Genomic DNA, 54,001 nt, shown 5'->3' with positions numbered 1-54,001 from the left:
CACCGTTGGTGAAGGTATTATCGAGTGCGTTACCGGTGAACTTGTCGTTTCCGAGTCCGCCGATGACATTCTGGATGCCGGTGGCCGACGAGAGCGTCAGTTTTAAATTTGAATTGACGTTCTGCTGGGCCGTCGATCCCAGATTCACGGTGACCGCAGGCGTGCTTCCGGTGAAGTCGACGGTCCCCCTACCGGTGCTGTCGATGATGGTGTCCGCACCGAGCTGCGAAGAGGTATTGAAGTAGTAAGTATCAATCCCTCCACCGTTGGTGAAGGTATTATCGAGTGCGTTACCGGTGAACTTGTCGTTTCCGAGTCCGCCGATGACATTCTGGATGCCGGTGGCCGACGAGAGCGTCAGTTTTAAATTTGAATTGACGTTCTGCTGGGCCGTCGATCCCAGGTTCAGGGTGACCCCAGGCGTGCTTCCGGTAAAGTCGATCGTTCCTTTGCCGGTACTATCGATGATGGTGTCTGCACCGAGCTGGGAGGAGGTCTTGAAATAGTAGGTATCGGCCCCGCCGCCACTGGTAAAGGTATTGTCGAGCGTGTTGCCGGTCAGCTTGTCATTTCCGAGTCCGCCGATGACATTCTGGATTCCGGTCGCCGACGAGAGCGTCAGTTTCAAGTTCGGATTGACGATCTGTTGTGCGACCGAACCCAGGTTCAATGCGACACCGGGTGTACTTCCGGTGAAGTCGATCGTTCCCTTGCCGGTGCTGTCAACGATCGTGTCTGCACCGAGCTGCGAGGAGGTATTGAAGTTGTAGGTATCAGCCCCGCCGCCACTGGTAAAAGTGTTGTCGAGCGTGTTGCCGGTCAGCTTGTCGTTTCCGAGCCCGCCAACGACGTTCTGGATTCCGGTGGCGGACGTAAGCGTCAATTTCAAATTTGAATTGATGTTCTGCTGGGCCGTCGATCCCAGATTCACTGTGACCGCAGGCGTACTTCCGGTGAAGTCGATCGTTCCCTTGCCGGTATTGTCAACGATGGTATCTGCACCAAGTTGCGAAGAGGTGTTGAAATAGTAGGTGTCGGCCCCGCCGCCGCTGGTGAAGGTGTTGTCGAGCGTGTTGCCTGTGAACTTGTCGTTCCCCGCTCCGCCGATGACATTCTGAATTCCGGTGGCGGATGAGAGCGTCAGTTTCAAATTTGAATTGACGTTCTGCTGGGCCGTCGATCCCAGGTTCAGGGTGACCCCAGGCGTGCTTCCGGTAAAGTCGATCGTTCCCTTGGTGGTGCCGTCGATGATAGTGTCTGCACCGAGCTGCGATGAGGTGTTGAAATAATAGGTATCAGCCCCACCGCCGCTGGTGAAGGTGTTGTTGAGCGTGTTGCCGGTCAGCTTGTCGTTTCCAAGTCCGCCGATGACATTCTGGATGCCGGTGGCGGACGAGAGCGTCAGTTTCAAGTTCGGATTGACGATCTGTTGTGCGACCAAACCCAGGTTCAATGCGACACCGGGTGTACTTCCGGTGAAGTCGATCGTTCCCTTGCCGGTGCTGTCAACGATGGTGTCCGCGCCGAGTTGCGAGGAGGTATTGAAGTAGTAGGTACCAGCCCCGCCGCCACTGGTAAAAGTGTTGTCGAGCGTGTTGCCGGTCAGCTTGTCGTTTCCAAGTCCGCCGATGACATTCTGGATGCCGGTGGCGGACGAGAGCGTCAGTTTCAAGTTCGGATTGACGATCTGTTGTGCGACCAAACCCAGGTTCAATGCGACACCGGGTGTACTTCCGGTGAAGTCGATCGTTCCCTTGCCGGTGCTGTCAACGATGGTGTCCGCGCCGAGTTGCGAGGAGGTATTGAAGTAGTAGGTATCCGTTCCGCCGCCGCTGGTAAAGGTGTTGTCGAGCGTGTTGCCGGTGAATTTGTCGTTCCCCAATCCACCGATGACATTCTCAATTGACGCACCAGACGCGAGGGTCAAGTTCAGATTCGCGTTGACGGCCTGTGCGGAAGTGATGCCGAGGTTCACGGCCAAGGCGGTTGTGCTCGATGAAAAATCCAACGTATCGTTACCACTTGGATCCGCAATTGAGACCGCGCCAAGTCCGGAATTCATACTGAAGGCATAGGTGTCATCGCCCGTGCCACCGACGAGTGCGATTCCGAGAGGGAAGGCGAAGTCCTGACTCGTCGAGTCCAGTGTGATCTTGTCGCTGCCTCCGCCGGTATCAATGCTAATGGACGTAAATGGGCCGAGATACGCCGTCGTGACATTAAAATCCGTGACCCCATTAATCGTCGTTCCGCCCGCACCAATCAGATGCAAATCAAACGTTCCTGGGATGGCTGCGGGGACATATTTGAGTGTGACATTATTGTCCGCACCAAGGCTCGTATTCGCTTCAGTCACAGTTAAGACTGTACCGACAACTGCGGCACTCAAGTCTGCCGCCAACATCCGCCGTTGTTCCAGTGATTCAACTTGGACGATCGCTTGCGCTGACGGGATCGAGCGACGGCAGCGACGTGGACGGACTCGCAATCGACCCTGACACACTTCACCGAGCCAATTCATCAGCAGCATGTTTCGCAAGCCCCTGTTTTACCTTCGAGTTTTTCGCACGATGTCAATTTTTGTCAGTTCGCCGGGCCGGATCTCGCAGAAAATGTATGATTGTGTTCTTATGTCCACAATTAGTGGCGTTGTTCACTTCACTTCGGTCCCGACTTGATGCGTAAACATAAGAACAGATGTGGGGGCTTGCCAGTGGTTTCTGCCAAAAAACGCGCAAAAATACTCTCAAAGCGCCTATTCTCTCGATTTTCCGGTCCATTCCTGCCCGCTAGGTATCCGAATCGGCGTTCGTGTTGACATTGGTAGTAACGGGGTTAGTGGTTGTCGTGTCGCAAAGTTCCAAAAACGCGCCTGATAGGACGTTGGTTCGTCCAAGCGAGGCTGTTGGCCGAAACGGCATTTCGTGTCGTAGCCCCTTTATTCTGATGTGAAATTCACTATTAATGAGACACTTGTATGGAGTGAGTTGATGGATCCGCTTCCAATAATGCTTTACCGAGGCGTTGCGAGCCTTTCGCGTCATCACTTGGAGGCGCAAAGCCAGGGGACATGTACTCCCAAGGGTGGCGATGCCGGGGATGGATTTCCCAATCGTCATACAAGCGGTGCAACCGATACAAGCCGTTTTACGTCTTGGACTGCGACCCGAAGTGTGGCTTGCGGATATGCAAGGTCCTCACCCACTGGACAGGGCGTTGTGCTTGAAATCCGCTTTGCACATGAGGTTGCGTCGAAGAACATGTACTACATGCAGGGGGAGAGACTGGGGGAAGATGAGTGGCTCATCGAAGGCACGATCCGGGGAGTGCGTGTCACTGCGATGTAACGCCTGCGGGGAGGGAATAATTGGCCGCAACTGCTGAATTGATCGCGAGTTGTGATTCGGAATGAACGGGTTGGCATATCCCCGCTCGGTGTCGTATGATTTTGCCGTGATTAGTGGCGACGCATTGCGTAAGAATCGTCTCACTTATTTATGGGTTTTTCGAGAGCCGCTCCTCATAAAGACTTGTTGTGTAAAGTGTTGTGGTCTTCGAGTCGAGTTTTCGTGTTCGATACTGACAGGTGGGTGCGTTCTCTGTGGGCAATGCATGCGAATCTTTCAGGACAGGGTGGCTACGCCATCGTTCAGTGAGGGCGTAGCTCAGCCATTTGGGCGGAGATTGAGTGGACGGCGTTTAAGCGAAAGCGGCGAATGAAGCAGTTCACGGGCGTCTTTCCTGATCTGGAATTCATACCGGGGCGAGAAGGCCGCGTTCATGTCGGATGATGCGCTAGCACTCGAAGATATCCAGGACCTCGTAGGTCGTGTTCTGGACGGTCGTTACGTTCTCGAGAAGTTTATTGACCGGGGTGGCTACGGCGCTGTCTACAAAGGAATGGATCGACGGCTTGGACAGGCCGTTGCCATCAAGGTGGGGCTCTCGTCGCGCGAGTTCATCAAAGAGGCCAGGCTGGCCGCCGAGGTTAAGCACGACAACATCGTGCAGGTCAGTGATTGTGGCAGCGACAAAGGTCTGGCGTATCTCGTGATGGAGTACCTTCACGGGGAAGACTTGGGCAAAGTTTTCACGCGTCAGGGGCGGCGGCTAACACTGGGGCAACTCCAAAAGTTGGTGAGAGAAGTCGGCGACGCACTCGCGTATGCCCATTCCTGCAAATTGATTCACCGCGACCTGAAGCCGCAAAACATCATCCTTCGGCAGCATGTCAGCCGGACGGGAACGACGACAGGCAGTGATCGATTCGTATTGCTGGATTTTGGAATTGCGTCCAAAACGGATTCCGATGGGACTCAACGAAATCGAACGCAGGACGGGGCTGGAACCGTTGAATACATGGCGCCGGAACTCTTGGGAAAAGATCCCAAGTCGACCGAGCAGTCAGATATCTACGCGTTCGGGGTCATCCTTTATCAAATGATGCTGGGGCGCGTGCCGTTTCCTCAGACCGATTCATCGCATCTAGCGTTCGCCGAATGCTTGAACGCGATCAGCAACGTGCCGCCACCGCCATTTCGCCAAGTCGACGCCAATCAAAAATATCCCGCGGCGGTTGAAGCGTTGGTCATGCAATGCCTGGACAAGGTTCCCACGCACCGGCCGAAATCAATGGCCGAAGTGCGGCAACGATTCCTTGCGATTTACGACGCCAAGCCAATGGTCGATTTGGATGCGAAATCAGCGTCTCGCGATCGTTATGAAACGATTCGCCCCGATGATTTCGCGGATACGGCCAGTGATGTGGAATCGGTGACGAGCCGTCCACGGCGGGACCTGTCTCAAAAGCCGTCGTCGGCCTGGAATTGGCTCTTCGTGTCGATGTTGTTGCTTGGCGGCGGCGGCGCTTGGCTCACTTTGCGTCCGTTTGTTCCGAGTCATACTGGCAACGTGCTATTAACGGACACGGCAGGAAATACGATTGATGAGGGAGCACCAATTCGGCTTGTTGCTGGGACAAGTGCGAAGTTCACGTTTGCCATCAACGATTTGCCGAAAGGAGACTTTGTCGAATTTGAGTCGCAGTCAGTTCCCGGTCTTGTGGAACTCAAAATGGAGAACGGTCCCTTTCCAGCGACATCACGTTATGTGACCGTCACCGCTCCCAGGCTCAATTCTCGCACAACGGATCCCCTGTCGATAATTCTTCGCGCATCAACAAACCAGGGGGCCGTAACATTTGAGCGATCGATTCAGTTGACGGTTGAAAGTCCGACACCCTGGTTGCCCGAGGGACTGAAGAAGCTGGGGTTTCGCGTTGCCGACGATTCCTGGTTGTGCGACGTTAAAGTGGATGAACAAGTTTGCGCGTCGATTCTTTCTCGAGAAATTGATGGAAAAGAGGTGCGTTTTCGGCTGGTTCCGGCGAAGAAGCTCAACGATGGCGGCAGCAATTCGCGACTCGTCGACACGTTCTACATCATGGAAAATGTTGTCACGAACAGGTTATTCAAGGCGTTCGCCAGATCGAACCCGAACTTCGAGCGTGAAACGCGAGTCGATGGTCAGCGCGCATGGGAATCGGAGACGTCCGCCGATACTCCAGTGACCAACATCGATGCTCTCGAAGCGCAAGGGTTTGCGATCTGGCTCACCGGCGACTGTCAATGCGGAACCTTGCCATCGGCAGCGGAGTGGGAGTTGGCGGCAGGCTATTGGGATTTTCGCATGCTCGACAGGAAATCGACGGAAGCGATCTGGAAAAAAATTCCTGGGACCGAAATCGATGCGAAGATCGCATCTGGACCCTCACTTGGTGCAATTCGGCAGCCTGATGGAACGGTTTTGGAAAGACGTTCGCCCTATGGGTGTGAATACAACAGTTTCTACGTTCGCCTTCGTCCCGAAGACCCCGATGAAACTGAGGTTTGGCCCACGGAACTGACCCGGACATTTACCGATTCGGGAGTTGGTGATCTGCACAAGCTTTGTCTGAAAGGAGTGCCGAATTCCGTCGATTCCGTTCTCAAATCAGATCTCAAATTGGTCACACGCGGTTCTGGCTTTCAAGTTGAAGCTCGCGAAATCAGTTGGCTCAACGAGCAATCACAACCCAAAAGTGTCGAGGACTTGAGCATCGATTCTGATCCTGTTGATCCCTGGCCCGACAAACGGAAATACTCCATTTTTCCGGATTTGGGCTTTCGAGTCGTCATTCTCACAGCGACCGGCGGGCCGCACTAACCACGGCCGCTTCGACCTGGACTTGGGCAAAAGGCTCAAAAACGTCGTCGGATTTCGATGCGGATTGTCGTCAACTGAAGTTGCGTGCGAACCGACGCTTGCGTAGTCGCCATCACCTCCACGTGAACGCGAAAACGGCTAAGTCTGGACGCCGACAGGGTGTGATGGGATGATGTGAGATCAACGAATGCTTCTGCATCGACTTGGGAATGTCTGTGGCCCGAGGCGAGTACTGGAATGGGACCGGGTGAGGATCAGCGTGAATGGCGATTTGTTTCTCAGAGTCGACGTGTAAGCCGAAAAATCGAAACGTCCATCAAGCCCGTTCCTTGGAACCTCGTGGCCGCTGGCTGCCAGCGCGATGTCAGCCGTTACGCGGGTGGAAGGCTCGTCTCTGGGTTCTGGCGACAATGCTGAATCTCGTCACGTTGCTTGCTGGCGAAAGCAGTGTGATTGCGGCTGATCAGCCGATTGAATTCAACCGCGACATTCGCCCGATTCTGTCGGACAATTGTTTCTCGTGTCACGGGCCAGACGAGAAATCGCGTCAGGCGGAATTGCGTCTGGACGTTTCTGACGCCGCACGCAGCAAATTGCCGTCTGACAATACGGGCATTGTTCCCGGGAAGTCTGCCGAGAGTGAAATCATTCGACGTGTGTCGTCACATGATCCAAGTCTCGTGATGCCACCACCCGAAAGTGGTAAGAAACTGACGGAGGCGCAGGTTGACCTATTGCGCCGCTGGATTGACGAAGGGGCCACCTATCAACGTCACTGGTCTTTGATTTCACCCCGTCGCCCACCGCTGGACCTGTCGGGAATTGTGAATGCCAGCAGTCCAATCGATGTCCTTGTGCAACAGCGGCTCTTGTCCGAAGGGTTGTCACCTTCGGTACCTGCTGATCGGGAACGATTAATTCGCCGGGTGACGTTGGATTTGACCGGCGCACCGCCTTCAATCGACGACGTGGATCAGTTTGTGGCTGACGAGTCGCCCGACGCGTATGAACGAGTTGTCGATCGCTTGATGGCGTCGCCAGCGTACGGTGAACGCCTGACTCTGGATTGGCTCGACGCCGCCCGCTTTGCCGATACGCACGGGTTTAACAACGATACCACCCGCTCGATGTGGCGCTGGCGTGACTGGGTGATCGAGGCCTTCAATTCCGGCATGCCATTCGATCAATTTGTGACAGAACAACTCGCAGGCGATTTGCTTCCCAATCCAACGCTCGATCAGTTGATCGCCACGGGATTTAATCGCAATCACGTGATCAATTCCGAAGGAGGCATCATCCCGGAGGAATATCGGGTTGAGTACGTTGCCGATCGCGTTCATACAACGGCAACCATTTTTCTCGGCATGTCGATGGGCTGTGCCCGCTGTCACGACCACAAGTTTGACCCGATTTCGCAGCGTGATTTCTTTCAGTTTTTTGCGTTCTTCAATCAACTGGATGAAAAGGGCGAGGACGGTCGCAAGGGCAATGCAGAGCCAATGATCAATGCCCCGACGCGCGAACAATCCGCGCGACTGGATGGGCTCTCGCGCGAGATTGCCGGACGTGATGCCGCAATCGAACAGCGAATTTCTGCTGCGAGCACGTCACGCGCCGAATGGGAGTCACAGTTGCGTGCGATGGTTCAGCATCCCTTGGATGTCGCGCCACCGTTGTTGCAGTTGTCGATGAACTCCGGGAATGCGACCGAAATTGTCGACCGCGCAAATCCCACGCGAAAAGGGACGATCGTGGGGCCTGCGGAGTGGGTTCCGGGAAAATTTGAGCAAGCTCTGAAATTCGATGGTCAAACCCATGTGGAATTCGGAGACCTGGCATCGTTTGAACGTACCGATACGTTTTCCTGTGGGGCCTGGGTGAATCTAGAAACGAAAGACGCCGCCACGGTCATTGCACGCATGGACGAGTTGGCCGCATTTCGGGGATTCGATCTGCAATTCGCAGGTGGCAAACTGACGTCGCATCTTATTCATCATTGGCCCGACAATGCGCTGTATGTGGTGACAAAAGCCGATGTGCCCCTCAAGCAATGGACGCATGTCTGCGTCACCTATGACGGTTCGTCAAAAGCGGAAGGACTGAAACTGTATATTGACGGACAGGTACAAGACGTCACATTGCCGAATAACAATCTGACTGAGTCGACTGTCACCAGCAAGACTCTCAGAATCGGACGACGAACTGAAGGGGTTCCGTTCAAGGGGGCCATTGATGAAGTTCGCGTTTACAGCCGAGCCATTGCGCCTGAAGAAGTCATCGCGTGGTTCCGTGATGACGGAATTGCGGACCTTTTGGATCGTCCTGCCGAACAGCGATCGGCAGAACAGCAGCAGGCCATTTCGAGGTCTTACCTCAAGCAAACGAGCCCTGAATTTCAGCAAATCGTCGAGCAGCGAAATCAGCTTGAAGCACAACGCGTCGCGACGACGAAGGCATTGCCTTCCGCGATGGTGATGCGAGAAATGTCGACACCACGCCAGACATTCGTGCTGCAACGCGGACAGTACGACGCGCCCGCCGAAGAAGTTCGGGCCGATGTGCCCTCAAGTCTGCCTCCCTTCCCCCCCGGTGCTCCGCGCAACCGTCTCGGGTTGGCGCAGTGGATGTTGGCGCCTGATCATCCGCTGACGGGGCGCGTGGCCGTAAATCGCAGTTGGGCCCTGTTTTTTGGCAATGGTCTCGTCGAGACGGTGGAAGATTTTGGTTCGCAGGGCCAATGGCCCAGTCACATGGAATTGTTGGACTGGCTGGCGACCGAGTTTTCCGGAGTGGGGGCATCGGATTCACCCCGCCGCTGGGATCTCAAACGGCTCCACCGGCTCATGGTCACGTCTGCGACGTATTGCCAATCAGCGCGCACGACGCCTGAATTGAACGAACGTGATCCCGCCAACAAACTCTTGGCGCGAGGGCCACGTTTTCGACTTCAAGCCGAGATGATTCGCGACAATGCGCTGTCGCTCGCAGGATTGCTGAGCGATCGCGTAGGAGGGGCCAGTGTGTCACCCTATCAACCGGCTGGATTGTGGGATGATGTGGCGGTCGGCGCCGACTACGAAGGAACCGTTTATAAGCAGGATCAGGGAGAAGGCCTCTATCGTCGCAGCATGTATACTTTCTGGAAGCGGACCTGTCCGCCGCCGGGACTCAACACATTCGATGCACCCGAACGAGAGTTCTGTCTCGCACGCCGTTCACGTACGAACACACCGCTTCAGGCACTGGTGCTATTGAATGATCCGACCTATGTCGAAGCGGCACGAAAGCTGGCCGAAAGGACGCTGACTGTCGGTGGTTCTGCGGAGGAATCGCGGCTGGCGTATGCATTTCGCTTGTGCCTGTCGCGTGCGCCTTCCGCGGCCGAAACGGCAGTGTTGCTGCGAAATTATCGGCAACGCCTGGCGCAGTTCCGAAAGGATGCCACTTCGGCGAAGTCGCTAATTTCCATCGGTGAGTCATCACGAGATCCGTCACTCAACGAGGCGGAACTCGCCGCGTGGACGTCGGTGATGAGTCTGCTGCTGAATCTGGACGAGTTGATTACCCGCGGGTAATCAACTCGAGCGAACGGCCTGTTGAAATCAAGGGGCAGGCCCGTCGCAAAATTCAGGGTCCTGGTGATCAGAAAGAGGGCCACTTGTGCGCCTTCTGGGAGCCTGCCCCATCGATTCAACAGGCTGCCGAAGTCGAGATTCAGCTAAACTTTGCGTCTGCTGGAGGAGCACCCATAACGTGGTAGCCGCTGTCTACGTGCAGCGTTTCACCGGTGACACCGGTCGACATATCGCTGAGCAGATAAAGGCCAGTCTTGCCCACTTCTTCGACTTCGACATTTCGTCGTAGCGGTGCCATGGCACCGTACATGTTCAGCATCGAATCGAAGTCTTTGACGGCGGACGAGCTGAGAGTCTTGATCGGCCCGGCACTCAATGCGTTCACACGAATTTTCTTTTGGCCCAACTCGTGCGCGAGATAGCCAACGGATGATTCGAGCGCGGCCTTGCAGAGCCCCATCACGTTGTAGCCAGGAATGACGCGTTCGCCGCCCAGATAGGACAGCGTGATGATGCTTCCGCCGTTGGGCATCAATGCTTGAGCTCGTTTGCAGATGGCCATCAGGCTGAACACACTGATATCCATCGCGGTCTTGAAGCCGTCACGGCTGCAGCCGTAAACGGGCCCCTTCAGATCGTCGATCGGTGCGTAGGCGATTGAGTGCACGACGAAATCGATCTCGCCGAATGTCTCTTTTGCCAGAGCGAACGTCTTGTCGAGGTCGGCATCTTGCTGCACATCGCACGAGACCAGCATTTTCGCGCCGATCGGGTCGACCAGTTTGCGTACGCGGCGCTCCATCTTCGGATTTGCGGGATCGCGGTCGGGCAGATGTGTGAAGCCGAGTTCCGCTCCCTCTTTGTGCAATTGCTCAGTGATCGCCCAGGCGATCGAATAGTCATTGGCAATTCCGAATACCAAGCCGCGCTTGCCAGCCATCAAACTCATTTTCGATTCCTTCTCAATCGCGGACCAGTGCTCGGTTCGGTCCATGGCGCCTATCAATTGGGCACGAGCCGTGCCATTGGTCACACGATAACAGAGCCAACGAAACCCGCAACCGTTACCGGGAACTGCTCACCCGATCGGCAGGCAGAAATCAAGCGATGCCCCGCTGTTGGTGAACTTGTGGATGGGGCGAACGCAAGGTTGGCGGAAACTCAGTTCGCGAAGTCTTAGGGGATCAGTCCGAACTGTGCCCGTCGTTGAAAAACACGTACGGGCGGATCAATGCGGCGATTTCAGGCCGTTCATAATAATGCGACCAGATATGCCCAAAGCCGACCAGTTCGGTGATGTCGTAGTCGACGATTTTCTCGTTCCCGCTTCCAAGTTGTTGTCGGTCGCTGTGGGTAAATCCCGTGATTGCCATGGCACGCGTCGCAAAAGGGCGTCGCAAGGGATAAAACAGCAGCGGAAAATCGTGTTGATTCTTGAGGTTGAGGACCGCTTCCGCAGGACATAAGGCCAATCCAAATCGTTCGTCGGGGTTGAGCCAGTTGTGATCGATTGCGGCGGCAGCGAAAACAACGCGAATTTTGCGCAACGGGAGAGGCCCCCCTGCCAGTTGCTTTCCCGAAACAATACCGCCCGCCATTGAATGCAATGCGGCCGAGACCATTCGCGTTCCGTGGCTATGACCGATCAGGCAAATGGGGTGGTCAAGGCTGATTCGGGAGACCAGATCGGCCAGGTAGAAGCCATTCAATGTGGCTCGACGTCCCATTTTATTGACTTGAAGCTGTGGGATGCAGCCGTCGGCTTCGCTGGACCAAGTGTAGAAAATGAGATGCATCGGCTGATGCGGGGCCGCAGCGCGCAGCCACTGATTCGTGCACGCCGAATCCTTGAGCATCGATTCCCACGTCACAAAGCTTCCGTGCGCCATAAGGCAGACTGGCACACCGGGTTGAAGCGATGATGTTAACTCGTCGAGCGAACTCTGGTGCGTCGAATTCGTCCCATTAAAACGGAAGACGTCGTAGTGACAGGCCTGTCCACTCTCGACCTGTTGCGTCGATGTCCGCGTGCTGACGATCCAGTATTCGGGCGCGCACGCCGTGGCGACATCGTTCGAACTCGACGCTGAAACGCGTTCGGCGGCAGAGGCTTCGGATGCGACAGCCGGAGCGGTTGGAACCTGAATTGAGGCAACTGACGGAAGGTCCGTCTGCGCCATCAGCCAGGAAGGTACGAGCAGCACCGCACAGGCTATCCATGGTAGCCTATGGCAGGAGCGCAGTTTGCGCCGATAATGCATTGGGTGCGTCGTCATTGAAGCCACAGCCGAAAAATGACCAGCTCTCCGGTCTACTCGGCCTAGGTTATCGACGCTGGGACCATTGAACCCCGAGTCGAAACGGTGGCGCACCTATCTCTCGCGCAAAAAGTCCTTTCAATCTGGTCAGGATCTCGTAGCCTGATCATTTCATCGGCAGAGTCGGCCGGAAAAACCGATCGTCCCGGACGGCATGCCGCTCGGGACGATCTGTAAAATTTCAGTGGAATCGAATCGCTTCCGTTTTAGGTGAAACGAGTTCAGTGGTCTTCACGTGAATGACTTGGAACGGGATCGCGCGAGCGAACTACTGTGCCGTCTCGTCCGCAACATCGCTCTTCTCGGCAGTTTGCGTGACCGCTTTCGCGGGACGTTTCGAAGTGTTGGACTTCGACGCAGGCTGATCGGCTTCGACCTTCGCTTCTGGTGCTTGTGGCACTTGTGGCCGGCGTTCACGCAGCACCTTGATCACTTCGTCGGTGATGTCAGCACCGGTATCGACGGACAGCAACAGACCTTCGTTCTTGGGGATGACGACGCTCATTCCACGCTTGGCAGCCACTTCTTGAGCGATCGGCTTCATTTCCGCGCGGAAGTTGGCGATTTGCTTTTGCTTGAATTGTTCGAACTCGGCACGTGCCTTGTTCTGGAGTTGCGACAATTGCGTGACCGCACTTCGCTCCATCGCCGTGAATTCCTTCTGGTCTTCGGCCGACGGTTCTTCGCCGTAACCCTTCTTCTTCGTGTCGAGTTGCTCTTTCGCATTTTCGACGGTCTTCGACAGCATCTGGTTCAGCGAGTTCTGTGCGAGCTCCAGTGAATTCGCCAACTGACGATCGCGACCAGTATCCTGGGCGACTTTGTCCAGATCGACGACCGCGATCCCGCCGTGTGACGAAGGCGTAGACGTTCCGATCATTTGACCACAACCGACCAGGCTGAGTGCCGCCAACGAAACGGGGACCAGCAGACTGAAGTGACGCATCCAAAACTCCTTTTTGGATCTGACGTGTTGACGTGAAAGACCGACGGGCGGGGAACCTAAGCGAAAGCGAAAAACCCGTCCAGACCAGAACTGAGCAGAGTTCAAAATTTCTCTCACTCAACCTCCATGTTGTTCTGGCGAAGGAGCGTTCGAATCAACGCTAAGCCGTGTCTCACCCTGTGTCCGCGCCGCAGACGGGGGCATTCTGAACGGATTCATCCGAAAATCGTTTTTACTCGCGCAAGTCCGCCGATTTGAGCTAGGTTTGCTAACGCTCGTGGTCCGTTCTGTGGAATTCGTTAGACGAGAGGTTTCGCGCGATTCAGCCTCTGGTTTGGTTCTGTGCCATCAGTGCGTGTTGTGAGGGATTGCGCGATTATCCGTTCGCGCGGGGGACGTCATGCGAGAAGAATTCCTCGAACCGCTGCCAGAGGTTCGAACGAAAGCAACGCTGCTGATGGGGAATGTTCCGATTCCCTGTTACGTTGTCGAGGCGACGATGTGCGAATTCCGAGTCGCCGTTCCCGGGATTGAACAGTACGAAGGTGACCCGCGGCTGACTCTGGTGACGGTCAATGCGGTGTTTCCCGTGCGGATTATTCGCCAGGAAGCGCACTCCGGCGGCTACTCGTTTCGACTTCAACGCTTGGATTTGCTCGAGCAGGCTGTGCCAGTGAAGATTCCGCCGGCGATGCGTACCCCCTTCTTATCGTCACCACTTCGTGCGACGTGCGTGCTGGCGATCATCATGGCCAGCTGTGTGTGTATTCCGACTGTCAGCGACGAAATCCGTCTGCTGCGTATGCAGGGACGACGATCACAAACGGTTGGTTGGGGAGCGACTGTCAGCAAAAACGACAGCGTTCCTGCGACGGCACCACCTGAAAATCGGGTGTCGCCGAACAGTCGGTCTGGCCATTTCGAATCCGACGAATTCGAAGATCTGCCTCCCATCGAGGTCTCGATGGTGTCCACGATGACACGTCGACGCGCGATCGCGTCGCGTCCTGCGGCCGACGACGCAAAGCTGTCCACGACCACTGACCAGGCCACTTCGGCAATGACACGAGGGGCAACGCCGGTGCAACGCGCGGCGCTACTGAAATCGGCGCTCGAGGCCGGTCAAAGCGGCGGAATCCAGAATTTGACTTGTTCGATCGCGCCTTGGCTATTTGGTGCGAATCTGCCGGTTCAACTTCAAGAAATTCGCATCTCCGACACCGCGATCCGTGATCTGCAGCAGTTCGAAAGCAGTTTGAAAGATCTCTCTGCCGACGCCGTCCACAGTGCCGTTTCGAGCCTGAAACGAATCCTTGCTTCTGCCAGCACCGATATCCGTCAAGCCCATCGGGTTGCCGGCCTCGCGGAATACCGAGTTATCTCATCCGAAGATGCCAGTCTTTACTTTCGAATCGTTCAAGGGCGAACGGAACTTGTCCGCGTCCTCCCAATTGACTTCAATCGGACCGAATCGCAATGAGCTACCCTAGCGCCGAGCACGACTTCGAATTCGATCCTGCCGTCACCGCATGGTTTGTTCCACCCGGTCGATCGACGTATGCACCCATCGAAGTCCCGGTACAAAGTCCCAAGTCCCGTTCCAGGCAGCTTCATGAACTTTCCTTGATGCTGCATCAACCGGACGAGCCGGATACGGAACCGCAGTTGCAAAAGCCGCTTGAGACGAATCAGCGCCAATACGCACGCTGTCCGCTTCCGCAGGAAAGCGTGACCGCCAGGCTGAATTTGAATGGCCGCAAGCTTGTTTGCCAGTTGGTCGAGCTTTCAATCGGTGGGTTTGGTGTCGTCGTTCAAGGAAAGCCGAACTTGTCAGCCGGTGCGATTGGGCTGCTGTCGGCTCCTGGTATGAACTTCATCGTGAGTGTTTCCCGCCAGGAAGAACGTTCGGATGGAGTCTACATCGGTTTGAAGCAGATCGAAGAAGTACTGGACGACCATCCATTCTCACGTGCGGGGCGCGCATCACCATTGGGGTACGCGATCGCCGCATTTTCTGGCGCCATGATTGCCACAGTCGCCTACTTCTTCATGCGCGGTCAATAAACCGATATGGACCGCACGCGCCATTCAGTCCAGGAAGAGAAATTCCGAGGCGTTCCACATCGCGCGGCAGTACGCCGGCAGGCCATGACGGGCGATGAACGTCTGGCCTATCGATTTCTCTTCCGCATCGGCCTCACGCCCGAAAAGCAAGAGATACGCGCTATGGACCTGCCCGTCGGTGGATGCGGCGTGTTCTGCGGTCAGACGATTCGCGAAGTGATTCGCCATTCTGAGACCAAACGAATGATTCAGCAGCGATAACGCTTGGAGTGGAGTCACAGTCGACGATCGTCGTGGCGTGGTCGTTGAAGGGTCTGGGCAGTCGAACGTATCCAGGAACGGGCTGCGTCCGCCTCGCGCCCACATGCGATAGATCGTGCGACGGTGGTTCACCGCGCCGACCGGGTCAATCGGGTCGTAGAACTGGGTGCCCTTAAAGAAATATGAATTCACGTCCTGATATCCCTTGCCTCCGAGCTGCGAATTCAGTTCGCCCGCAACCGACAGCATCGCATCGCGCATTTCTTCCGCTTCCAGTCGGCGAGGACTGAACCGCCAGAGCAATCGATTGTTTGCATCAACTCCCGCAGCGCGCGAATTGTGATTCGATCCCTGTCGAAATGTCGCCGACGCGAGCAGCAATCGGTGCAAGCGTTTCAGCGAAAATGCCTGTGGGTCGGGAGGCTGAGCGGGATCGTGCTCGATTTGATTTCTGCGACGTCCCTGGAATTCGGCGGCCAGCCATTCCAAGAGTTCTGGATGGCTGGGAACGCCTGCATGGAAACCCATGTCGTTGGGGGAGTCCGCCAATCCCGAGCCGAAATGATAATGCCAGACGCGATTCGCCATGACGCGGGCGAACAAGGGATTGCGGTGATCGGTGATCCAATTCGCAAGTTGCTCACGGCGATGTGATTCAATGGCGTCGGGGCGCAAGCCAAAATCGGATGACAGCCCTCGAATGGCGGCCAATCCCCCAGGTGCCACTTCGTCACCGAGCGTGGCGACACTTCCCCGAGTATGAATTCTCATGGGGCCCGGCTGAGTCGCGACGGCAGTGTAGACCTGAATCGTTCCGTGTTTCTGGAGTTGAGTGAACTGCTGTTGCCGTTGATTCAACTCGCTCTGTTTTGCTCGCCGATCGTCCCGCATGTCGGGGGATAGCGCCTGTTGGATTTCTGTTTCGCTTACCAACGTCCTCAGCGAATCGGCTGAAAGAGCGACCTGCTCTGCCGTGAGCGCCTGATTGAACAGCCGCGCCGCGACGATCGTTCCTCGCAGGCTGCGATCGTCGCTCGGCTCTTGTCCGTGTCGAAGTCCAAAGAGAATTTGCGAGTTGCTGGGATGAAACTTGACGGCCACATTCTTATGAATGGGGCTGCCGTAATGTTGTCCATTGCGATAGCAGACGATCGTGCCGTCCGCGTGATAGACCTGCGTCAGCACGACTGACGCATTGTCCGCATGTTTTTCGGCGGGCCCTTCGAACGACACGGTTCTTGCGAATCCTTCGCTGCCCGCCATCCACTGCAACGGTTTCTGTTCGGCGTAGACGACCGCATCGAATGTGTTGCCATTCAGTGTTTGCAGGGTGATCACACCACCGCCAGATTGTTGTAGCGAGTTGAGTTGTACGCGGACTTCCAGCGTCTTTTCGAAAATCTCTTTGGACAGCCGCGTCGTTTTCGCGAACGATGATTCATTGACTGTCAGTCCGGCGGTCGTCTGAGTTGCCGCTCCCATCAGTTTGACGTGCATCTCGCCGATCTGGTCCCGAAGGGACTGCGTAAAGTCCCAGGCCGCGATCGCGGCTGGTACCTGTGTGGACGTTGGCTCGTTGGGAGATTCGGATCGGTCGGCCAGAGCCTTACGAATTTCATGCTCTTGCTGTCGCAATGTTTCGGACAGCGTGTCGATCTGCTGACGCCAGGCGGCCAGCTGAGTTGTCACGGCATTCGGAGTGAATTCTCGCTCGCCATGATCGATGCCTGCGAGGGCCGATGCCAATTGATAGTACTCTCGGGTCGAGATCGGATCGAACTTATGGTCATGACAGCGGGCACAATTGACGGTGAGTCCCAGGAATGTCTGGCCGACCGTTCCGATGATGTCCTCCAGTTCATCTTGCCGCATTGTGGCTCGCATCCGGTCGATGACCGGGATGACGGTGTCATGAGCGCCGGCAACGAGAAACCCGGTTGCCTTCAACGCGTCGAGATCGTTGCTGGCGAGCAGATCTCCCGCCAGTTGCCAGCGGGCAAATTCGTCGTACGGCATGTCGCGATTCAATGCGGCAATCACCCAGTCACGATAGTGCCAGGCATTGGGGCGCGGCAGGTCTCGTTCGAACCCGTTGCTTTCACCAAATCGCACGACATCCAGCCAGTGTCGTGCCCAACGCTCGCCGTAATGGGGCGACGCGAGCAATCGATCGAGCAGTCGTTCCCAGGCATCGGGGCGCTCGTCCGCCAGAAACTGTTCAATCTCATCAGGCGTCGGCGGCAGTCCCAACAGGTCAAACGTGACACGTCGAATCAAGGTGCGCGGTACGGCGGCTGGCGACATGGACAGGCCGCGTTGTGTCAACTTTTGCACGATAAAATTGTCGATCGGCTGTCGCACATCGGTGCCATCTCTGGCTGTCGGGACCGCAACCCGCTGGAGCGTCTGCAGCGACCACCAGTCGAGACCCGCACGATGGTCCGACGAGATGGCGAAGGGATCGATCGCTCCACCTGACCAGACCGCTCCTGCGGCGATCCAATCCTGAATCAGTCGCTTCTCATCCGCGGACAGCGGATGTTTCGGCGGCATAATGTCCTGATCGACGTATTCCCACACCAGACTTTTTTCGGGATGACGTTCCACCAAGCCGGGACCTGACTGACCGCCGGTCAGCATGGCATCGCGCGAGATCAGAATCAGCTTGCCTTTGGCGTCGTCTCCGCTGTGGCATGCGATGCATCGATGCGCGAGCAGTGACTTCACCTGGAAGGAAATGTCACCGCCATTCGCATCGTCAGAGGCTTGTGCATGGGGTTGATTTGTCCAAACACCCAGGCAAATGCCAATGACCAGGGCCATCCCCGCGAATATTCGCATACCTTTTACCTGCCTTGCTCACAAAATCGTTCGGCGGCCGTTGTGGCCACCAATACGGTACTTCCAGAAGAAAGTCCCCGCAACGAGATCTCGTTGCTAACGAAAATCTCTGCGAAATCCTTGTGAATCCTCCAAAAGCACCTCGCGTCTTTGCGATCCGCTACGTTCCAGATCAACAGACGCTATTGCGAATGTCGAATCGATGGTTCGGGTCGCGCACAGGGTGGGCGAGCGGGTTTGAGACCGTTAGAGTGTGGCCAATCAGAATCCCGCCCTCCGAATCGATCCGACGACGCACCTATGACGACTCAATCTGAACGTACTCCGACGCCCGCGATGCAGCGGTATCTCGAGGTCAAAGCACAACATCCCCATGCCATTCTGCTATTTCGCATGGGTGACTTTTACGAATTGTTCTACGAAGACGCCGTGGTGGCCTCAAAGGCAATCGGGCTGACGTTGACCAGTCGCGACAAGGGGTCGCCGAATCCCATTCCGATGGCGGGATTTCCCTATCATCAACTCGACGGCTATCTGCAGCGGCTGGTTCGCGCCGGATTCCGGGCAGCCATCTGTGAACAGATGGAAGATCCGAAGCTTGCGAAGGGGCCTGTCAAACGGGATGTGACGCGCGTTGTGACGCCGGGAACATTGACCGAAGACTCGCTGCTTGATCCCCGCGAAAGCAACTTTCTCGCATGCGTTTTTCCGACGAAGGATGTTTGCGGACTTGCCTGGTTGGAAGTTTCGACCGGTCGGTTCTTGATGGCCGATCTTGCGGCCCAGCATGTCGTTGATGAAATCGCCCGAATTCGCCCGGCAGAATGTCTGATCCCGGAAAACTCGCGCGAACTTCCCCTGATCCAATCATTGAACCAGATGTCGGGAATGCTGCTCAGCGATCGGCCGCCCTGGTCTTTTTCGTTGGAACAGTGCAAACGCAAACTCCTTGAACAGTTCCAGACGCGGACGTTGTCGGGGTTTGATATTGATGAGGATACTCCAGGAGTGACCGCAGCGGGGGCACTGCTGGAATACGTTCAGGAAACGCAGAAGAGTGGTTTGGGTCATATCACAAGGCTTGAGCCTTATCGACGCGGGTCCAGCCTGCTGATCGACGAAGCGACGCGACGTAGCTTGGAACTGACTCGGACGCTTAAAGACGGTCAACGCGAAGGCAGTTTACTGGCCGTGATTGATGAAACGGTCACGCCCATGGGCGCGCGTCTTTTGGGCGAATGGCTTTCCAATCCACTGACAGATGCCACACGCATCACCCTTCGTCTCGACGCTGTTGAAGAGCTGACAACCGACGCAGTTTTTTGCCGTGATCTGCGTGAGCAGTTGCAGGAAGCCTATGACCTTCAGCGTTTGACGGCGCGTGTGGCCACCGGACGATGCTCACCTCGCGATTTGGCGTGTCTGGCGCGAACCCTGGCACTGCTGCCCAAGCTCAAGGCGAAGTTGTCGGGGCGTGCGGCTCGGCGACTGATTGAACTGGAAGATCGACTCGATCTTTGTCCCGAAATTCGGGCGGATATTGAGTCGGCGCTGGTCGATGAACCGCCGATGCTGACGAGTGACGGTGGGATGATTCGTCCCGGCTATCATTCGCAGCTTGATGAATGGCGCGATTTGGCGCGCGGGGGGAAAGACTGGATTACCAAGTACCAGTCCGAGGAAATCACGCGGACGGGCATTCCGAATTTGAAAGTCGGATTCAACAAGGTCTTCGGATATTACCTGGAATGCACTGCCGCACAGGCCGAGAAGGTTCCTGCCGATTACATTCGCAAGCAGACCCTGAAAAACTACGAGCGATTCATCACGCCGCAACTGAAGGAGTACGAAGAGAAAGTCCTGCGTGCCGAAGGGCAAGCGGTTCAGTTGGAACAAGAGTTGTTTAACGCGTTGCGGGAACGAGTGGCGGTGCAGGCGGCGCGACTGCGAGACATTGCGGAAGTGCTGGCCGAGGTCGATACGCTCGCAGGCCTGTCGACGTTGGCCGTGCGGGCTGGATATTGCCGTCCGCAGATCTCGATCGAACCGGTTCTCGACATCCGCGAAGGTCGGCATCCGGTCCTCGATCGCCTAAAACCAAGTGGCGAGTTCGTTCCAAATGATGTGCGCATGGGCGCAGCGAATGTTCCGATTAAGGCGAACGGCGCCGATGCGCAAGCGGGATTGGCAGCATCAACGGCGGATTATCCGACGGGGCTGATGCAGTTGATTACGGGCCCAAATATGGCCGGTAAGAGCACTTACATTCGGCAGGCCGCATTGATCACGATCATGGCCCAGATGGGGTCATTTGTTCCCGCCGCCGCAGCGTCGATTGGGATTGCCGATCGCGTTTTTGCACGCGTTGGGGCCAGTGACGAACTGGGCAAGGGCCAAAGTACGTTTATGGTTGAAATGACAGAAACTGCGCGAATCCTCAACGCGGCAACGAAGCACAGTTTGGTGATTTTGGATGAAATTGGTCGTGGTACAAGTACATATGACGGAATTTCGCTCGCCTGGGCCATTACAGAGTACTTACATGATGTGACAAATTGTCGCACCATGTTTGCGACACACTATCATGAGTTGACTCAACTCACAGAATCATTAAAGCAGTGCACCAACTGGAACGTGGCGGTGCGTGAAGATGCTGATGACGTCATTTTTCTACATAAGATCGTTCCAGGAGCGGCAGACAAAAGTTACGGCATCCATGTCGCACAGTTAGCGGGTGTGCCGCGCGCTGTGCTCGAACGAGCGAAAATTATTCTGAAAACATTGGAAGATGATCATCTGGACGACTCCGGAAAAACGAAGGTTCCGGCACGTCGTACGCAACAGAAACGTGAATTTCAGTTGGCATTGTTCGCAGATGAGGAACATCCGATCATTGATGAGTTGCGACAACTGAACGTCAACGAATTGACTCCGCTTGCCGCACTTCAGGAACTGCATCGATTGCGACAGCAAGTCAAGTGACTGTCGTCTATGCAAGGTGAGTTTCAGAATGATTCAGTCCTTTTCTAAGAATCTTCAAAAGTCTGAATTTCACTGTTGCAATCCTGTCAAGAAATTGCCAAAACAATTCTGCTGCCGATGAGTCACCCTCCATGGTTGAACTTCCATAAACTTCCAATCAGTCGAAATACTGCTTTATCCCTTTCAACCCAACCGGGTGTGCGAAGACGAACTCTGATTTACCTCGCTACGTCATATTTTCGGGCCTGCTCCACGAAAATAACCGACACAAGTTCACTGTGATCGCGATGCGGATGTCGAAACGATTCCGTCAACGACATTACGCGTGATGGATCTCTTCCCACCCTACTATCGATGTTTCTAAAACTATCATGAACATGAAGCCCCGACCGTCTTATCCCCGTTCGACACCCGCGGCTGGTTCCCCTTCGGCGGATTGGGAAGCTCCTGAAGCAGGCCCGCTGTCCGCCTCGATGCATCGGGAAGGTCCGTTGGCACGGGAAGCTTCGGTTTCCCGAGATGCGGCGTCTCGTGACGCGGCCGCCCGCGATGCGACTCCTCCCGCCGCGCCATTCGACGATGATGAAGACGATGACTCGAGCCACTTCGTCGCGGACGAACGCTACGAAGAGATCAAGCGGGGCGATACCGATATTCATATCGCCGAATTGCAGCGGTTGACGATGAAGGACCTGATCGTTCTCGCCAAGAAAGAGAACATCACCGAATACACCGGCCTCAAGAAGCAAGATCTCATTTTCAAGATCCTCAAAGAGAGGACGAAAATGAACGGGCTGATGTTCGGCGAAGGGACGCTCGAAATCCTGCAAGACGGCTTCGGATTTTTGCGTGCGGCCGATTATCATTATCTGCCCTGCCCCGACGACATTTATGTTTCCCCCAGCCAGATCCGCCGATTCGGGTTGCGGAACGGAGCCATGGTCGCGGGCCAGATCCGACCTCCCAAAGAAAACGAACGCTATTTCGCGCTGCTGCGCGTTGAGGCCATCAACAGCGAAGATCCGAATCTGCTGACCGAGAAGGTCTTCTTCGACGATCTGACGCCGCTCCATCCGACCCGTCGGTTGAAACTATGCTCTGATCCGGCGGAACTGAGCACGCGCGTTGTCGACATGGTGGCGCCGATCGGGATGGGGCAACGTGGATTGATCGTGTCTCCTCCGAAAGCCGGTAAGACGATCCTGCTGCAGAAGCTTGCCAAAGCCGTGCTTGCGGCCGACCCGGAAGTCTACGTCATCGTGCTGTTGATCGACGAGCGTCCCGAAGAAGTGACGGACATGGAACGTCAGGTCAAAGGCAAGAATTGCGAAGTCATCAGCAGTACGTTCGATGAACCACCCAGCCGACACATTCAAGTTTCGGAAATGGTCATCGAAAAAGCCAAGCGCATGGTCGAGTATGGCCAGCATGTCGTGATTTTCCTGGACTCCATCACGCGGCTTGCCCGCGCCTGGAACACGGAATGTCCGCATTCGGGCAAGATCCTGACAGGTGGTGTTGACGCCAATGCGCTGCAGCATCCCAAGCGATTTTTCGGTGCGGCCCGAAACGTGGAAGAAGGCGGCAGCCTGACGATCGTCGCCACCGCGCTGGTCGATACTGGCAGCAAAATGGACGACGTGATTTTTGAAGAGTTCAAAGGGACCGGCAACACCGAACTGCATCTGGATCGCCGGATGGTCGAAAAACGCGTCTGGCCCGCGATCGACGTCAACAAGTCCGGTACTCGTCGTGAAGAACTGCTGCTGACCGAAGAAGAATTGCGACGCGTCTGGTTGCTACGGCGCGTACTCAATGACATGAATCCGGTCGAAGCGATGGAATTGCTGGTCAGCCGTATGCGCCGCACCAAGTCCAATGACGAATTCCTGATGACGATGAATCTGAGCTAACGAACGCGATGAATTTGGACAACGGAATCGTCTTTGACGTTCGTTGCCGTACGCAGCAACCTCACTGCGTGCAGCGACTTCGACCGCGGTCTTAAGTCGGTCGTCGTCAAGATGTCAAGACGACGCTGGAACCGTAGCCAGCCGTTTGCTGGCTCAAGCTGGCGTCAGGCGACCGGCCGAATCCCGTAAGGTCGCCGGCGTGTCGCCGCTGACGTCTCCGGGAGTGCCAGAATCGTGGGACGCGACTTCCGCAGTTGGAAACGCAAACTGGGCGTCGTGACGCTGTTGGTGGCCTGCGTGTTCATGGCGGGCTGGGTGAGAAGCCAGAGTTTCTTTGATATCGTCGTCTTTCCGGCATTTTATGACGCCACAGATTCGGCGATCTTAATGTCCTGGAAACGCGGGTTGCTTTTGACATCGCGAGTCGGGGCGATAAGTGTCCCAACCGGATGTCGGATGCTGCCACATTTGACAACATTCCGTGCGTCGAATCCAATCGCTCGGTCGATTACTGATGGATTGGCCGAATTGCTGGACAGTTCATTCATTCAATGGAGCTGGAAACTACAGGGAGTCGGCTATCTTGAACTCGTCGAAGACGACATCGGTTCCCACGGAGTTTGGTACTTGGTGATTCCCTATCCTGCCATCGTTACCCCCCTGATTCTCCTGTCCGCCTATCTGTTTCTCCGCAAGCCGCGAGTCGCGAAAGCCCCTGCGAAATCGGCCTGAAAAGTCTGGCACCCTGTCGTCTTCCACGAGCAGAATTGCATTCATGCTTGAGTCTTGGGCGTAATCCTGAATAATCATTGAGATCTCTTACCGCGACCATACCACCTTTCGCTGAATGACCGTCCTAAAAATGCCGTTGACGCCTAATGTTCTGGAAGGATCGCTGCTGCTCGGAAATGTCCGCGTGGCGATCGTCGTGTCGCGTTTTAATGATCTCGTGACCGACCGGTTGCTGTCTGGAGCCATCGACACGTTTCGTCGACATGGGCTGTCTGATGATCGGATTACGGTCGTTCGAGTTCCCGGGTCATTCGAAATCCCGTTGCCGGCGAAACGCCTGGCCGACAGTGGCCAATTCGCCGCGGTTGTCTGTTTAGGGGCCGTCATTCAGGGCGAAACCTCGCACCACGAGTACATAAACCACCCGATGGCGTCCGCAATCATGCAGTCGTCGCTGTCGAGTGGCGTGCCGGTCACGTTTGGCGTGCTGACATGCCAGTCGATGGATCAGGCACTCGATCGAGCGGGTGGTAAGGCGGGCAATAAAGGGATCGAAGCGTCTGTGGCAGCGATCGAAATGATCAATCTGCTCGCGATAATGAAGTCGCAAGGGCTCTGAGCTTTGCTTCGAATTCCGAACTTGCGGAGCCGTTGTTCCCGCAAGTCGGATTCGCTTTCTTCAGATTTGACCCCCTCCCGCCTGATTCTGCAGCTATAATCGTGTCGGTCCCGCCAAAACTGCCTAGTCTTCCGTTGAGCACCTGAATGTCCCCCCGCCGCCATCAAGCCCGCGAAGTCGCGTTGCAAATGCTGTTTCAGAAGGATCTGAACCCCGACGTGTCGCCCGACATGATCCGCGAGCAGATTCGCGAAATGCTCGAAAACAACGAGCAAATGTGTCGCTTCGCCTGGAGTCTGTTCGCTGGGACGATCGAATCGCAAAAGATGATCGATCAGAAGATCGAATCGGTGGCTGCGAATTGGACGCTCGGCCGGATGCCGCCGACCGATCGAAATGCGATTCGCCTGGGGGCCTTCGAACTGCTGTACACCGACACGCCGCACCCCGTCGTGATCGACGAAGCGTTGGAATTGGCAAAAAGCTTCGGATCGGCCCAATCGGCTTCATTCGTCAATGGGATTCTCGACAAGTTGGTGCCTTCAGCAAAGCGAGCAGCGCCGAAGGCCAGCCCCAGCGAAGACGACCAACCCGCGATCGATGCCGCAGAATAGTTCGCACTTTGCGAGGAAGTTTTCTGTCACGTTCCCTCGTTCCCAAACTCTGTTTGGGAACGCTTCCTCTTAAGCTCAGCTTCCCTTCAATCGCCGTGAATCGAATTAAAATAATCGACCGGAAATGGCTTGAGTGCGTCGGAGTGGCGCTCAGCGAGTTCTCCGGTTCTGCAGAGATCGGATCGTCGGAAGCATCCCCAACCTGCCGCTTTTGAAGTTGCGCAGTTTGTGTCATCGACATGAAAACTTCGCAGCCCTGTTGCGAGTGACGATCGGTTGCGTGTGAGCTCTTCCTTCCCGGAGTGGGCGCGGACGGGTAAAAGCCCAGGTCTGTGATCGCTTCGATCGCTGCCCTGGGTGACGGAACTCCACAAGATTCGCCGCTCTGTACTCGCCGCTCCGTCAAGAGCGGCAGGAAGCGATCGATTCGATGACCCGACTTGGATCGTTCTTTTGCCCTGCCAGGGCAGAGTTTTGGCGATGGTGAAGCCCAGGAGAGCGATCGAAACGATCGCGCACCTCGGCTTGTTCACGCCACCACGTTGTGGTGGTCAGAGGGATGGAGATTGTGCGCACATCTCCTCCCTGAGTGAGGAAAATCTCAACGATGGCACCATCAAAAGCAGGAGCCTGACAACGAGGAATCACCGGCCGCAGAGGTGACGAGACCCAAGCGGATCAATCGCTCGCGGCATCGTTCTGTCATCCACCGCGTGTAAACTGGCTGACGCGTTCCCATAGCGGCGGTCCCATTGTTAGCAGCCCGACAAGAATTGCGGCGAGACTCAGGATCAAGACGGCGCCCGCAGAAACGTCCTTGGCGATCTTCGCCCGCTCGTGAAATTCGGGCGACAAAAGATCGACGACGGCCTCGACCGTGGTATTAATGGTTTCACCCGCGATGACCCCGCCAATCGTCAGGATCAAAATGCTGATTTGTTGCAGGTCAAGCTGTAGCCAGACGGCCATGATCAGCACGAGGGAACCAAACACGACGTGAATCTTGGCATTTCGTTGCGTTCGGACGGTAAACGCCAGTCCGTTAATGGCGTGTAAGAGACTCCTTCCAAAACTGGGTTGTTTCACGCCGTCTGTTCCTCAAGCTTTGAATCGCACAACCGCTGGCCCTGCCGTCATGATTTCCGATTTGGAAAGGCATCCGATGAGACGCGCCTGAATCGCCCACGTTCACCATCGGCAATCATACCTGGATGATCGCAAATTCGCCTTGCTGGCAGCACATCAGGTGGGAAACCGTGCGCGGGTTCGATGGCACTCGTCTGTCATCGTGCGGCATGGTCGGATATCCCGAAGAAAGGTCGGTCCCATGAGCGCGGCCAATCGGCTGACGGGTGGCCGATTTTCCTGTCAGACACTACGATACCTGCACGGAAATTTCAAAAATCGACTTGTTACTTTTGATTCATGGATGCCATGACTGACGACACGCTGAACCGGATTGAACAGAAGGTGTACTCGGGCGAGCGAATCACGTTCGACGAAGGGATTTTCCTGGACGAACGCGCCGACCTGCTGACCCTTGGACGCATGGCGAACCACGTTCGTGAGCGTAAGAACGGCAATTTCGCGTACTACAACACGAACGTCCATTTGAATCCGACCAACGTTTGCGTCTACCGCTGTCGGTTCTGCGCGTTTCGGGCCGATCTTCGGGCCGAGAAAGCCTACGTCTTCACCGATGACATGATCCGCGAGCGAGTGCTGGAAGCACGCTCGAACGGCGCGACTGAGATTCACGTCGTCGGCGGACTGCACCATCAGAAGAAGTTTGACTGGTACCTGAACATCGTACGCGTGCTGCACGAGACCTGTCCCGAAATCCATATCAAGGCGTGGACGGCCGTCGAAATTGGCTGGTTCAGCTTTATCACCAAACAGCCGATTGAATGGGTTCTGAAGGAACTCGTCGATGCGGGGCTGGGCAGCATGCCGGGGGGGGGAGCCGAAATCTTTCATCCGGAAATCCGTGACCAGCTTTGCGAACACAAGGCCGATGCGACAAATTGGATCGCCGTGCATCGTGCCGCTCACCAAGCGGGACTGCGTTCCAACGCGACGATGCTCTATGGGCATCTGGAACAGGCGAAGCATCGGATCGACCATCTCTGTCGATTACGCGACCTACAGGACGAGACCGCTGGATTTCAGACGTTCATTCCATTGGCCTTTCATCCCGAGAACACCGGGCTTGACCAGATTCACAAACCGACTGGTTCGATGGACCTGCGGATGATCGCCTTGTCCCGCATCATGCTCGACAACTTCGACCACATCAAAGCATATTGGATCATGCTGGGCGAACAAATTGCGCAGGTCGCGTTGGGATTCGGAGCGGACGATCTGGACGGCACCGTCGTTCATGAAATCATCTATCACGACGCGGGTGCGAAGACCCCTGAAGGTCTCAGCGTCGAGCATCTTCACCGCCTGATTCGCGAGTCGGGACGTGAACCCGTCGAACGCGATACGCTCTACCGAAAAGTCTTACGCGACGGTGCGAGCTGGACCGTCGGCGAGCCATTGATGGCCGGATAAGTCGCTGGCTTTGACCGGGGCCAGACGTCTCGTCAGATCATTCAAATTCGCGGTCGTTGAACAGTTCCAACGGTTGCGGTGCTGGATCGATCCAACGGACGTTCGATCCTTCTGTTTGTTGGGCATTCAGAGCGACACGAGATTCGCTGGAGCAGCGGCATATTGCATTTTCTGATGAAGACGAATACCTTGCGAAATTGACAGGTGATGATCTTCTCGCATCGTCTGGTTCACAGGTGACCTGACCGGGAACACGGAATGACAATGCGGCTTCGGCACAGAAAAGGGATGGGCATGTCAACACGTCTGGGTTTTAAGGCACTCGCCGTCGCGGCGTCGTTGGGGTTGGTCGGCGCGTGGGGCGATCAGGCAGCACAGGCTCAGTATCATTCCCACTATCATCAACACCGACATACGACTCATCACCATCATGATGCCATGGGGCACCGCGTCGACGACGCAGGGCATCATATCGATCTGCACGGGCATCACACCGGCGCGGTGGGTGTCTATGACAATGGGGCTCGCACACTTCCTGCCTATCCCGGAACGGGCTATCCCTCAGTAAACTACTCGACAACCTATGGCGGTCGGCCGGGTTATTGGTCGAACGGATCGTTCATTTACTCGTCCGCACCCGCAACGGCGATCGTTCCGGGAACGACGATCGTTCAGGGGGCGGTGCCCGCGCAACCGATCGTCGTTGGACGACCACCGCAGAACGTGGTGCCCGGGATGGGGGGGCAACCGGCGCCAATCCCTGGTCGCATTACGATTCTGAATCCACCCGGATCGGGCGGAGAAGTTCGATACCGGCTAAACGACTCTGATTTCGTGATCAAAGAAGGGTTTGCCCAGGTGGTTGAGAATGATCGGAACTGGATCGTTCATTTCGACAGCGGCGGATCAGCGGGTGAAGTCCGTTATACGCTAAGCCCTGGGACGTTCAAGTTCAAAGTCACCGAGACTGGCTGGAACTTGCTGCGAACGACCGACCCCATTCCAACGTCGCCGGTCAACACGGTCCCTTCGTTGCGGTCAGATGTCCCCGCGCCAACTCCCCGGCCCGATGGCCCCTGATTCGTTTCGTAACTTTCGGAATTCGATTCCAAAAGATGATCAGCGTCAGGGCTTCTGAAGACCGTCTGTTCGTCAACGGGCGTCGACTTTGGGCAGCGTCGTCCGCATGACAATCCAATGTCGCCAGTTTGCTTGATGGACAAGATAGACATGTCCATCTTCGACCGGAATGCCTTGTTTTTGCTGGCCATCGAGTTCATCCAGATCGACATCAAACCGATCGCTGAGCTGACCGGCTCCCAGGTCCTTGACATGGCAAGGACCGTAGGCATGACGTAGTAATAGCTTACCTTCGTGTTGCCCAATGACGAGATCGCTTGCGTATTCCGGGATCTCATCGCTGGCTCGCCAGCGATCATCGGCCTTAAGACTCGTTTTCGCGTATTTTGCGTTGGTGAAATTACTGGTGTGAGAAACCGCGAATTCAACGTCCATTTTGCGAACCACTTCGACGGGGATGGGGGGCAGTTCCTGGGATTCACCTTCGGTAAACACGATCTCTCGATGCTGCATCACGCAATTTGGTGCTGTCACCCAAAGGTCGTACTTGGCAGGTGACATTCCTATGACGGTGAATGTTCCATCCTTTGCAAGGTCCGAGTTGAAGATCTGATGGAATGGGCCCAGACCATCCGTTCCATTGCTGGGGGTATTCACCGGGTCGACCGCAATGCTCCACGTCAATTGGATTTTGTCGAGGCGCGGAACCCCCGGGTGCGCTTCGATTTCGATTCGACCAGTGCCAGAAGCAAGCTGCTCGGCGGGAAGCGGCTTCATGTGAATTTCTCCCAGGTTCTCAATGGGACCAGGGCCTTTGGGAATGACGTTGATGGCTTCATAGCCATGTAATCGAAAACCGATCGGGCGATTGGCGGCCCCGACAGCGTCAACGAAGGAGCCGTCCTCAAGCAGGATCATCTGCGAGACGACCGATCGAGGACTTCGGCCATCGTCGAGCACAATTCGGCCAAAGATCACATGTCCTTTTTTGGCGGATGCGATTTCCTGTTGCGATTGTTCCTGGCGCTGTTGGAATTCTTTTGCAACCTTCGGATTCGTTTCGTTCAACTCCGCCAGAAATGTTTTGATACCGGAATCGAGTTTGTTGACTTGTGAATGGCTAAGAGTCGGAAACAGACACAAGACAAACAAAATTTGGCAACAACAACAGATGGCTCGCAGCATCACTCGACACCTCGTACTTTCGGTTATATCTGAAAATGCATCGGACGAGAGACGGAAGTATGCTCGTCGGATTGGGGGGGACAGAGTCGCATCACCGTTCGCAGGCCGGGGGCGGGCTCATTGTCCCGTGGCCAAGGGAAGGGGGTTCTCAGGCGGAAACGCTGTGGATTCCAAGTGATTCGCGAAAATGTGCCTGTCCCCCCTCTCTGTGAACGGTGACCAGAGTCACGCCCAATGATGTCACGGTAGCATAGTCTTCCTCAAAATCTCGTTCTGATAACGTGTGCACGGCACGATTTGGAGACATCGCTAAAAACGCTGCGAAAGTCGGCGAACAATCTATCTGTTGAAGCAACAGGAGCAGACTTCGCACGAATTCAAAAACACCAAGACGTTGTGAGTCACCGTTCACAGCCCGAAGAGAGGGGCAGGCACAATTTCCCGGATCATTGGAATCCGCAGCGTTTCCGCCTGAGAACCCCCTTCCCTTTGCCGCGGGACAATGAGCCCGTCCCCGGCCTGTGAACGGTGATGTTGTGAACGCAAAATTACCAGTTTTCCACTTTGGCCTGAGATCGGGTCACAATTGCACTGCATGAACAAAAGGATGTCGCACAGTGAGTGAACGAGAGTTCGAAGAGTCTCGAGATTTTTGGAATCGAGTTGCGGATGATTGGAGGAGTCAAGTAGGTGATGACGGGGATGAAAATCGACGCTTAAACTCCGATCCGGTTCTGTGGGCATTCGTGGACGAAGTTCGCGGGCTGACGGTCCTTGATGCTGGCTGTGGCACCGGATATTTGACGAAAAAGCTCAGTGACCGCGGGGCGCGCGTGACTGGAATCGACTTTTCCGAGCGAATGATCGCGATTGCTCGGGACCGCAACCCTGACCTTCAGTTTCAGGTGGACTCCTGTTCGGAGCTCCACACAATTCCAGACAATTCGTGTGATCTCGTGGTTTCAAATTATGTGTTGATGGATGTGCCCGACTTCCTGGGGGCGATCCGTTCATTCCATCGAGTCCTGAAGAGAGACGGTCAGGCTGTGATTGTGTTTTCACACCCCTGCTTTCCACAAGGATGTTCGATCGCATCCAACCACGTCGGTGGCGTCGTGTACGATTGGGATTTCTCGTACTTTCAACAGACGAAGCGCGTCGATCCACCGTGGCCACATTTCACGTCAGAATTCATCTGGTTCCATCGGCCCTTGTCTGACTATTGGAAAGCATTCGTCGCTGCCGGGTTTGCCATTGTGGATTTCGAAGAGCCTCGAGTCACCGAAGATCGATACCATCTTGCTTCGTCAGAAGCGCGTCTGACGAAGTCCAAAACTCGACCATATTCGGTGGCGTTCAAGTTACAAAAACGATCCTCACTCGCCTGAGTCGTTCGGGCAAGATGCCTTCAGGGGACCATACGATTCGGCGTATGGCCCCTGCCGTTCCTGTTGAGTCCCTTGAGAACAATCTCGAAAAAAAACTCAGGCCGTTGTCGATCTGCGTGGCCGGCGTTCGACAGATTTCATGAGTACGGCAGTTCGTCGGACCTGTTTCGAGGTTTCAGGAGAAAAATCATGCTGCGAAAATTGCTGGTTTGTGGATTGATCGTGGTCGGTCTCTCGTTTGCGGTGACCGGGGATGACAAACACAACCATTCGTCGGACGGCACCAAGAACGCCGGGCTTGAGAAAATGAAGTCGCTTGTTGGGACCTGGGTCACTCCCGATAAGGACGGAAAGCCTACCGACGAGATTGTGTCGGTGATAAAGCTCACCGCGGGGGGGACAGCGATTCACGAAACGCTGTTTCCAGGGCAGCCGCATGAAATGGTGTCGATCTATACGGCGGATGGGCCCGACCTTGTGATGACGCACTACTGCATGCTCGGAAACCAACCTCGAATGAAGGCCAGCACGAAGTCGCTGGGGAACAAGATCAACTTCGAATTTGCGGGCGGCTCAAACCTCGATCCGAAGAAGGACAAGCATATGCATTCTGCCATCCTGACGATCGTCGATGCCGATCACATCGAAGTCGACGGTACCGGCTGGGAGAACGGTGCTCCGGCCAAGGACATGTGCAATGGCATGAAGCTGGTTCGTAAGCAATAAGGCCACGATGCTGATTTCTGGCGCGGGATGGCTTCTTGGGATTGCAGGAGCCATCTTGCGCCGTGAACACAAACGTTGATCGCCGATCTGAATGGGGCTGTTCACGTACGTCGAAAGACTCCGAGCGTCTGCCAGAGTTGCCCAGGAATTCGAATGGCACGCAGAGGTCACGCAATTCGAATCGAGTCGTACCGATGCGGATCACCCTGGTAATGTGGGTGCTTCTTCCTTTGATCGTAGTTCATCATCACCGTGAGGGTCTCCAAAGCATCGCCGACGATGTAGTAACAGATCGCTTGCATGACATCATCGGTCGTGCGAATGCATCCATGCGTGGGATGATCTGCACCGCCTTTTGAGTGTCGACCGGAATGAACGCCTACGCCAGCGTGAGAGACTCCATTGTGCGTAAAAGGCTTCAGGCGGAAAATGCCATAGGTCCCATATGCACCGTTGACGGTATCGTCGGCATTGCCATGCCGATGGGGCTTTGAAGTATCGAGAAACTGATACACTCCGTCTGGTAGGAACCGCATCTTGACCTTTGAGTCCACAATATTGTTCGCGTACCACGGACCAGAGATCTGCGTTCCGTCGGATTTGTAAAATGTCAGATCATGAGACGATCCATTAAAGATCAATGAGGACATCTGTGTTCCTTATTGCGTTCGTACCGGGTCTCGACTAGCGAATGACGAAGGCGGGGGCTGGATTACAGTGGCAGTGTTCACAAGAACACTTATTCAACCGCCTGCAGGAACGAAAATCAACGTCGGATCTCAACAATCTGCGCGTGAAATGGCGGCATCTACGTGTCGCGGCATTGACCGAGGGGTTCGATCGTTGGGATAGGCATGGGCAGAACGCGATGATGCAACCGCGTCGGCCTCCCAGCCATGCACGGTGATTGTCGCTGGCCGGCATAAATCAGCAGCTTCGCCTCAGTCTCTGCGGGGCTTTTCTGGCGTGGATGACGCTGGCGTCTCGGCAATGCAATACAGGCGCTTGCTCGAGCGGATGAACAGAGCTCCATCTTTAATCGCGGGTGTCGCGCTGAAATCTTCAGCCTCGTCGGTGACACGATTCGTGGCGAGCGGCTCGAAAGTGTCGGCTACCTTCACGACGTGCATGTCACCGCTCCTCGTGACAAAGTAGATCTTTCCGTCGGCGATCACGGGTGAAGAATAGTCCTGACCGCCGCCTCCATTCCGTCCACCCGTGCCCCTGCCTCCACGCGCGCCGCGATCGCGTGGGCTGTCTTGTCCTGCATCGTCCTGGACCTCTGCGGACGAACCTGTCCCGAGTCGGCCCTGAAAGATCCGGGTGCCAGTTTTCGTATCCGAGCAACTGAGCACGCGGTTGTTGACGAAATAAATCTTTCCATCGGCGATGACGGGCGAGCCAATCCGATTGTTGTCTTTGCCAATCCAAACCACGTGCGATTTGGTGACATCGTCTTTTCCACCGGGTTTTATCGCGATCGAGCCGCTTCCCTGGTCGCCCATTGCGTAGATCAGTTTGCCGTCGGTGACGACACTTGAGCAAAAGGATCGGACGTTGAGGGCTTCGCAGAACCAGCGGATGTTTCCTGTCTCAGGATTGAAGCCCCAGATTTCGTAAGGGACACCAACGACAAGGTCCGTACGCCCCTCATCGGAATCGATCAGGACGGGAGTGCCCCATGTTCCGCTGAACCCGTCAGCTTCCTGCTTCCAGACTTCTTTGCCTGTGGACTTATCCAATCCATACATGGCCTTACTCTCGGGCGACGCCGTCACAATCACGAGATTCTTATAAAGGATTGGACTGGAGGCGGACCCCCACCCCATCGAATCCGAACCGGTGCCGACTGTCGTTTGCCACAACTGCTTCCCATTCAGGTCAAACGCCAGCACGCCCGTTTTTCCAAAGAAAACATACACTCGTTCGCCATCGGAGACGGGCGTATGAGTGGCATATCCGTTTTCAGCGAACATTCCGCTATAGCCTTCTTCTGGCAAGTACGGATCAACGGATCGGTCCCAAGCGACGTTCCCAGTTTGGCGGTCAAAGCAGATCAGGTGACGCTTGAGGTTGGACTGCTCACCAGCACGCGTCCCGCGCTCCAGGGCATAGCCCGTCCAGCAGGTGACAAAGACTTTGTCGCCCACCACGATGGGCGATGACGATCCCGGCCCAGGAAGATCGACCTTCCATTTAATGTTTTGGGTTTGAGACCACGTTACAGGCGTGGATGCCTGATCTTGGCTGACGCCGCTGCCATTGGGCCCGCGGAAGCGAGACCAGTCTGCCCCGAAACTCGCATGACTGCTGGCAAGTACCAGCAAGATCCCGCTCCAACTTCGCAATTGACGGTGCATCAGATCGATTCCCTTTGAAACCAGGTGGCCCATTGCGTAAGGCTTATGCCACGTCACACCTTTAACGGCGATGAAGCACGTTTCGATTCATGAAAAAATGCCAGTGCGAATCCTGGTTCGTGCGATCCGGCGCGGCGTTTTTGAAGCGGGATGTCTGGGTGCACTGAGTCCCTGCTCGTGAGGAAAATCGAAGGGGCAATCGCCTTGGCGCCTGAATCCGGAGGGTCAACAAGTGCACCTTAGATGGTCCTTGGTTGCCCCAATACCGCGACAAGCAGTGGGGGAAATCTGCCTCTCATTCCATGGGAAGCTCCGCCGTTCCTTGTGATTTCCAATGCGGACTTCCGCATTTCCCCTTTTCATGAAATGTCGAATCTGTTAGAGAATCAAATTGCATGTCAAGACCTTCTCAACGAGGGGCGGGCCTTAGGACGAGGTTTCGTTCAATTTTGACAAGCAACGAATCGCGGTTCGGCGGATTCAACGGGTATCGTAGCACGGGGGGAATGGATTCCCATGTGGAATGGATTCTGGAAACTCACCGCAATGGTCGGTGTCATTGGAGTCGGGCTTTTTGCGGTCTTTCAGGCCCAAAAAAGCATCCGTCTTCCCACGGTGAGCATCGAAAGCGATGCTGCGACCGATGACGTAAATCAGGCTACGCCGGACGTTGCTGCTGAAGACGAACTTCCAACTGATCGTCTCAAGGAAGCTCCGCCAACGGTTGTGGGGCTGTACGACGACGGTATCAAACCTGCCGTGAACAGTGCCCGTCGTCAGAAAAACGAAGAGCTTGCCCTGCCGAAAGACATCACGATTGAACGTGGTGCCAAGACAGTCACGAAAACGCTCGCCAAAGGTAAACAGACCGCCCAAATTCTGCCCGTGAAGCGGATGGGAATCGATTTCAACGAGAGTGATGAGCCTGAAGAAAAGTCGGATACCGATTCCGCAGCGTTCGGTGATGAACCGACGCAACTTCCTGCGGACGCTCCGACCGAAGTTCCGGTTGACGACCCCATGGAAGAGACGTCGGAGGACGCGGCTGTTGGTGAGGACAAATCCACCGAAGATAAATCCACCGAAAAGGAATCCGATCCCTTTAGTGACGATGGGCCCAACACCAAAACAGAGTCGGAAGAAAAACCAGAAGCGGAACCCGCCGCTGAGACCGAAAATGCGACGACCGACTCTGCCGAAGAACCTCAGGCTCCCCTGACGGACAAGCCGGGAAAATCGAAAATCAGTTCCGAGTTCGAAAGCGATCCACCTCCGCCACGATCGAATCGCGCCAAACGCAAGAGCGAAAAACGAAGTGAATCACCGCTGACGGACGATGTGGATGCCTTTGGCACACCTCCAGACGCTGCCGCGCCTTCATCGAAAAAAACGATCAAAGCACCCGTAGTTCAGGACGATGCGTTGCTCGATCCTCCTTCACGGAGCGACGAACAGGAAAAAGCCGAATTCAAATTTGATGACACGGATTCTCAGCCGGAAAGTTCCAAAAGCGAACCGGTCGAGTCGACTTTCCCTGTGGACGATCAGGCGTTGTCGACGGGACCTTTGCGTACCAAAGACAAGTCTCCGCCAGCGCGGATGCCTGCGGTTTTGCCTGATTCGAATTTCGATGATGTTTCCACCAAGAAGCGTGAAAGTGGCCCCCGTCGTGGTCAATACGACACCGTCACTCAGACCGACATGATTGGTGATGGCGACATCGGAGATCCATCGCAACGCGGTGTACAGCAGCCACGCCTGACCATTGAGAAGATCGCCCAGCAGCAAGCCGTGCTGGGGCAACCGTTGATTTATTCGATCGTCGTGAAGAACGTCGGCAACGTGGATGCACACAACGTTGTGGTTGAGGACCGAATTCCCAAGGGGACCGAGCTGAAGGGAACGTCGCCGCAGGCGGAACTTTCCGGAAAGCGACTGATCTGGAACCACCCGTTGCTGCGTCCGAATGAAGAGAAGAAAATCTCAATCAAGGTGGTGCCGCATCAAGAAGGTCCAATCGGCAGCGTCGCCCGCATCTATTTCGCGACCGAAGTCTCGACGGAAATTGTCGTCGCCGCGCCTCAGCTCGATTTCAACATCAAATCACCTCGCGAAGTTCGCATGGGCCAGCGATTTGACATGGTGTTCCTGCTGAAGAACGTTGGAAAAGTCGATGCCACGAATATTGTCGTTCGAGACATCGTTCCCGAGAGTTTGAAGAACGAAGCGGGCAACGATATCGAATGTCCCGTAGGAAAATTGGCTCCGAACGAATCTCGTGAAATCGTTCTGACGGTGACCGCCACCAAAACGGGTACCGTGATGAATCAGATCGTTCTGACTGCGGATAGCGGGGTGCGAAAGAGCTATGAGAACGAGATTGACGTGAATGGCGAGGTTCTGGTTCTGACGCGTTCGGGCCATAATCAGCTCTATGTCGAACGTTCGGCAATCTTCACCAACAATGTCCGCAACGACGGCAATCAGCGTGCGGATCGCGTCAAGATTTCGGAAGTTGTCCCCGCTGGAATGCAGTTTGAGACTGCGTCCGATGGTGGAAAGTTTGATCCACAGGCGCGTGCCGTGGTCTGGACTCTCGGGCCACTCGCCCCAGGCAGCGATCGATCGGTCACGGTCAAATACATGCCGAAGGAAACGGGAACACTCGCGTCGAACATTACGGCGACGGGCAATTTGGGGAGCACGGCGACGGTCAATGCGTCCGTGAAAGTGATCGGCAAGCCGGAACTGCAGATGGAAACGCACAGTGCGACGGGAAGCGTAACGGTGGGTGAACGTATCACATCGCGATTCCAGTTGAACAACAGCGGAACCGCGTCTGCGAACAACGTGCAGTTGCGAATTCGTCTGCCAGCCGAATTGCGGTTGATTACGGCTCGGGGAGCGAAGTATCGTCAGGACGGCGACGAGCTGATCTTTGAACCGATTGTCGAGTTGGCTCCTAAGTCAAAGGCGTCGTTTGAACTGTTGTTGGAACCGATTGCCGAAGCCGATGCGCAGATCGAACTGGCCATCGCGGCCGAGCATTTGTCGAAACCAGGGCGACGAATCGAGACGATTCAAATCGCTCGCGACGCACTCAAATAACCGTTTGCTCATCATCGAGTGTCCCGTGCAGGATGTGGAACAGGCCCCGCGATCGTCGTCATCGGTTTCCGCTTGATCACGACGCGGGAAGGCTTGCGGCAGCCTTTCGTCTGGTGCACAGACTTCCGATTCTGATCTGCTTCGTGCTCGTGTGTGGTGCTGCGCTTGGCGATGAACCACAGGCTCGCTATTTCGAGCAGCTACGCCAGAGAAGCTTGTTCGCGCTGGCCGAGACCGAAGCGATTGCTCGATTGGCGGCGGACGATTTGTCGCTTGCCACGAAGACCGACCTGACGCTGGAACTCTCTCGCTCCTTGGCCGAGCATGCGGGGTTTGTGCCGGAAGATCAGCGAAATGAGCTGTGGCAACGGGCGAGACAGGCGGTTCTGGATTTGGTCGAACAAGATCGATCCAATCCCCGCGTGATTCTCTTGCAGCTTCAGATTGGATCAGTCTGGGCCGTCGAGGCAGACTGGCTACGAACTGAGCGTGACGTTCGAACATTCGACGAGACGATACTTGAGCAGGCTCAAGCAGCCTGCGCCGAAACGCTCGCAACGCTGACGCCACTGGAGAATTCACTGACCAATCCCACTCCCGAGTCGGCGGCCAAACGCGCGGCCGATATACCGTTGTCCGGCCATGAGAGGCGGACGGTCATGCATCAGGCACGCTGGTATCTGGCAGCCACTTATCGCAATCGGGCGGAGCTCGCAGCGGCTGGTTCCGCGGAAAGATCGTCAGACCTGGCCGAGGCCGATCAGGTCCTGAGACGTCTGGTCGGCGTCGCGGATGAACCGCTCCATTCGCGGGCAAAACTGCTCAGTGTGACTTGCCTGCGATTGAAAGGCGAAAACGCCCGTGCTGCCGAAGCCCTTGGACTATTGGAGCGAAGCGACGCAAAAGGGATACCCCTTATTCAAGATGAAATCATCGCCGAACGAGCGCGCCTGCAACTGGCCCTGAACCGACCGACGGATGCCGCCGAGCTCATTCTGAAAGCACGTGCGACGCGGCAACGGCTGACGGGCGAGGTCTGGTTTCTACAAACTCAGGCGTTGATCTCGTTACGGAAAATCGCGTTGGAAAAACAGCAGGAGACACTAGCTGAGCGACTTGCGGAACAGATTGTGACGGCGATCGAGCGATGCGAGGAACAGGTCGGGGGATACTGGAGCCGTCGATGCCGTCAGATCTGGGAGAACGTGCAGACGTCACAAAAGTATGGTGCGGAACTCGATTCATTGATGCAGCAGGCGCGAATCGATTTCACGACCGGCCGAATCGATGCCGCAGTCGAAAGGTATGCCAAGGCCGAACGTGTCGCGCGTGATCGCGCTCAACCGGATCTCGCGATGGAACTCGGCTTCACGCGGGCATCGATTCTGCTCGAACATTCACGCTTTGAACCTGCTGCAGCCGAATTTCTCAGGCTGGCGTCATATGATGCCGCGCATACTCGATCGACACAGGCGCATCTGCTTGGGACCTATTGTCTCGGCAGGCTCTACGATGAAAAGAAGACACAGGCGCGCCGCGAGGCCTATACGAATGAGTTGGATCAGCATCTGGCGAAGTATGCCGAGGATACCACAGTCAATGAAGCTTATTTTCTGAAGGCTCAACTCGAAGAACAGCGGTTGCAGGCGACCCAGGCTCTGCCGCTGTACTTGCAGGTCGATACACAACATGTTCGCGCACTCGATGCGATGTCCGGGGCCGCCCGCTGCTATGAAACGATCTTGCGAAGAATGATCGAACAACATCGGCCATCAGAGATGTTCGAACGCGAGGGCATCGATCAGATGTCGAAGTTCTTGTCGCTGGCGGCGAATGCGCCCGATAAATGGACCGTCAAGCAGGCGGACGTTGCGCTTCATCTCGCGGCATTTCTCTTGATGTCGTCGCACGAGTCTGCCAATAAGGCCTCATCGAGCGGCGGCGAGCGGGGGCGGAGTTCTGATCTCCAGGACCTGAAGCGTTCCGCGCGCCCGGAACAGGCGCGGCAGTGGCTGTCACAAGTCCTTTCATTTGCTGAACAATCCCGGGCAGACGATCTGTCGACTGAAGCACGGCATCAGCTAGTGCAGCGTGCGAATTCACTAAATGTCATTGCCTTGGCCGGAACGGGAAAACGGATCGAGGCGCAGCGTGCGTTGACGCAATTGACCGCGACACCCAAAGAGTTGTTGGGACTCGTGGACCAACTGGTTCCATTCGTAGCGGCGGCCCAGGGGGATGCCCAAATCCAACTGGCAGCATTGCAACTGCAGGCTGCCGAACGCGTGCAAAGTCAGCGAGATCAATTGTCCCCCGCCGAGACGGCTTTGCTCGATCGATGTCGAGCGAAAGCCTCCTTTTTTGCTGGTCAATCGGCAAAGGCTGTTGCGCTAGGCCAGCAATTGGCCGAGCGATTTGCGTCTGATCTTGACCTTCAACGTGAGTTGGCCAATCTGTTCGGCGAATCGCGCGACGTCGATGCCAGCGTGCTCGTCAAGAAATGTTGGCGACGTATCGAGTCGCAATCGAAGGCGGGGACATCGGAGTGGTGGACGGCGCGGCTAGGGGTCATACAGACCTGCATTCGTGAACGCGAATATGACGAAGCACGCAAGCTGCTGCGGGTTACGAAGGTCCTCTACCCTGAACTGGGAGGCCCTGCGTTCAAGCCGCAAATGGATTCGATCGAGCACGCTCTGAAGGCCAACTCGCCGACGAAACCTTGATTGTCGCGATCAGGGAGGGCGGCAATCTCGGGCCGCGATCATCTTGCCGATTCGCGGTTGCTATCGCGGTGATTCCAGCAACAGATAGAGGACATTGTCCGTGAACGCGGGGTCTTTGGTCATGCCCAAGTGGTCGGTGAACAGGAACGTGACGCTGTCCCATTTGACGGGACTCTTGAGTCGCGGTGCCCAGTTGGTTCGGTCCGCCAGACGCTCGTCCATCAGCGCGCTGTGGCGTGTCACGATCCCGTCACCAGCTACGCGAGCGGTCGGTGATAAACTTCCTTTTCCGTCAACGGTGTACTGAAAAACCGTCGGATGTGCGTCACTTGCGATCAGGTGAATTGTGGTGCCTTCCGGCGGATCGGCTTTGACGTCAATGGCCGCGTGGAACGCTTCGGCGCGCGCCAGGCACTTTGACAGGTGTTCGTATGCAATCTGAAGGCGTCGGCTGGGATCGGGTTCGTCCGGCAGTAGATGACGCAGGATCTCGGATTGATTGGGGTTGAAGAATCCCCAGCGTGCCTGAACCCACGTTTTGGGGTTATAAAGATCGACAGCCACTTTCTGCGGTCCCCCCACAACGGGACGGTGTCGAGTTCGCGGCAACAGTTGATAGATCGAGGGCATCGTCCCCAGGAGTGCCGGCTCATAGCGTGAAAAGAAACGTGAAAACTGCACGCCCTGCGTCAGGTATTCCACCGCTTGCAACGAACCTGCGTTCGGGGGCGCCACCATGACCAGTCGGTCGACGTATTGGGCACCCGCCCAGGTGACTTCGGGAGGAGATTCTTCGTCAGGTAACGGAGCATCGCCGTACTGAAGATAGTACCGGGCCATCACGCTGCCCATCGAATGGGCGATGATGTCGAAACGGACTGGTTGAGCCTCTGTTCCGTACCTTTTTCGCCGCTGCTCTTCGACGTACGCTTTCTTCTCCAAAATGAATTGGTGTAGCAGGGCCGCCGTTTCGACATTGTCCCGTCGCCAGTCATAGGCGAATTGGAAGCAGTTGTCGTATTGCACGCCTTTGTTCAATCCGCCGACGTTCGAGGTGGAATCGCGATAGCCACCCGATCCCAAGGCGGTCAGAATGTCGCGATAGGCGGCGATCTGGAACGGAACGCCAAAGACTCGCACATTCAGCATGTCGAGCGGTCCGGCCACTTGAACGGACGTGTAGAGCTCCCTGAGCGACCTGCCATTCTCCAGGGGAAGTGCAAGGAGTCGAGCGCCTTCGACCGATGCGGGGTCGATTCCGTTTCCGCCAAATTCACCCCAGACGACACGTCGTCCTGTTTCATCGACCAGTTTGGACCCCAGGATTCCCGGGATGACGATGATTGGATTCCGCTGCAGATCGTCGATCTGTGCGGTGCGGCGATAGATACTGTCCAGGTCTGGACGTCCCGAGGGGGACCGTGCATCGCTGGAGGCGGCGGGGACAATATCCTCCGCGTCGTTGGCTGTGATCGACGTTTGTCGAACGCTCGAGCTGGAGCTTTGCCAAAATCCTTCGGACGAGCCGTCAGAGGACGAACGGGGGCTTGTCAGTCCGGCGCGTTCCACCGGATCGATTTCAGAAATGATCGTGGCACGACCGGTCGGTGCGAGGTGGCGGCATCCCGCGAGACTCGCCCAAAGGCAGATTGCGATCCAAAACGTCGACCGAAGCATGACTTGCCCATCCCTGGAGCTGTCAGAAGGGATGGGCAAGCATAGGTGAAACCGTCAAACGCGAACAGACGGGTTTCGTCTGTTCGCTTCGGAACATAAGTGACGAATTAAACAAGCTTTAAAGCGCACTCGCGAACGTGCTTCAGGCACGCTTCGATGTCTGGCATCGGGTTGCTTTCGTTTTCTTCATACTCGATCGCGACACAATACTCGTACTTCATCGCCTTCAACGCTTTGAGCAAGCCTGTGACGTCCAGGTCGCCTTCGCCCGCGATCTTGAACTGCTTTTCACCGTTCGGCAGCGTCTTGACGTCTTTGAGATGCACTCCGAAGACCCGCTTGTTCAATCGCTGAACCGCTTCAACCGGATTTTCGTTGCTGCGAAGATAGTGACCGGTGTCGACACAGGCTCCAATCTTGGGGTGGCGGTCTTTCACCACTTTTTCCACGTCGCTGATCTTGTCATAGCGATGTTTGGGGCCGTGATTGTGGATCGCAATCGCCACGTCGTATTCCGCGACCAGTTTGTCGAGCAGATCGAACGTCGCGGCATCCGGCTTGGGATCGGCACTTAACGATTTGATTCCCATCGCTTTGGCAAATTCGAAGATCTCACGTGCGGCGTTCTCGTTGCCGTCAAAACCGACGACCCCGTACGAGAAGCAGGTAATCCCTTCTTTCGCGAGTAATCCCTTCTGAGCTTCGATGTGCTTGGGGACCGTGCTCATCGGAATATGGCCCGGGAACGATTCCCAGTACTTAAGACCGAGCTTCTTGGTCAGTTCCAGTGCTTCCTCGGCCTTTTTGAAGCCTCGCAGCGAGTAGCTTTGAATCCCCATCTTCAGGCCCAGGTAGGGATCGTTGCCGTCGGCGGCGGTGGCCGCTCGGGAAATCGAGGCCGCTGCTATTCCAGCAGCGCTGGCGAGAAGGAAATCACGTCGGTTCAGAGATACGGCCATGGTACGGCTCCTGTCGGGGCGTTGACTGTCGGATCATCATTTAGTGACTCACGAGGCTCGTAAAATACCGCCATCCCCTTCGAAGTGCGATTCCACGCAGAAGAGAAACGCGGGAAATTCAGCTCGCTTTGGCCCGTTCCGCGTCTCTGGTGACGTTGCCGGTCGGCAACATCCCGCGCAACGCGTCGTGGCATCATCACATAAGATTCAAATTTTCAATGACTTGCGACCGCTTTGTACGGGATTGATCTGCGATGGATGTCGCCGAAAGTCAACGTCACGGGCATGTGGGCAAGTAGAGGTTAATGGCCTGTTCGAGACGCTTCACAGATTTTGCAAGTAATTTATGTGAAAGAGGATGCGTTCCGATGCGACATCTTTTTGTAAAGGAAACGAGACAGAATTCTTCGATTGGCATTCAGTCTGCTTTACAGGGTAACCATGCTCCGAAACATCAGACGACACGAACAAGTCGATGAATCGCAGCAACCAAACTTAAAATCCTCAGAAAGGATCGCCACGATGAATGCTCTGTTTACCAACCTGATGAATGACGAAGCTGGTTTTATTGTCTCTGCCGAATTGGTGATGATCGCCACTCTGGGAGTCCTGGCCATGGCCGTCGGACTGTCGGAAGTCGCATGGAATATCAACAACGAACTGCAAGACGTCGGTCGTGCGTTCGGTTCAATGAACCAAAGCTTCAATCTGCAGGGGCAGAACTGCAATCGCGGCGGTAGTGCTGGCAGCAGCTACAACGACAGCCAGAACACCGGTTCAGACATTCAAGCCGGAAGCCACATTGACTACGAACAGTAATCAACGGGCCTGCTGAGGTTGCGATGTCGACCCAGCAATCCGCCAGACAATTCTTGACACGTTGGCCGCAACGAGATGCACCTCGATCGAACTTCGGATCGCACCAACCTGAAATCGATCGACTCGAATCGGCCATCACGTGAGAAACGACATCTTTCCCACTTGCACCACGCTCTCTTAACACACAAAGGAACTGCACCCATGACGAACTTGTTCGCCAAACTCTGGAACGATGATGCTGGTTTCGTCGTCTCTGCCGAATTGATTCTGATCAGCACGATCGCCGTCTTGTCGATGGTGGTGGGCTTGTCCGAAGTTGCCTATGGCGTCGTCCAGGAATTGGAAGACACCGGCTCGGCCTTCGGGGCTGTCAATCAGAGCTTCCGCTACACCGGTCTGACCGGCCATGCGGGAAGCTCTGGCGGAACCTGCTTCACTGATCTGGTGGATTTCTGCGATGCCGCTGGCGATGTGACCGGAACGATGCCCACGGGCGAAGGAATCCAATGATTCTGAATTGACGGGATGTCCGATCCCGTCAAGCGATACATCGAGGATGATTCATCCTCAAACGACTCCTTTCTGGCAAGCGGCCCCTGTTGTCTCACGACGCAGGGGCCGTTTGTTTCTTTGGACGCAAGAAAGCCGACGGGAAAAGAAATCGATCAGACGATCTGTTCAGGCTTTCCCACTTCGTCCGTCACACTGAATGTGTCGCTCTCGCGGCTGGTGTAGTACACAATCAGTTCCGCAAGCAGTCCCAGCGAAATGGCCTGGGCTCCCAATAGCATCAACGCGATGGAGTACGCCAGCAGAGGACGCCCCCCGATTGGGGTCGGCTTAAAGAGGGGAATGACATGCATCAGGAACCAGGTCAGCGCCAGGTACGCCGATCCGATGACACCCATTCCAAACGAAACCAGACCCGCGGCACCTAACATGTGCTGTGGGCGTTGGCCATAGCCGATCAGAAATGTCACCGTGAACAGGTCGAGAAAACCTCGCATGAAGCGGCGGTATCCGTACTTCGATTCTCCGTGCTGACGAGCCCGATGGTTGACGGCGAGTTCGGTCACTCGGAAGCCACGCGCATTGGCGAGCACGGGGATGAACCGATGAAGTTCGCCATACAGGCGGATTTCGCGACCGACTTCGGCCTTAAACAGTTTTAGTCCGCAGTTATGGTCGTGCAGTTCCAGGCCGGTCATCCGAGCGACAAGCCAATTGAAAACGAGACTTGGATAGACTTTGTGCCACGGGTCGAGCCGCCGCAATTTCCAGCCGTTGACGACGTCGAAACCTTCACCCAGCTTTTCGATGAACTTCGGGATTTCCGCAGGGTCGTCCTGCAGATCGGCGTCCATCATCAGAATGAGTTCGCCGCGTGCTGCGCGAATTCCCGCCGTCAGTCCCGCAGCCTTGCCAAAGTTGCGGCGAAATCGCAGGCCCCGGACGCTCGAATCGGCTTTGGCGAGTTGCCGGATGACTTTCCAAGATTTGTCTTTCGACCCATCGTCGACGAAGATGATTTCACAATCGAGCGAATGTTCTGAGACAACTTGCGCGATCTGGGCGTGCAGTTCATCCAGACTTTCGGCCTCATTAAAGACCGGAATGACGATCGACAATTTCATACAGAACTCGCATGGAACGGGAGCGATTGGGGGTGAGTCCGCTCACAATACCACACGTCGCCGACGGATTCAGCCGGCGGAGGATCGTTGCCCGGGGGCAATCTTCGTGAATCGACGGACCACGCACGTTTCGACTCAAGGGGTCGACGTCGATTTGGGCTGCGTTGTCGCTGCAGTCTATTTCGGGGCGAACTTTTCCGCCTCTTTCGCGGTTTGAGTCGCTGCGGCTTTCTCTTTTGAAGCCGTCTCCGCTTTTCGCTTGGCAACGGTTTCCGCGTGCAGCTTTGCGGCCTTTTCACGACGGGCCTGGCCCGCCTTCTTCAGCTTTTCGACGCGTTCCTTCTCCGCCGTGGCTTCCTGTTCCGCCTGCTTCTTCATCTCTTGATCGAATGCTTTTTGCTGTTGGGCCTGCAACTTTTGCTGTTGCTGGTTCATTTGCTGGAACTGGCGCATGCTGCGTCCCGTGTATCCGTATCCTCCAAAGGCCATCGCCGTTTCGGTACCGACCACTAGCGCTACCAGAACCGCAGTTGTTCCAATTGCCCAACGTGTCATGATTTTGCTCCTCAATCGGCGTCGACCATGTTGACGATGGCCCGCAAGACTCTTCACCGTAAGTGTACCACTCGTGTCCACAACTTTGCGATGAAAAATCGGCTGACAAACCTGTCATCCGTTCCGTTGTGTCTTCGACAATTCCAGCCCCGCTCCCTTGCACGAAATCTCATTCATCAACATTCTGGCGACGCAATCCGCTGCGAAACGTGGCACATGCGGGTGCCGAATGCGAGGATACAAAAGTGCCGATTCTGTGAAGGAACGTTGATTCATGCTGATCGAAAAATTTGCCATTCGACTGACGCTGACGGCAGTGCTGATGACATTTTCCTTGTCGGCCCTGGCCGCTGAGCCTGTGCGCCTGATCTTCGATACCGATATCGGAAATGACGTCGACGACGTCCAGGCGTTGGGTGTGATTCATGCACTCCAATCACGAGGCGCGTGCCAGCTTTTGGGCGTGACGATTACCAAAGACAACGAACTGGCAGGCCCGTTCATTGACTTGATCAATACCTTCTATCATCGCGGTGACATTCCCATTGGAACCGTGCGACAAGGCAAGACGCCCGAACCGGGGACATATCTGCCTCTGGCCGCCGAACTGATCAACGGAAAGTTTCGATACCCCCATGACCTTCTGAGCAGCAAAGATGCGCCGGAAGCGGTGGGATTGTTGAGAAAACTGCTGGCGGCACAGCCCGATGGTTCTGTCGCCATCGCACAGGTCGGGTTCTCGACGAACCTCGCACGGCTACTCGATTCGAAGGCAGATGACTGGTCGCCGTTGTCGGGACGCGATCTGATCAAGGCGAAAGTCAGTCTGCTCTCCGTCATGGCCGGCGCGTTCCAGCCGATCAACGGCAACGCGCACTACTGCGAATACAACGTCGTCCAAGACATTGCGAACTGTCGAAAGCTGGCCGACGAATGGCCGACGCCGGTTGTTTGGAGCGGCTTCGAAATTGGTATCGCGGTGCCCTATCCCGAATCCAGCATCAAGCGTGATTATGGCTACTCGGCCGATCATCCCGTCGCCGAGTCGTACCGCCGGTATGTCATGCCACCCGGTGATCGTCCCACGTGGGATCTGACGAGCGTCCTTTATGCCGTTTATCCAGACCGAGGCTATTTCGACCTGTCTGAACCGGGCCGCATCGCGGTCGAGGGAGACGGCTTCACGAAGTTTGCACCGGACGCTCAGGGACGTCATCGATATCTCAAATTGACTGAAACACAACGCACGCGAGTTCTCGAGGCTCTTGTACAATTGTCGAGTCAGCCTCCGTCGAAATAGTATTATGTGGCAGGACATGGATTGCGCTTGGGACCAATTCTCGTGCTCAGAAGCGATCCACGTCTTTCTGATCCGCGGTGTCGAGCGGGCTGCTCGTCACGGTGGTCTGAGAAATAGAATGGCCTGAGAAGTACCGCGCACGAATCGGCGGAGAGCCTGTTGAAGCAACGGGGACTGCCTTCGACAAGATTAAAAAATGCCCATGACATCCTGCATGGCAGGTGCCTGTCCCCCTGACTTCAACAGGCTGCTAAGCAGCAGTCATCAGAGTATTGAACCGCAACGGACCAGGAGACATGTCATGCCTTCATCATCAGATTCCGTGTCACGTCGTCAATTTCTGCAAACCACGGCTGCGGCGGCCGTCACGATTGCAGGGGCTCCGATGGTTCTCACGGCCTCGAAGACGGACAAGCCATTGATTGTCGGTGAAGGCGATCATCAGTTCGAAGTGCAGCACAACTGGCCACAGCTTCCCGATCAATTCAAATGGCAGACGACGCACAATGTTGCGGTCGATAAGGCCGGGAACTTGTACGTCATTCACGAAGGCCGGACGGATATGAAGGACCATCCGTCGATCTTCGTATTCGATTCCGATGGTAAATACATCCGGTCGTTCGGTTCGCAGTTCCAGGGCGGCGGCCATGGAATTGAAATTCGCCAGGAAGGAAAACAAGAGTTTTTGTACGTCTGTGCATACCAGCACTTGAAGACGTTTGCCAAGATGGACCTTCGCGGTGGAATTGTCTGGCAGCGCTATGCTCCCATGGAATCGGGGGTTTATGCGAAGGGTGAGAATACGCGTCCCGAAGATCGGCCCGATCCGACGAAAATCTGGGGTCCCGAACGATTCCTGCCGACCAATTTCGCCTTTCTCGACGATGGCGGGTTCTTACTCGTGGATGGCTACGGCGCTTCGTACGTTCACCGATACAATGCAGATGGAAAATGGTTAAGTTCATTTGGTGGTGTTGGTGAGGGCGAGGGGAAATTCGCGACGCCGCACGGGATCTGGGTGGACAAGCGTGAAGGCCGCGAGCCGTCGATTGTCGTCTGTGATCGGGCTCATCATACGTTGCAATACTTTACGATGGACGGAAAATACCTCGAGACCATCAAGGGGTTCGGTCTTCCTGCCAATGTGGAGACGTGGAAAAACTTGATGGTGGTGCCGGAACTTCACGCCCGTGTCACCTTGCTGAATGAGAAAAACGAAGTGGTGGCGCGACTGGGAGACGACGTCGCTCGCGTGACGACGGAAAAAGGGATTCGCGAGGACAAATCCAAGTGGCTGGACGGCAAGTTCGTTCATCCGCACGACGCCTGTTTTGCCAGTGATGGCAGCATTTTTGTGGCAGAATGGGTTGGAACTGGGCGAGTCACCAAGCTCAAGAAAGTGACCTAGTAGTTTGTCAGGACGAAAAATACACGTCGGTCTGGAGGGCTTTGCCGAGTCCCCGTGCGTTCCAGCGACTCACTCGTCCCACTCAGGCCAGTCGAAGATTTTTGTAAGACAAGGCATTCGACGAGCTTCAGAATGGAATTGTGACGTTGATGAGCGTGCCGCGAACAGGCGAGCGAGCCTGCAGGCGTTGGTCATGGATTTGTCGAGGCAGCGCTTCTGTGCCACTGTTTTTTTGAATTTTTAAGGACGAGCAAGACGTTATGGAACCTGTTTACGCGATCGCTGATACCTCGCAGATTTATTCTCCCGCTTTGCTCGTTTATCGCTCGATCGTCATCGAGAATCTGAAAAAGATGATCGCGATTGCCGGAAGCCCGCAGCGATTGCGACCTCATTGCAAGACGCACAAGATGCCGGCGGTGACAAAAATCGAACTCGAAATGGGAATCACCAAGCATAAATGTGCGACGTTCGCTGAAGCGGAAATGCTCGCCACAGCTGGGGCGAAGGATATTTTCCTAGCCTACAATCTGGTGGGGCCCAACATCACGCGCGCCGTGCGTTTTTTGCAGAAGTTTTCCGATGTGCGCTTCATCGTGACGGCCGATGACTCACATATGATTTCGGAACTGGATGACGCCATGAGTGCGGCCGGCCTGAAAATTCATGTCGCTTTGGACCTCGATTCTGGAATGCACCGAACCGGGATTACGCCTGGTCCTCGCGCGGCGGAACTCTATCAGCAGATCGTCGACTCCCCTGCCCTGGTGCCGGCGGGATTCCACTTCTATGACGGGCACAATGCCCAGACCGATTTGAAGGAACGCACCGCCGCTGTGCATGCCGGATGGGAAAAGGCCTCCAGACTTCGCGATGAATTCGTCGGTCGTGGTTGGCCCGTTCCCGCAATTCTCTGTGGTGGTACCGGGTCATTTCCAATTTTCGCGAAGATTGCCGATCCTGTGATTGAGTTGGCACCCGGAACGTGCGTCTTTCATGACTTTGGATATGACACGATCTTTCCCGACATGGACTTCAAGCCCGCCGTCGTCATGCTGACACGTGTTGTGAGTCGTCCTGCATCCGATCGCGTCACGTGCGACTTGGGTAGCAAGTCGGTTGCGTCTGATCCACCCAAGGGAACTCGCGTGATGTTTCCCGATTTGCCGGACGCGCAGCAGGTGATTCATAACGAAGAACATCTTGTCTTGCAGACCCCGCTTGCAGGAAACTTCCAACCGGGGGACGAACTGTACGCGATTCCGAAGCACGTCTGCCCTACGTCCGCACTCTACAAGCAGGCGTATGTGATCGATGACGGAAAAGTGGTGGAGATGTGGGACGTCACCGGTCGCGACCGGTTGATCACCATCTGAATTGTTCCCGTGAAGCGCGAGCGAAGGGGCGATCAAGTCGGCTACTTGATCGCCTCTTTCAGTTCGTGGACCCGCTCATTGTTGGGATTGCTCTTGAAGATCTCATCTACGAGTTTCTTGGCTTCGTCCGTTCGGCCCGCCGCGATGTAAGTCTCGACCAGCCCCAATTGAAACTCGACCGCTTTCGGTTTCAGTTCCAGCGCAATCTCGTATTCCTCAATCGACCGCTTGTAGTCTTCAAGACCGCGGAAGGCTTCGGCCAGCATCCGATGAATGTCAGCATCCAGCACATCAATGTGGATCGCCAATTTGGCGAAGCGATAGGCCTGATCATACTGTTTGTCGGCGAGTGACATTTCCGCCAATGCTTTTCGCGGTGCTGGGTCGTCGGATTCAATTTGGACAAGTGTTTCCAGTGCGGCACGGCGTCGATCGTGTTCCCCCGTCATTTTCGCCGCATTGGCAATCCCCTTCCACCACTCGCTTTCGTCGGGGAAATGCTGTTTGCCCAGCTCACAAAGTTCGATCGCCTCGGCCGCCCGCTTCTGCTGCAATCGGGTTTTCATCAGGATCTCGAGAATTCGCTTATTGGGGTGTTCCTTATCGAATGCAGGTTCCAAGACCGAAATGGCGTCGTCGAATTTTTCTTCTCGGTAGTACAGCGTGGCCAGTACCGCGGCTGCGACCGGATGTTTGGGATTCGTCTTAAGAACTTGTTGAGCGATCGACTTGGCTTCGTTGCGTTTCCGGATCAGCAGCATCAGGCGGGCATAGTTGGCCGCGGCGTCGGGATCGCCTTTATTCTTTTCGTAAGCCCGTTCGACCCGCGATGGATTCAGCTCCGAATCGGCTTCCGTCCGGTGCAGACTGGCGACGATGGCGTCAAGGTATTGCCGGTAGCCTTGCTCAAAGTCTTCTTTGCTGACTCCAAACACTTCGGGAATGGCCTTATCGGTCGAGAGATTGCGTCGGTATGCGTCGAGTAACCCCGCGAGCGATTTCTCGCCGAACCGTTTGACGATGTATTCTGCATACAGCACGCTCTGACAATAGGCAAAGTTCCAATTTGCGATATTGCCTGCGCGAATGAATCCCATACTCAGGTTGTCGAGATTTTTGAGTTCGCCCTTCGGAACGCGGTCCAAGAGAAGCGCATTCCATTCCACCGGTCGTGGATAACCTTCAGATCGAACGGCCAGCGCCTCGGTATACCAGTGAGGGATATTGAACTGGGTTTGCTGCAGCGTCAGCACATGGACAAATTCGTGCTTCAGAACCCGAGCCCAGTTTAGTGGCTTTTCCATCGATCCCGGGCTTTGCATGGCGATGATCACACCAGTTGATGCACCGATTGTCTGCACCCACGGCAATCCCACCATGCGAGCGCTAAACCACTGGTGCCCCGACAGCCCCTTCGCGGTGTTATAGATCTCGATTTGCGTCCGCGCCTCCGGTTCATATCCAAACAGGGATGTCAGCTCGGGATAGACTTCTTCCAGATATTCACCCATGTAGCGTGCCAGCAGCTTGTCGAGCTTGCCGTCGGCGCGAATCACGAAATGAGCGGTCTCGATTGACTCATAGTCATCCAGCACCTTGATAACCTTACGCATGTTGCTGACGCGTACATGATAAGGGTCGGCTTTGAACGCCTCATCCAAGGTCCGCTTGGCTGCATCGATCTGGCCCGTCTGCATGTAGAGCTGTCCCAGCGCATTCTTGGGCTGCGATAGCTGGGGCATTAGGAGAATCGCCTGTTTGAGAAGCGGTTCAGCCACGGAATGTTGACGGAACATATCCACGACTTCGGCGAGTGACGCGAGAAAAATTCCCGGTTTGGGATTACGCGTGGCGACATCAATCAGAATTTGTTCACAGCGCGTGGGATCAGCAAGCTTGAGATCGGCGATATGATCGAGATGTCCGACCAGTTCCTTCCAACGCGTCGGATCGGGCCACCCATCCTGCAGCATGCGAAGTGCGGCGAGCAGCGCTAGCGTCTCGGTCTCAACTGGATTGATTTGCAGGGCATCGGCCAGAAGTTTCTCGGCGGCATCGCTGTCGCGAAAATAGAGCTTGGCCGTTGCGAGCGCCTGAAATGCCCCTGTTGAGCGAGGATTAATCTGAAGGGCGCGCTTGGCCTCTTCTTCCACTTCGTCCCAGTCGTAATCACCCACTGCCGACTTGGCGAGTTCGACGTGGACATCGGCGGCATTGGGGTTGATCGCCAATGCCGCCTTCAGTTCGGGACGGCCCTGGGATTTGTTGTACTTCTCGAGCAGCAGGCGACCACTGACAAGATGGGCCTGCCAGTAGGTTTTATCCACCTTCAGAGCATCGACCGAAACCGTGTTCACGCAGAAATCGAGAATCTGTGCGGAACTGTGCCAAAGTGCATACTGAGACGCACCTTGAGCCACCAGGACCAATGACTCGGCATCCGCGGGCTGCTTCTGATTGTAGAAGCGGACAAACCAACGGTAAGCCTCGTCCGCCTTTTTCAGTTCGCCCTTTTCCGTGAACAACTGAGCTTGAACGAGTCGTGCGAGCAACTGATCTCCATCGATTGCCAATGCCGCACCGACATCCTGATTCGCTTCGTCATAGCGGCCCTGACCAAACCGGAGTCGCGCTCGCTGCGCAAGGAGCGCCGCTGACTCGCGATCTTGCATCGATGCGGCGAGCGTCTCTTCGGCTGCGACGACGTCGCCTTGTGCCAGTTGCGCTTCGAGATGTAACAATGCGACTTTGACCGGATCAAGATCTTTTGCGGCGTCTCCTTTGAACTCGTCAAGGCACTCGATCGCCTCTTCATACCGACCACGCTGGAAATTCTCCCGCGCCTTCTCAAACAGTACGAGAACATCATCAGCGGTCAGACTGCGCGAAATGAACAGCGCCACAAGTGCGATGGAAACGATCCGGGAATTCATAATCGACGCCAACGAAAGATCGGAGAAGCCCATTCCATGGAGTGACGCTACTTGAACGCCAGTTCCGACGCAATGTGCGACGTCGATCGGCACGCAAAAACCGATGATCTGCCGTCCGAATTCAGGTCAGGATCAAGGACTCACAATGTTCCGGATTCCTGGTGGCTCCCTGCTCTCATTCTCCTCCCATCAGGACAAAGTTCGTTGTATACGTAAGGAGCCAATTGCCATCAATCAGTGTCCAGATTTGCATGGATTGATGATTTTGGTAGGTTTGGACCTGCTCCGCTTCCTCGACCTTGCAACTAAAGACGTATTTGAGAAACGCGACGTCCTCGGTGATCTTACCGACTTCGACCTCACGAATTTTCACGTCGAAATAGCGTCTGCGCTGCAGTTCCTCGACGGTGGGCGCGTTACGGCTCGTTCCAAAGTAGCCCCAGTTGTAGCCTGGCCGGACGAGTTTTTCGTACGCCTTCCAATCCCGCGTACTGGCGGCGTCCCAAGCTTGTTTGTCGAGCGCGAGCAGGGTTTCCTTGAGCCGATTGTTTCTGGCAGACCACTCTTTCCAATCTCTTGTGGGCATTTGCTCGGCGCCCTTCGCGTCAGTCCCACGGCGAAGTTCGACATCGCGTACGCCGCGCTGATCCGAGGCCTTCCCGCGATTTCCCTGTTGTTCATCACGGGAATTCGTCGCGGAGTTTTTGACCGTCAGCGTCAATTCCTGCAGCAACCGCTCTAGTCGCTCGATTCTGGCCTCGAGATCACGACTTTCTGCGGCGGAGGTTGGCGCCTGTGTCGCCTCTGTCTCCGGCTCCCGTTCGGCAAGCCCGCGCCCAACAGCATCGTTGTCGGGACGTTTCTGAGCTGCCACCGGCAGCACGCAGAACGCAGAGATCACAACCATGAACAGCGCGCCCCAGGACATTTTTCGGTTCAGCTTTCTCGTCATGACCATCTCGATTCTCCTTTTCACATGCGAACCACCAAACGCTGCTCCTACGACAACAGGAACAACGCGACGCTCTGCGAGAAATTGGACCGTCCACAACAACGCTTTTCCATAGCTTCGCTGACCGTTCGGTAGCGCCCAGACCACCCACGCATCGCAGCATTCTTCTTCCGCCTGCCGAAGCTGGTGG

The 54,001-nt window shown here is 55.6% G+C and carries 35 protein-coding genes (1 of these 35 running past the window's edge); 20 read left to right on the top strand and 15 right to left on the bottom strand.

What is annotated here, in order from left to right; all coding sequences use genetic code 11:
* Positions 1–2,530, bottom strand: a 2,530-nt coding sequence (locus OSO_RS42270) for a beta strand repeat-containing protein (protein WP_010582506.1), incomplete at its 3' end; no start/stop codon positions are given.
* 1,250 nt (positions 2,531–3,780) lie between these two features.
* On the opposite strand from OSO_RS42270, the gene OSO_RS0105625 reads away from it, so the two are divergent.
* The gene (locus OSO_RS0105625; protein ID WP_010582504.1) at positions 3,781–6,204 is read left to right on the top strand and encodes a bifunctional serine/threonine-protein kinase/formylglycine-generating enzyme family protein; all 2,424 of its coding nucleotides are present in this window, start codon (positions 3,781–3,783) and stop codon (positions 6,202–6,204) included.
* A 263-nt stretch (positions 6,205–6,467) separates the two neighbouring features.
* Entirely contained in the window at positions 6,468–9,779 is a 3,312-nt protein-coding gene (locus OSO_RS0105620; RefSeq protein WP_010582503.1) for a DUF1553 domain-containing protein, read from the top strand.
* A gap of 139 nt (positions 9,780–9,918) precedes the next feature.
* On the opposite strand, the gene OSO_RS0105615 is transcribed toward OSO_RS0105620, so the two are convergent.
* The 3 genes from OSO_RS0105615 to OSO_RS0105605 form a co-directional block, all read right to left on the bottom strand.
* On the bottom strand, positions 9,919–10,728 hold the full coding sequence (locus tag OSO_RS0105615; protein WP_029246684.1) for an enoyl-ACP reductase FabI: 810 nt from the start codon (positions 10,726–10,728) through the stop codon (positions 9,919–9,921).
* 235 nt (positions 10,729–10,963) lie between these two features.
* The gene (locus OSO_RS0105610; protein WP_010582501.1) at positions 10,964–11,983 is read right to left on the bottom strand and encodes a hypothetical protein; all 1,020 of its coding nucleotides are present in this window, start codon (positions 11,981–11,983) and stop codon (positions 10,964–10,966) included.
* A gap of 382 nt (positions 11,984–12,365) precedes the next feature.
* Positions 12,366–13,043, bottom strand: coding sequence for an OmpH/Skp family outer membrane protein (locus tag OSO_RS0105605; RefSeq protein ID WP_010582500.1), 678 nt, complete (start codon positions 13,041–13,043; stop codon positions 12,366–12,368).
* A gap of 400 nt (positions 13,044–13,443) precedes the next feature.
* Between OSO_RS0105605 and OSO_RS0105600 the strand changes: the two genes are divergently transcribed.
* Together OSO_RS0105600 and OSO_RS0105595 are read left to right on the top strand one after the other, a co-directional pair.
* The gene (locus OSO_RS0105600; RefSeq protein WP_010582499.1) at positions 13,444–14,523 is read left to right on the top strand and encodes a hypothetical protein; all 1,080 of its coding nucleotides are present in this window, start codon (positions 13,444–13,446) and stop codon (positions 14,521–14,523) included.
* Positions 14,520–15,107 carry a PilZ domain-containing protein gene (locus OSO_RS0105595; RefSeq protein ID WP_010582498.1) on the top strand — a complete coding sequence of 196 codons (588 nt, stop codon included), beginning with the start codon at positions 14,520–14,522 and terminating at the stop codon, positions 15,105–15,107. Before OSO_RS0105600 ends, OSO_RS0105595 begins: the two co-directional genes overlap by 4 nt.
* Positions 15,108–15,131: 24 nt before the next feature.
* Here the strand turns inward: OSO_RS0105595 and OSO_RS42265 are convergent, their stop codons facing one another.
* A complete protein-coding gene (locus tag OSO_RS42265) occupies positions 15,132–18,209 on the bottom strand; it encodes a DUF1549 domain-containing protein (RefSeq protein ID WP_010582497.1) in 3,078 nt (1,025 codons plus the stop codon).
* Between the two features lie 300 nt (positions 18,210–18,509).
* Between OSO_RS42265 and mutS the strand changes: the two genes are divergently transcribed.
* From mutS to nusB, 5 genes are all read left to right on the top strand, one after another.
* Positions 18,510–21,191, top strand: a complete 2,682-nt coding sequence (mutS, locus tag OSO_RS0105585; protein ID WP_010582496.1) for a DNA mismatch repair protein MutS — start codon at positions 18,510–18,512, stop codon at positions 21,189–21,191.
* Positions 21,192–21,562: 371 nt separating this feature from the next.
* Positions 21,563–23,104, top strand: coding sequence for a transcription termination factor Rho (rho, locus tag OSO_RS0105580; protein WP_010582495.1), 1,542 nt, complete (start codon positions 21,563–21,565; stop codon positions 23,102–23,104).
* Between the two features lie 234 nt (positions 23,105–23,338).
* Positions 23,339–23,836, top strand: a complete 498-nt coding sequence (locus OSO_RS0105575) for a hypothetical protein (RefSeq protein ID WP_010582494.1) — start codon at positions 23,339–23,341, stop codon at positions 23,834–23,836.
* 130 nt (positions 23,837–23,966) lie between these two features.
* Positions 23,967–24,455 (top strand): 6,7-dimethyl-8-ribityllumazine synthase, encoded by a 489-nt coding sequence (gene ribH, locus OSO_RS0105570; RefSeq protein WP_010582493.1) that lies wholly within the window; start codon positions 23,967–23,969, stop codon positions 24,453–24,455.
* A gap of 146 nt (positions 24,456–24,601) precedes the next feature.
* Positions 24,602–25,069, top strand: a complete 468-nt coding sequence (nusB, locus tag OSO_RS0105565) for a transcription antitermination factor NusB (RefSeq protein ID WP_010582492.1) — start codon at positions 24,602–24,604, stop codon at positions 25,067–25,069.
* Positions 25,070–25,771: 702 nt separating this feature from the next.
* Here the strand turns inward: nusB and OSO_RS0105555 are convergent.
* Positions 25,772–26,155 carry a diacylglycerol kinase family protein gene (locus tag OSO_RS0105555; RefSeq protein ID WP_010582490.1) on the bottom strand — a complete coding sequence of 128 codons (384 nt, stop codon included), beginning with the start codon at positions 26,153–26,155 and terminating at the stop codon, positions 25,772–25,774.
* Between the two features lie 348 nt (positions 26,156–26,503).
* Here OSO_RS0105555 and mqnE point away from each other — a divergent pair, with 348 nt between their 5' ends.
* Positions 26,504–27,625: an aminofutalosine synthase MqnE gene (gene mqnE / locus OSO_RS0105550; RefSeq protein ID WP_010582489.1), complete on the top strand. Its 1,122-nt coding sequence runs from the start codon at positions 26,504–26,506 to the stop codon at positions 27,623–27,625.
* Positions 27,626–27,919: 294 nt separating this feature from the next.
* Complete coding sequence (locus OSO_RS0105540; protein ID WP_010582487.1) at positions 27,920–28,705, top strand: hypothetical protein; 786 nt, start codon at positions 27,920–27,922, stop codon at positions 28,703–28,705.
* Between the two features lie 72 nt (positions 28,706–28,777).
* Here the strand turns inward: OSO_RS0105540 and OSO_RS0105535 are convergent, their stop codons facing one another.
* The gene (locus OSO_RS0105535) at positions 28,778–29,890 is read right to left on the bottom strand and encodes a hypothetical protein (protein ID WP_010582486.1); all 1,113 of its coding nucleotides are present in this window, start codon (positions 29,888–29,890) and stop codon (positions 28,778–28,780) included.
* Between the two features lie 617 nt (positions 29,891–30,507).
* On the opposite strand from OSO_RS0105535, the gene OSO_RS0105525 reads away from it, so the two are divergent.
* Complete coding sequence (locus OSO_RS0105525) at positions 30,508–31,278, top strand: methyltransferase domain-containing protein (RefSeq protein ID WP_010582485.1); 771 nt, start codon at positions 30,508–30,510, stop codon at positions 31,276–31,278.
* Positions 31,279–31,467: 189 nt separating this feature from the next.
* Entirely contained in the window at positions 31,468–32,004 is a 537-nt protein-coding gene (locus tag OSO_RS0105520) for a hypothetical protein (protein ID WP_010582484.1), read from the top strand.
* A 167-nt stretch (positions 32,005–32,171) separates the two neighbouring features.
* Here OSO_RS0105520 and OSO_RS0105515 read toward each other — a convergent pair whose 3' ends face one another.
* Together OSO_RS0105515 and OSO_RS0105505 are read right to left on the bottom strand one after the other, a co-directional pair.
* On the bottom strand, positions 32,172–32,654 hold the full coding sequence (locus OSO_RS0105515) for a hypothetical protein (RefSeq protein ID WP_010582483.1): 483 nt from the start codon (positions 32,652–32,654) through the stop codon (positions 32,172–32,174).
* 291 nt (positions 32,655–32,945) lie between these two features.
* Complete coding sequence (locus OSO_RS0105505) at positions 32,946–34,364, bottom strand: BamB-related PQQ repeat family beta-propellar protein (RefSeq protein ID WP_157605050.1); 1,419 nt, start codon at positions 34,362–34,364, stop codon at positions 32,946–32,948.
* 516 nt (positions 34,365–34,880) lie between these two features.
* Between OSO_RS0105505 and OSO_RS0105495 the strand changes: the two genes are divergently transcribed.
* Both OSO_RS0105495 and OSO_RS0105490 read left to right on the top strand, forming a co-directional pair.
* Positions 34,881–37,472 (top strand): DUF11 domain-containing protein, encoded by a 2,592-nt coding sequence (locus tag OSO_RS0105495; RefSeq protein ID WP_010582480.1) that lies wholly within the window; start codon positions 34,881–34,883, stop codon positions 37,470–37,472.
* A gap of 32 nt (positions 37,473–37,504) precedes the next feature.
* Entirely contained in the window at positions 37,505–40,198 is a 2,694-nt protein-coding gene (locus OSO_RS0105490; protein ID WP_010582479.1) for a coiled-coil domain-containing protein, read from the top strand.
* A gap of 60 nt (positions 40,199–40,258) precedes the next feature.
* Here OSO_RS0105490 and OSO_RS0105485 read toward each other — a convergent pair whose 3' ends face one another.
* Both OSO_RS0105485 and OSO_RS42260 read right to left on the bottom strand, forming a co-directional pair.
* Entirely contained in the window at positions 40,259–41,875 is a 1,617-nt protein-coding gene (locus OSO_RS0105485) for a lipase family alpha/beta hydrolase (RefSeq protein WP_010582478.1), read from the bottom strand.
* 107 nt (positions 41,876–41,982) lie between these two features.
* On the bottom strand, positions 41,983–42,834 hold the full coding sequence (locus tag OSO_RS42260) for a sugar phosphate isomerase/epimerase family protein (RefSeq protein ID WP_010582477.1): 852 nt from the start codon (positions 42,832–42,834) through the stop codon (positions 41,983–41,985).
* A 522-nt stretch (positions 42,835–43,356) separates the two neighbouring features.
* Between OSO_RS42260 and OSO_RS0105475 the strand changes: the two genes are divergently transcribed.
* Both OSO_RS0105475 and OSO_RS0105470 read left to right on the top strand, forming a co-directional pair.
* Complete coding sequence (locus OSO_RS0105475; protein ID WP_010582476.1) at positions 43,357–43,653, top strand: hypothetical protein; 297 nt, start codon at positions 43,357–43,359, stop codon at positions 43,651–43,653.
* Positions 43,654–43,854: 201 nt separating this feature from the next.
* Complete coding sequence (locus OSO_RS0105470) at positions 43,855–44,163, top strand: hypothetical protein (protein ID WP_010582475.1); 309 nt, start codon at positions 43,855–43,857, stop codon at positions 44,161–44,163.
* Positions 44,164–44,318: 155 nt separating this feature from the next.
* Here OSO_RS0105470 and OSO_RS0105465 read toward each other — a convergent pair whose 3' ends face one another.
* Positions 44,319–45,287, bottom strand: a complete 969-nt coding sequence (locus tag OSO_RS0105465) for a glycosyltransferase family 2 protein (protein ID WP_010582474.1) — start codon at positions 45,285–45,287, stop codon at positions 44,319–44,321.
* Positions 45,288–45,464: 177 nt separating this feature from the next.
* A complete protein-coding gene (locus tag OSO_RS0105460; RefSeq protein WP_010582473.1) occupies positions 45,465–45,842 on the bottom strand; it encodes a hypothetical protein in 378 nt (125 codons plus the stop codon).
* A gap of 274 nt (positions 45,843–46,116) precedes the next feature.
* On the opposite strand from OSO_RS0105460, the gene OSO_RS0105450 reads away from it, so the two are divergent.
* From OSO_RS0105450 to OSO_RS0105440, 3 genes are all read left to right on the top strand, one after another.
* Entirely contained in the window at positions 46,117–47,142 is a 1,026-nt protein-coding gene (locus tag OSO_RS0105450) for a nucleoside hydrolase (protein ID WP_010582472.1), read from the top strand.
* A 301-nt stretch (positions 47,143–47,443) separates the two neighbouring features.
* A complete protein-coding gene (locus OSO_RS0105445) occupies positions 47,444–48,550 on the top strand; it encodes a twin-arginine translocation signal domain-containing protein (RefSeq protein WP_010582471.1) in 1,107 nt (368 codons plus the stop codon).
* A 260-nt stretch (positions 48,551–48,810) separates the two neighbouring features.
* A complete protein-coding gene (locus tag OSO_RS0105440; protein ID WP_010582470.1) occupies positions 48,811–49,926 on the top strand; it encodes a D-TA family PLP-dependent enzyme in 1,116 nt (371 codons plus the stop codon).
* A gap of 41 nt (positions 49,927–49,967) precedes the next feature.
* Here OSO_RS0105440 and OSO_RS0105435 read toward each other — a convergent pair whose 3' ends face one another.
* The gene (locus OSO_RS0105435; RefSeq protein WP_162130512.1) at positions 49,968–52,859 is read right to left on the bottom strand and encodes a tetratricopeptide repeat protein; all 2,892 of its coding nucleotides are present in this window, start codon (positions 52,857–52,859) and stop codon (positions 49,968–49,970) included.
* A gap of 175 nt (positions 52,860–53,034) precedes the next feature.
* Positions 53,035–54,001 carry the 3' portion of a M56 family metallopeptidase gene (locus tag OSO_RS0105430; RefSeq protein WP_010582468.1) on the bottom strand. It continues 827 nt past the right edge of the window, so 967 of the gene's 1,794 nt are visible here — the last part of the coding sequence; the start codon falls outside the window, past its right edge — the gene reads right to left on this strand; its stop codon occupies positions 53,035–53,037.

It is taken from the genome of Schlesneria paludicola DSM 18645, from assembly GCF_000255655.1.
Lineage (GTDB): Bacteria > Planctomycetota > Planctomycetia > Planctomycetales > Planctomycetaceae > Schlesneria > Schlesneria paludicola.
This window is presented reverse-complemented; position numbering and strand designations above follow the sequence as displayed.

Coding starts and splice junctions, on each gene's coding strand:
- OSO_RS0105460 (WP_010582473.1), bottom strand. CDS start 45,842: ATGACACGTTGGGCAATTGGAACAACTGCGGTTCTGGTAGCGCTAGTG.
- OSO_RS42260 (WP_010582477.1), bottom strand. CDS start 42,834: ATGGCCGTATCTCTGAACCGACGTGATTTCCTTCTCGCCAGCGCTGCT.
- OSO_RS0105625 (WP_010582504.1), top strand. CDS start 3,781: ATGTCGGATGATGCGCTAGCACTCGAAGATATCCAGGACCTCGTAGGT.
- OSO_RS0105535 (WP_010582486.1), bottom strand. CDS start 29,890: ATGCTGCGAGCCATCTGTTGTTGTTGCCAAATTTTGTTTGTCTTGTGT.
- OSO_RS0105490 (WP_010582479.1), top strand. CDS start 37,505: ATGTGGAACAGGCCCCGCGATCGTCGTCATCGGTTTCCGCTTGATCAC.
- OSO_RS0105495 (WP_010582480.1), top strand. CDS start 34,881: ATGTGGAATGGATTCTGGAAACTCACCGCAATGGTCGGTGTCATTGGA.
- OSO_RS0105485 (WP_010582478.1), bottom strand. CDS start 41,875: ATGCTTCGGTCGACGTTTTGGATCGCAATCTGCCTTTGGGCGAGTCTC.
- OSO_RS0105440 (WP_010582470.1), top strand. CDS start 48,811: ATGGAACCTGTTTACGCGATCGCTGATACCTCGCAGATTTATTCTCCC.
- OSO_RS0105515 (WP_010582483.1), bottom strand. CDS start 32,654: ATGTCCTCATTGATCTTTAATGGATCGTCTCATGATCTGACATTTTAC.
- OSO_RS0105505 (WP_157605050.1), bottom strand. CDS start 34,364: ATGCACCGTCAATTGCGAAGTTGGAGCGGGATCTTGCTGGTACTTGCC.
- ribH (WP_010582493.1), top strand. CDS start 23,967: ATGCCGTTGACGCCTAATGTTCTGGAAGGATCGCTGCTGCTCGGAAAT.
- OSO_RS0105615 (WP_029246684.1), bottom strand. CDS start 10,728: ATGAGTTTGATGGCTGGCAAGCGCGGCTTGGTATTCGGAATTGCCAAT.
- OSO_RS0105445 (WP_010582471.1), top strand. CDS start 47,444: ATGCCTTCATCATCAGATTCCGTGTCACGTCGTCAATTTCTGCAAACC.
- OSO_RS0105620 (WP_010582503.1), top strand. CDS start 6,468: ATGGCGATTTGTTTCTCAGAGTCGACGTGTAAGCCGAAAAATCGAAAC.
- OSO_RS42265 (WP_010582497.1), bottom strand. CDS start 18,209: ATGCGAATATTCGCGGGGATGGCCCTGGTCATTGGCATTTGCCTGGGT.
- OSO_RS0105475 (WP_010582476.1), top strand. CDS start 43,357: ATGAATGCTCTGTTTACCAACCTGATGAATGACGAAGCTGGTTTTATT.
- OSO_RS0105605 (WP_010582500.1), bottom strand. CDS start 13,043: ATGCGTCACTTCAGTCTGCTGGTCCCCGTTTCGTTGGCGGCACTCAGC.
- mqnE (WP_010582489.1), top strand. CDS start 26,504: ATGACTGACGACACGCTGAACCGGATTGAACAGAAGGTGTACTCGGGC.
- OSO_RS0105600 (WP_010582499.1), top strand. CDS start 13,444: ATGCGAGAAGAATTCCTCGAACCGCTGCCAGAGGTTCGAACGAAAGCA.
- OSO_RS0105450 (WP_010582472.1), top strand. CDS start 46,117: ATGCTGATCGAAAAATTTGCCATTCGACTGACGCTGACGGCAGTGCTG.
- nusB (WP_010582492.1), top strand. CDS start 24,602: ATGTCCCCCCGCCGCCATCAAGCCCGCGAAGTCGCGTTGCAAATGCTG.
- OSO_RS0105465 (WP_010582474.1), bottom strand. CDS start 45,287: ATGAAATTGTCGATCGTCATTCCGGTCTTTAATGAGGCCGAAAGTCTG.
- OSO_RS0105540 (WP_010582487.1), top strand. CDS start 27,920: ATGTCAACACGTCTGGGTTTTAAGGCACTCGCCGTCGCGGCGTCGTTG.
- OSO_RS0105520 (WP_010582484.1), top strand. CDS start 31,468: ATGCTGCGAAAATTGCTGGTTTGTGGATTGATCGTGGTCGGTCTCTCG.
- OSO_RS0105470 (WP_010582475.1), top strand. CDS start 43,855: ATGACGAACTTGTTCGCCAAACTCTGGAACGATGATGCTGGTTTCGTC.
- rho (WP_010582495.1), top strand. CDS start 21,563: ATGAACATGAAGCCCCGACCGTCTTATCCCCGTTCGACACCCGCGGCT.
- OSO_RS0105435 (WP_162130512.1), bottom strand. CDS start 52,859: ATGAATTCCCGGATCGTTTCCATCGCACTTGTGGCGCTGTTCATTTCG.
- mutS (WP_010582496.1), top strand. CDS start 18,510: ATGACGACTCAATCTGAACGTACTCCGACGCCCGCGATGCAGCGGTAT.
- OSO_RS0105595 (WP_010582498.1), top strand. CDS start 14,520: ATGAGCTACCCTAGCGCCGAGCACGACTTCGAATTCGATCCTGCCGTC.